At 48.1% G+C, this 57671-nt stretch carries 52 protein-coding genes (1 of these 52 running past the window's edge); 19 read left to right on the top strand and 33 right to left on the bottom strand.

Features of this window, described 5'->3' with window-relative positions:
- Nucleotides 1-55: the 3' end of a hypothetical protein gene (locus tag HZB61_05160; protein MBI5055988.1), read on the top strand. It extends 2516 nt beyond the left edge of the window; 55 of the gene's 2571 nt are visible here — the last part of the coding sequence; its start codon lies off the left edge, out of view; its stop codon occupies nucleotides 53-55.
- 32 nt (nucleotides 56-87) lie between these two features.
- Here HZB61_05160 and HZB61_05155 read toward each other — a convergent pair whose 3' ends face one another.
- Together HZB61_05155 and HZB61_05150 are read right to left on the bottom strand one after the other, a co-directional pair.
- The gene (locus HZB61_05155; GenBank protein ID MBI5055987.1) at nucleotides 88-2205 is read right to left on the bottom strand and encodes a cysteine--tRNA ligase; all 2118 of its coding nucleotides are present in this window, start codon (nucleotides 2203-2205) and stop codon (nucleotides 88-90) included.
- A gap of 108 nt (nucleotides 2206-2313) precedes the next feature.
- On the bottom strand, nucleotides 2314-2811 hold the full coding sequence (locus tag HZB61_05150; protein MBI5055986.1) for a YajQ family cyclic di-GMP-binding protein: 498 nt from the start codon (nucleotides 2809-2811) through the stop codon (nucleotides 2314-2316).
- Between the two features lie 188 nt (nucleotides 2812-2999).
- On the opposite strand from HZB61_05150, the gene HZB61_05145 reads away from it, so the two are divergent.
- The gene (locus tag HZB61_05145) at nucleotides 3000-3890 is read left to right on the top strand and encodes a peptidylprolyl isomerase (GenBank protein MBI5055985.1); all 891 of its coding nucleotides are present in this window, start codon (nucleotides 3000-3002) and stop codon (nucleotides 3888-3890) included.
- A gap of 117 nt (nucleotides 3891-4007) precedes the next feature.
- Here the strand turns inward: HZB61_05145 and HZB61_05140 are convergent, their stop codons facing one another.
- The 5 genes from HZB61_05140 to HZB61_05120 form a co-directional block, all read right to left on the bottom strand.
- Complete coding sequence (locus HZB61_05140) at nucleotides 4008-5321, bottom strand: TolC family protein (GenBank protein MBI5055984.1); 1314 nt, start codon at nucleotides 5319-5321, stop codon at nucleotides 4008-4010.
- Entirely contained in the window at nucleotides 5318-8422 is a 3105-nt protein-coding gene (locus HZB61_05135) for an efflux RND transporter permease subunit (protein ID MBI5055983.1), read from the bottom strand. The genes HZB61_05140 and HZB61_05135 overlap by 4 nt, the downstream gene beginning before the upstream one ends.
- Nucleotides 8423-8424: 2 nt before the next feature.
- A complete protein-coding gene (locus HZB61_05130) occupies nucleotides 8425-9678 on the bottom strand; it encodes an efflux RND transporter periplasmic adaptor subunit (protein ID MBI5055982.1) in 1254 nt (417 codons plus the stop codon).
- Nucleotides 9679-9684: 6 nt separating this feature from the next.
- Complete coding sequence (locus HZB61_05125) at nucleotides 9685-10311, bottom strand: TetR/AcrR family transcriptional regulator (GenBank protein ID MBI5055981.1); 627 nt, start codon at nucleotides 10309-10311, stop codon at nucleotides 9685-9687.
- Nucleotides 10312-10481: 170 nt separating this feature from the next.
- Nucleotides 10482-12173: a proline--tRNA ligase gene (locus HZB61_05120; GenBank protein ID MBI5055980.1), complete on the bottom strand. Its 1692-nt coding sequence runs from the start codon at nucleotides 12171-12173 to the stop codon at nucleotides 10482-10484.
- A 91-nt stretch (nucleotides 12174-12264) separates the two neighbouring features.
- Here HZB61_05120 and HZB61_05115 point away from each other — a divergent pair, with 91 nt between their 5' ends.
- Nucleotides 12265-14028, top strand: coding sequence for a HAMP domain-containing protein (locus tag HZB61_05115; protein ID MBI5055979.1), 1764 nt, complete (start codon nucleotides 12265-12267; stop codon nucleotides 14026-14028).
- A 115-nt stretch (nucleotides 14029-14143) separates the two neighbouring features.
- Here HZB61_05115 and ftsZ read toward each other — a convergent pair whose 3' ends face one another.
- The 16 genes from ftsZ to mraZ all read right to left on the bottom strand — a co-directional run bounded on the left by ftsZ (nucleotide 14144) and on the right by mraZ (nucleotide 33066).
- The gene (gene ftsZ / locus HZB61_05110) at nucleotides 14144-15307 is read right to left on the bottom strand and encodes a cell division protein FtsZ (GenBank protein ID MBI5055978.1); all 1164 of its coding nucleotides are present in this window, start codon (nucleotides 15305-15307) and stop codon (nucleotides 14144-14146) included.
- Nucleotides 15308-15394: 87 nt separating this feature from the next.
- Nucleotides 15395-16663: a cell division protein FtsA gene (gene ftsA / locus HZB61_05105; protein MBI5055977.1), complete on the bottom strand. Its 1269-nt coding sequence runs from the start codon at nucleotides 16661-16663 to the stop codon at nucleotides 15395-15397.
- 151 nt (nucleotides 16664-16814) lie between these two features.
- Entirely contained in the window at nucleotides 16815-17690 is an 876-nt protein-coding gene (locus tag HZB61_05100) for an FtsQ-type POTRA domain-containing protein (GenBank protein ID MBI5055976.1), read from the bottom strand.
- Entirely contained in the window at nucleotides 17674-18618 is a 945-nt protein-coding gene (locus tag HZB61_05095) for a D-alanine--D-alanine ligase (protein MBI5055975.1), read from the bottom strand. Before HZB61_05095 ends, HZB61_05100 begins: the two co-directional genes overlap by 17 nt.
- Before the next feature lie 226 nt (nucleotides 18619-18844).
- Nucleotides 18845-19768, bottom strand: a complete 924-nt coding sequence (gene murB, locus HZB61_05090; protein MBI5055974.1) for a UDP-N-acetylmuramate dehydrogenase — start codon at nucleotides 19766-19768, stop codon at nucleotides 18845-18847.
- A gap of 146 nt (nucleotides 19769-19914) precedes the next feature.
- Nucleotides 19915-21327, bottom strand: coding sequence for a UDP-N-acetylmuramate--L-alanine ligase (locus HZB61_05085; GenBank protein ID MBI5055973.1), 1413 nt, complete (start codon nucleotides 21325-21327; stop codon nucleotides 19915-19917).
- Nucleotides 21328-21413: 86 nt separating this feature from the next.
- Nucleotides 21414-22577 carry an undecaprenyldiphospho-muramoylpentapeptide beta-N-acetylglucosaminyltransferase gene (murG, locus tag HZB61_05080; GenBank protein MBI5055972.1) on the bottom strand — a complete coding sequence of 388 codons (1164 nt, stop codon included), beginning with the start codon at nucleotides 22575-22577 and terminating at the stop codon, nucleotides 21414-21416.
- Nucleotides 22574-23767, bottom strand: a complete 1194-nt coding sequence (gene ftsW / locus HZB61_05075; protein ID MBI5055971.1) for a putative lipid II flippase FtsW — start codon at nucleotides 23765-23767, stop codon at nucleotides 22574-22576. The genes murG and ftsW overlap by 4 nt, the downstream gene beginning before the upstream one ends.
- Nucleotides 23764-25302, bottom strand: a complete 1539-nt coding sequence (murD, locus tag HZB61_05070) for a UDP-N-acetylmuramoyl-L-alanine--D-glutamate ligase (protein MBI5055970.1) — start codon at nucleotides 25300-25302, stop codon at nucleotides 23764-23766. The genes ftsW and murD overlap by 4 nt, the downstream gene beginning before the upstream one ends.
- Nucleotides 25303-25323: 21 nt before the next feature.
- Nucleotides 25324-26406: a phospho-N-acetylmuramoyl-pentapeptide-transferase gene (locus HZB61_05065; GenBank protein MBI5055969.1), complete on the bottom strand. Its 1083-nt coding sequence runs from the start codon at nucleotides 26404-26406 to the stop codon at nucleotides 25324-25326.
- Nucleotides 26396-27814, bottom strand: coding sequence for a UDP-N-acetylmuramoyl-tripeptide--D-alanyl-D-alanine ligase (locus HZB61_05060; GenBank protein MBI5055968.1), 1419 nt, complete (start codon nucleotides 27812-27814; stop codon nucleotides 26396-26398). Before HZB61_05060 ends, HZB61_05065 begins: the two co-directional genes overlap by 11 nt.
- 69 nt (nucleotides 27815-27883) lie before the next feature.
- Nucleotides 27884-29455 (bottom strand): UDP-N-acetylmuramoyl-L-alanyl-D-glutamate--2,6-diaminopimelate ligase, encoded by a 1572-nt coding sequence (locus HZB61_05055; GenBank protein MBI5055967.1) that lies wholly within the window; start codon nucleotides 29453-29455, stop codon nucleotides 27884-27886.
- Between the two features lie 94 nt (nucleotides 29456-29549).
- Complete coding sequence (locus HZB61_05050) at nucleotides 29550-31349, bottom strand: penicillin-binding protein 2 (protein MBI5055966.1); 1800 nt, start codon at nucleotides 31347-31349, stop codon at nucleotides 29550-29552.
- Nucleotides 31350-31393: 44 nt separating this feature from the next.
- Nucleotides 31394-31741, bottom strand: a complete 348-nt coding sequence (locus tag HZB61_05045; GenBank protein MBI5055965.1) for a hypothetical protein — start codon at nucleotides 31739-31741, stop codon at nucleotides 31394-31396.
- Nucleotides 31738-32613: a 16S rRNA (cytosine(1402)-N(4))-methyltransferase RsmH gene (rsmH, locus tag HZB61_05040; protein ID MBI5055964.1), complete on the bottom strand. Its 876-nt coding sequence runs from the start codon at nucleotides 32611-32613 to the stop codon at nucleotides 31738-31740. The genes HZB61_05045 and rsmH overlap by 4 nt, the downstream gene beginning before the upstream one ends.
- A complete protein-coding gene (gene mraZ, locus HZB61_05035) occupies nucleotides 32614-33066 on the bottom strand; it encodes a division/cell wall cluster transcriptional repressor MraZ (GenBank protein MBI5055963.1) in 453 nt (150 codons plus the stop codon).
- Between the two features lie 285 nt (nucleotides 33067-33351).
- Between mraZ and xerD the strand changes: the two genes are divergently transcribed.
- Entirely contained in the window at nucleotides 33352-34227 is an 876-nt protein-coding gene (xerD, locus tag HZB61_05030) for a site-specific tyrosine recombinase XerD (GenBank protein MBI5055962.1), read from the top strand.
- 34 nt (nucleotides 34228-34261) lie between these two features.
- Here xerD and HZB61_05025 read toward each other — a convergent pair whose 3' ends face one another.
- Entirely contained in the window at nucleotides 34262-35023 is a 762-nt protein-coding gene (locus tag HZB61_05025) for a hypothetical protein (GenBank protein ID MBI5055961.1), read from the bottom strand.
- 281 nt (nucleotides 35024-35304) lie between these two features.
- Here HZB61_05025 and HZB61_05020 point away from each other — a divergent pair, with 281 nt between their 5' ends.
- Complete coding sequence (locus HZB61_05020; GenBank protein MBI5055960.1) at nucleotides 35305-38319, top strand: fused MFS/spermidine synthase; 3015 nt, start codon at nucleotides 35305-35307, stop codon at nucleotides 38317-38319.
- Nucleotides 38320-38408: 89 nt separating this feature from the next.
- Here the strand turns inward: HZB61_05020 and HZB61_05015 are convergent, their stop codons facing one another.
- From HZB61_05015 to HZB61_05000, 4 genes are all read right to left on the bottom strand, one after another.
- Nucleotides 38409-38906, bottom strand: coding sequence for an Hsp20/alpha crystallin family protein (locus HZB61_05015; GenBank protein MBI5055959.1), 498 nt, complete (start codon nucleotides 38904-38906; stop codon nucleotides 38409-38411).
- 303 nt (nucleotides 38907-39209) lie between these two features.
- Nucleotides 39210-39932, bottom strand: coding sequence for a tRNA1(Val) (adenine(37)-N6)-methyltransferase (locus HZB61_05010; protein ID MBI5055958.1), 723 nt, complete (start codon nucleotides 39930-39932; stop codon nucleotides 39210-39212).
- A complete protein-coding gene (locus HZB61_05005; protein ID MBI5055957.1) occupies nucleotides 39916-40569 on the bottom strand; it encodes an HAD-IA family hydrolase in 654 nt (217 codons plus the stop codon). The genes HZB61_05010 and HZB61_05005 overlap by 17 nt, the downstream gene beginning before the upstream one ends.
- A gap of 76 nt (nucleotides 40570-40645) precedes the next feature.
- Nucleotides 40646-43066 (bottom strand): AAA family ATPase, encoded by a 2421-nt coding sequence (locus HZB61_05000; protein ID MBI5055956.1) that lies wholly within the window; start codon nucleotides 43064-43066, stop codon nucleotides 40646-40648.
- Between the two features lie 378 nt (nucleotides 43067-43444).
- Between HZB61_05000 and HZB61_04995 the strand changes: the two genes are divergently transcribed.
- The 8 genes from HZB61_04995 to HZB61_04960 all read left to right on the top strand — a co-directional run bounded on the left by HZB61_04995 (nucleotide 43445) and on the right by HZB61_04960 (nucleotide 49354).
- A complete protein-coding gene (locus HZB61_04995; protein ID MBI5055955.1) occupies nucleotides 43445-43864 on the top strand; it encodes an OsmC family protein in 420 nt (139 codons plus the stop codon).
- A 134-nt stretch (nucleotides 43865-43998) separates the two neighbouring features.
- A complete protein-coding gene (locus tag HZB61_04990; GenBank protein MBI5055954.1) occupies nucleotides 43999-44394 on the top strand; it encodes a phosphatidylglycerophosphatase A in 396 nt (131 codons plus the stop codon).
- Between the two features lie 62 nt (nucleotides 44395-44456).
- The gene (gene thpR / locus HZB61_04985; GenBank protein ID MBI5055953.1) at nucleotides 44457-45017 is read left to right on the top strand and encodes an RNA 2',3'-cyclic phosphodiesterase; all 561 of its coding nucleotides are present in this window, start codon (nucleotides 44457-44459) and stop codon (nucleotides 45015-45017) included.
- 110 nt (nucleotides 45018-45127) lie between these two features.
- On the top strand, nucleotides 45128-46123 hold the full coding sequence (gene recA, locus HZB61_04980; protein ID MBI5055952.1) for a recombinase RecA: 996 nt from the start codon (nucleotides 45128-45130) through the stop codon (nucleotides 46121-46123).
- Nucleotides 46124-46186: 63 nt separating this feature from the next.
- Nucleotides 46187-47344, top strand: a complete 1158-nt coding sequence (locus HZB61_04975) for a type IV pilus twitching motility protein PilT (protein ID MBI5055951.1) — start codon at nucleotides 46187-46189, stop codon at nucleotides 47342-47344.
- Nucleotides 47289-47780, top strand: coding sequence for a regulatory protein RecX (locus HZB61_04970; protein ID MBI5055950.1), 492 nt, complete (start codon nucleotides 47289-47291; stop codon nucleotides 47778-47780). Before HZB61_04975 ends, HZB61_04970 begins: the two co-directional genes overlap by 56 nt.
- Nucleotides 47781-47914: 134 nt before the next feature.
- Nucleotides 47915-48346 (top strand): phosphatase PAP2 family protein, encoded by a 432-nt coding sequence (locus tag HZB61_04965; GenBank protein ID MBI5055949.1) that lies wholly within the window; start codon nucleotides 47915-47917, stop codon nucleotides 48344-48346.
- A 162-nt stretch (nucleotides 48347-48508) separates the two neighbouring features.
- Nucleotides 48509-49354, top strand: a complete 846-nt coding sequence (locus HZB61_04960) for a segregation/condensation protein A (GenBank protein MBI5055948.1) — start codon at nucleotides 48509-48511, stop codon at nucleotides 49352-49354.
- Here the strand turns inward: HZB61_04960 and HZB61_04955 are convergent.
- On the bottom strand, nucleotides 49346-49738 hold the full coding sequence (locus HZB61_04955) for a HEAT repeat domain-containing protein (protein ID MBI5055947.1): 393 nt from the start codon (nucleotides 49736-49738) through the stop codon (nucleotides 49346-49348). The genes HZB61_04960 and HZB61_04955 overlap by 9 nt on opposite strands.
- Nucleotides 49739-49741: 3 nt before the next feature.
- A complete protein-coding gene (gene selD, locus HZB61_04950; protein MBI5055946.1) occupies nucleotides 49742-50713 on the bottom strand; it encodes a selenide, water dikinase SelD in 972 nt (323 codons plus the stop codon).
- Between the two features lie 278 nt (nucleotides 50714-50991).
- Between selD and HZB61_04945 the strand changes: the two genes are divergently transcribed.
- The 3 genes from HZB61_04945 to mdh all read left to right on the top strand — a co-directional run bounded on the left by HZB61_04945 (nucleotide 50992) and on the right by mdh (nucleotide 53130).
- Nucleotides 50992-51171 (top strand): hypothetical protein, encoded by a 180-nt coding sequence (locus HZB61_04945; GenBank protein ID MBI5055945.1) that lies wholly within the window; start codon nucleotides 50992-50994, stop codon nucleotides 51169-51171.
- A 143-nt stretch (nucleotides 51172-51314) separates the two neighbouring features.
- Nucleotides 51315-52031, top strand: coding sequence for a hypothetical protein (locus HZB61_04940; protein MBI5055944.1), 717 nt, complete (start codon nucleotides 51315-51317; stop codon nucleotides 52029-52031).
- Nucleotides 52032-52203: 172 nt separating this feature from the next.
- Complete coding sequence (gene mdh / locus HZB61_04935; GenBank protein MBI5055943.1) at nucleotides 52204-53130, top strand: malate dehydrogenase; 927 nt, start codon at nucleotides 52204-52206, stop codon at nucleotides 53128-53130.
- Nucleotides 53131-53183: 53 nt separating this feature from the next.
- On the opposite strand, the gene HZB61_04930 is transcribed toward mdh, so the two are convergent.
- Nucleotides 53184-53924 carry a nucleoside-diphosphate kinase gene (locus HZB61_04930; GenBank protein MBI5055942.1) on the bottom strand — a complete coding sequence of 247 codons (741 nt, stop codon included), beginning with the start codon at nucleotides 53922-53924 and terminating at the stop codon, nucleotides 53184-53186.
- 229 nt (nucleotides 53925-54153) lie between these two features.
- Between HZB61_04930 and HZB61_04925 the strand changes: the two genes are divergently transcribed.
- The 3 genes from HZB61_04925 to HZB61_04915 are packed head-to-tail and all read left to right on the top strand — an operon-like array spanning nucleotide 54154 to nucleotide 56617.
- Complete coding sequence (locus HZB61_04925; protein MBI5055941.1) at nucleotides 54154-54531, top strand: hypothetical protein; 378 nt, start codon at nucleotides 54154-54156, stop codon at nucleotides 54529-54531.
- The gene (locus HZB61_04920) at nucleotides 54528-55985 is read left to right on the top strand and encodes a VWA domain-containing protein (GenBank protein MBI5055940.1); all 1458 of its coding nucleotides are present in this window, start codon (nucleotides 54528-54530) and stop codon (nucleotides 55983-55985) included. Before HZB61_04925 ends, HZB61_04920 begins: the two co-directional genes overlap by 4 nt.
- Nucleotides 55982-56617, top strand: a complete 636-nt coding sequence (locus HZB61_04915; protein ID MBI5055939.1) for a hypothetical protein — start codon at nucleotides 55982-55984, stop codon at nucleotides 56615-56617. Before HZB61_04920 ends, HZB61_04915 begins: the two co-directional genes overlap by 4 nt.
- Before the next feature lie 129 nt (nucleotides 56618-56746).
- Here HZB61_04915 and HZB61_04910 read toward each other — a convergent pair whose 3' ends face one another.
- Both HZB61_04910 and HZB61_04905 read right to left on the bottom strand, forming a co-directional pair.
- Nucleotides 56747-56932 carry a hypothetical protein gene (locus HZB61_04910; GenBank protein ID MBI5055938.1) on the bottom strand — a complete coding sequence of 62 codons (186 nt, stop codon included), beginning with the start codon at nucleotides 56930-56932 and terminating at the stop codon, nucleotides 56747-56749.
- 24 nt (nucleotides 56933-56956) lie between these two features.
- The gene (locus HZB61_04905) at nucleotides 56957-57541 is read right to left on the bottom strand and encodes a mechanosensitive ion channel family protein (GenBank protein MBI5055937.1); all 585 of its coding nucleotides are present in this window, start codon (nucleotides 57539-57541) and stop codon (nucleotides 56957-56959) included.
- Nucleotides 57542-57671 lie beyond the last annotated feature (130 nt).

Here is a 57671-nt window from a genome sequence, read left to right as displayed (position 1 = left end):
AGACGGGAAAGGCGGCGCAACTGAAAGCTCAATGAGGAGCTTCAGTATAAAATAATAATCCCGGCAAAATACCGCCGGAAATAAATCTCACCCTGCCTTCACCTTCCACGCGGTCCCGTCTTTTTTGTCCTCAAGGATGATGCCCTTGGCCTCAAGCTCTTTTCTGATCGTGTCGGCCTTTGCCCAGTCTTTCTGTTTCCTTGCCTCCTGACGTTCGGCGATCTTCTGAAGCAGGGACTCTTCTGAAAACTCTATCTTCTTCACCTTCATCAGGGACCTGTACCATTCCTCAGGCGTCTTGTTGAATATGTTCATGACTCCGCCGATCTCGGCAAGAAGCTCTCCGGTTTTAATCACAAGCTCCTTTGCCTTCTGCCCGGAAGGTTTTGAATCAAGAAACCTGTTTGCTTCTCTTATGAGCTCGAAGATAAATCCCAGGGCAGAGGCCGTGTTGAAGTCGTCATTCATCGCGTGATGGAATTTATCTTTAAAAGCAGAAAGCAGTTTTTCAAGGTCTGCGGAAGTCCCGGGCTTCTCCGCGGCCCCTGTTGTTTCAAGAAAATCCTTGTTCCTCGTTACTGTAGAGTAATACCTGTCAATGGAAAGCTCGGACTCGGTCAACTGCGCGTCGGAGAATTCGATCGGGCTTCTGTAATGGGTTGAGAGCAGAAAATAACGGACCACCTCCGGCTCGTATTTTTCAAGGATGTCCTTTATGGTGAAGAAATTTCCGAGGGACTTGGACATCTTCTCTTTGGCAACTGTGATGAAGCCGTTGTGCATCCAGTACTTCACAAACGGTTTGCCGGTATACGCCTCGCTCTGCGCAATCTCATTTTCATGATGCGGGAATATCAGGTCAGCCCCGCCTCCGTGGATGTCAAAGCTCTCTCCCAGATATTTTGATGACATCGCGGTGCATTCTATGTGCCAACCGGGCCTGCCCTTGCCCCACGGGCTTTCCCACCAGGGCTCGCCTTCCTTGGAAGATTTCCACAGGGCAAAATCAAGAGGGCTCTTCTTTTTCTCGTTGACCTCAACACGCGCCCCCGACATGAGATCATCGACGTTCTTTTTTGAAAGCTTGCCGTACCCTGAAAATTTGCCGACCTCAAAGTAAACATCCCCATCGACAGGATACGCATAGCCTTTATCAATGAGTCCCTTTATCGTCTCGATCATTTCCTTTATGTGGTCTGTGGCATTGGGTTCAAGATCAGCCCTGCCCACGCCCAACATATCCATGTCCCTGTAATATTCCTCTGTGTATTTCTTCGCGATCACGTCGTATGAGACGTTCTCCTTCGCGGCGCGGGCTATGATCTTGTCGTCGATGTCGGTGATGTTGCGCACGTGCGTTACTTTCAGTCCCTTGTATCTGAAATATCTCTTTATGATGTCAAAGACAATCGCGCTGCGCGCGTGGCCCAAGTGGCATACGTCGTATGCTGTTATCCCGCACACGTACATCCTGACCTGCCCCGGCGACAGAGGGACAAAATCCTCTTTCTTACCGCTCATCGTGTTGTAAACCTTTATTGTCTCGCCTTTGCCTTCCAATCCGCTGATTCTCCTTTCAAGTTCAGAAATGTAATTTTTAATCTCTTCAAATCTCTCATCAAGAGGGTCCGGCAGGTGCACCTGATCGAGCATCTCCACCAGCCCCTCGTTATAGATCTTCACCACTTTCTTTTTTATCACCCTGCCCGGCACGCCGACTACAATGGAATTGTCAGGCACGGAATGAAGCACTACTGAATTTGCGCCTATCTTGACGTTATCTCCTATCGTGATCGCGCCGAGGATCTTGGTCCCTGCGCCGACAACTATGTTGTTGCCGAGTGTAGGGTGACGCTTGCCTTTTTCCTTGCCTGTGCCACCGAGCGTCACCCCCTGGTAGAGAAGCACGTTCTCGCCGATCTCCGCAGTTTCCCCGATTACAACCCCCATCCCGTGGTCAATGAAAAATCCTTTTTTTATCTTTGCGGCAGGATGTATCTCAATGCCAGTGAGGAACCTCGCTAATTGAGATAAAAAACGCGGCAGCACAGGCACGCCGAGTTTCCACAGCCTGTGATTTATCCGGTAGAAGAATATCGCGTGAAACCCGGAGTACGAAAGGATGACTTCCAGCCTGCTCCTCGCAGCAGGGTCCATCTTGAAAACAGTCCTGTAATCATCCCTGACGTCATCCCAAAAACTCATAGGGGTTATTATACTTCAAAAAAGACGGAAGATGGAAAGATTAGAAGTTGGGAAGTTGGGATTTCTTAGCTTCTAATCTTCTCAGCTTCTTATCTTCGTCTTCTCATTTCACCTGTAATTCACAAAATCAATATGCACGTCGAAGTCTTTCTCTTTTAAAAGTTTGATCGCGGTCTGGAGGTCGTCAATCTTTTTGGCCCTGACGCGGAGCTGGTCTTTCTGGATCTCGGACTGGACCTTGAGCTTTGAGTCCTTGAGTGCTTTTACGATCTCTTTTGCCTTTTCAGTGGGGATGCCCTGCTGAAGAGTGACAACCTGCCTCACGGTGTTTGATGCCGCAGGCTCAATTTTCCCGTAGCTCAAGGCCTTCAAAGGCACCTGCCTTTTTATAAGTTTGCTTTGCAGCATATCGATAACGCTCTTCAGCTTGAACTCATCATCGGACGTAAGGTGTATCTCATTCTTTTCCTTGTTGAGCTCTATATTGCTCTTGCTGCCGCGGAAATCAAAACGCTGCCCCATCTCTTTTAGGGCCTGCTGGACTGCGTTTGATACCTCCTGCAGATCAACCTTGCTGACAACATCAAATGAATGCTCGTCTGCCATAATTTAGTCCTCCTTAATAACTTTTTGCTGCATTAATAATAGCCTGATTGGGCCGTTTGATGTCAATGAAGACCTGAATAACACAATGCCTTCACGGCGTCATTTTCCTTCACGCTGTCACTTGTAAAATCCAAAATCATTATGTTATAAAACAATCTAATTTAAATCGAACAAAAGGAGAACTTTTAATGAAAAAGACATGGCTTTTCGTTTTTGTATTTTCGCTGGCAATCCTTGCCGGATGTTCTCAGAAGGAGAAATCAGGCGTGGATGTTATAGCGGAGGTTGATAAAACTCCCATTACCAAGGACGAGTTCCTGAAGGAAATAAGCCGTATCCCTGACTGGGCAAAGGAACAGTTCAAGGGGAAAGAAGGCAAAGATAAATTCCTTGATGAACTCGTTAAGAGAGAACTTATATACCAGGACGCCAAAAAAATGGGACTTGACAAGGACAAAGAGTATCTTGAAAAAATTAAAGAGTTTGAAAAAATGACCCTGGTGTCCCTCATTCTTAAAAAAGAAGTTGAAGACAAGTCAAAGGTAGATGACGCAGACGTTAAAAGCTTCTATGAAAAGAACGCGGACAAATTCACCATCGGCACAACGATCAAGGCAGGCCATATTCTCGTTGACACGGAGGACCAGGCAAAGAAGATCTATGCCCGAATCAAAAAAGGAGAGCGCTTTGCCGACCTTGCAAAGTCACTGTCGAAAGATACAGGGTCTGCCCAGAAAGGCGGAGACCTCGGTTACTTTGCCCACGGGCAGATGGTACCCGAGTTTGAGCAGGCTGTATTGAAATTAAAACCCGGGGAAGTAAGCGGGCCGGTAAAGACACGCTTCGGCTATCACATCATTCAATTGACCGATATCAAAAAGGGCGAGACCGCGAGCTTTGAGCAGTCTAAGGAATCAATACAAAAACAGCTCCTCGCGGAAAAAAAGAGAGAGCTCTTTGAAAAATATATTGAAGGCTTAAAAAGCAAATATAAAGTAAGCAAAAATGATAAGGCCCTTGAGGCAATTACTATCCCCGCTGAAAGCGCGGGGGGGCAAAAACCGGCACAGCATCCATAGTCTATTTTGATAAAATTAAAAGCCCGCTCAGTTTAAAACTGTGCGGGCTTTTTTTGAGCGTAAAAGTTAAATTATGAAAGCACGGAGAAATTGTCATTCTCCGGCTTGGTGAATTTGTCATTGATAAGCATCTTCCCCCAGCACTCCCATCACCCACAACAGGTTAACGCCGGCTGCCCGGTAGTCCCTCCATGCGCGTGAAAGATTTCCCCTTGCCTGCAGGAGTTTCAGTTCAGCGTCTTCAACTTCAAGCCGGATTTTCACGCCGAGTTCATAACCCTTTTCGGAAAGGAACAACAGTTTTTCAGCCTGGGTCACAGTGCCGGACAGGGCGTCAACGATCTCCCTGGACTCACGCACAGCGTTCAGCGCCTCGCGCGCCTGCAGGGCAAAGGAATCGGCAAGTTTGGCTTCATCTATCCTTATGCTGCTGAGGTCGCTTTCAGCCTGTGCCACTCTTCCCCTCGTGCGCATCCCGTCAAAAAAAGGAAACGTCAGGAACAGTCCGGCGTTCCACGCCCTTCCGTCTAAATTCATATCTCCGAGTTCCAGGCTCTTCCACCCGTATCCGCCCCTGAATTCAAGACGCGGTTTGTCATCCGCATTGGCTATAGTGACCAGCTCCCCGGCAATGCTGACGCGGTGGCGGAGGTCTCTTGCCTCAGGGCGTTTCTCAAAGGCGGCCTTATAGATATGCTCATAGTCAGGGACTGCCGGATAATCCGTAACCTCCAGCTTGCCGGTGACATCAATTTCTCCATCCTCTAAAGCGAGGAAAAAGCGGAGCCTGTCAAGCGCGTCACGTATCAGGTTTTCCGTTCGTATAACTTCCGGTCCGGCATTTTTCACTGCAACTTCAGCAGCGAGGACATCATAATCCGTTGCAACTCCTGCAGTGTATTTGCGGCGCGCTTCTTCAAGATGCCGCTCCTTCTGCGCAAGGTCCTGGCGCGCGATGTCATGCAGTTCCCGTGAAAGAAGCACATCAAAGAAGACAATGGAGACATCCCTGGATGCGGCCTGACGATAGAGTCTAAGCTGCTCCTCCGCAGTCTTCATTCCCTCCTGTGCCGCCCTTATAGCGGCCCCGACCTTGCCCCAGGCAAATAAGGTCTGGGTAACGCCTACTTCACCGGAATACGTCTTCATCCTGTCAGAGATATTTCCCGCGGGAACTATCATGGTCTTGTCATGGCTGACTGCCGCCGAACCGGTAATGGTAAGCTGCGGTAAAGCAGCCGCCCTCTCTTCAACATATTTTCCCTGCACCCATTGGAAGTATTCCCTGGCCTTTTGAATATCGCGGTTTTTTTCTGCGGCTATATCCAGGGCCTGCTGCAGGGTCAAGACCTTTACTTCCCCCGCTGATGCGGAAAGGGGCAGCAGGAGGGTGATCATTAAAAATATGAATAAACGATAAAGTCTATTCATGTTGTCACAACCTTTTTTGAACTGAAGCGTCTCCGTATCCACACGCTGAAATCATCCAGTAATGTATATACCACCGGGACGACAAGCAGAGTAAGTACGGTCGATGTCAGAAGTCCGCCGATCACGGCGCGGGCCATAGGCGCGCGCATCTCAGCGCCGGAGCCGAGGGCAAAGGCAAGGGGCATCATGCCGAAGATCATGGCAAGTGTTGTCATCAATATGGGCCTCAGCCTTGTCCTTCCGGCTGTAATGACAGCCTCGTTCCTTTCCATGCCGCGTCCCTGCAGCACCTTTGCATAGTCAACAAGGAGGATGGCGTTTTTTGTGACCAGGCCCATGAGCATTATCAGGCCGATGAGAGACATGATATTTATCGTGTCGCCTGTGAGGAACAGCATCCCCGCCATACCGACTATGGAAAGGGGCAGGGAAAGCATAATGGCCATAGGTTCGAGAAATGATTCAAACTGCGCCGCCAATATCAGATAAACAAGTACCACCGCGAGGATGAGGGACTCTCCCATGTAGCCGAAGGACTCTGCCATGTCCTCTGCCTCTCCTGAAAAAACAATCTTGTAGCCGGGCTCCATCAAAATCCCTTCCGCGGCCTTCCGCACTTTGCTCACCGCAGTGCCGATAGGCACCCCGTCAAGGTTTGCAGTGATCACTACCTCACGGGTGAGGGCCTGCCGGTTGATCTCCGAAGGAGAATTGCTTACCTCATATGATGCGATATTGGACAGAGGCATAAGAGCAGAAGGCCCGTTCCCCCTCTGTACAGCAAACCGCAGGTTCTGCACCTGCGCAGGGTCCTCGCGCAGATATTCGGGAAGCCGGACCCGCACGTCAACGGAATCGCCGTCTTCGTCTTCATAAGTTGTGACTGCTTCCCCTCCCACAAGCGCGCCCACGGTGCGGACAATGCGGTCGGTCATGATCCCGGCATTCACCGCCTTTTCCCTGTCAACCGTGAGTTGGTATTCCGGGATGTCATTCTCCAGCGTCGCTTCGATATCAACAATGCCGGGGATCGTATACATTTTGTCTTTCAGCTCAGAGGAATACTTTTTCAACAATGCAATATCTTCTCCCCTCACATTTACAACAAGGGGTTTGATACTGCTTCCCACGCCGCCTGCTTCCTCAATGGAAATCTTGATCCCCGGGATACGCTGAAGCCTGCTTCGGACATCACGTTGAATGTCATCCTGTATCCTCTTTCTCTCTGAGCGTTCCTTGAGCTTAACGTAAACCACGCCGCTTTGCACTGTGCCGCTGTCACCCGCGCCGACAGTAGAATATGTATGATCTATTTCGGGAATATCCTTGAGCGCTGCCAGCATCGCGTTAAGTCGGCCGCGGCTTTCGCTGAGCGATGCATCCGGGGCTGTTTTAAAACTTACCTGAAATTCACCCTTATCGAAATTGGTCATAAAGGCGGATTCGAGCATTCCGAATATCATAATCCCTCCGACAAAGGCCGCCAATGCGGAGAACAGGACGGTCTTCCTGTGTCCCAGCGCCCATCCGATCAGACCGCGATAACGTTCAGCCATTCGTTCAAACATGTCATTGAACCTGTCTAACATGCGTGAGATGAAACCGCGTCTCCCCTCCCTGTGAATGGCCGGATCATGCCAGCGCGAAGACAGCATGGGATCAAGCGTAAAAGACACAAGCAGAGACACAGACACCGCAAAGGCCACAGTGATACCGAATGAGAAGAAGAACCTGCCGACGATCCCTTTCATAAAAGCCACCGGCACAAATACTGCAAGTATGGACATGGTAGTGGCAAAGACCGCAAGCCCTATCTCGCTCGTGCCGCTGCGCGCTGCCGCGAAATGGTCTTCGCCTTTTTCAAGATGACGGACTATATTTTCCCGCACAACAATGGCGTCGTCTATCAGGAGGCCTATTGCAAGCGAGAGCGCCATGAGCGTCATGATGTTTAACGTCATGCCGAGCGCGTTCAGGATGATAAATGATGAGATGACCGATATGGGCAGCGTGACCCCGGTTATGACCGTGGAGCGCCACGAGTTTATAAAGCAGAAGACTATCAGGACCGTGAGAAAGCCGCCGATGATCATCGTCTCCTGCACGTCCTTCAGAGAATCAAGCGTCATGATCGATGCGTCGCGGACTATTTCCAGCGTGACGGTCTCCGGAAGTTCGGACTGCAATTGATCCACGCGCTTTTTGATCGCGTTTACTACGTCAACCATGTTCGCGCCGGACTGCTTCTGTATGTCAAGCGCCACCGCCGGGATGCCGTTTACCAGCGCAAGTGAGCGCTCCTCTTCAATACCGTCAACCACCTCCGCGACTTCTGAAAGCCTGATCGGCCTGCCGTCGCGTTCAGCGATCACCATAGAGCGGAACTGGTCAACGCGGTCAGGTTTTCCAGCAACGCGGAGCGGGTACTCTGTATTGCCCCGGTTCAGCCTTCCGAGCGGGGTATTCACATTTTCCGACCTCAATCCGTTTATCACGGTGTCAACACCGATGCCGAGGGACTCGACACGGACCGGGTCGATTACGACATTGACCTCTCTCGTTGCGGAACCGACAAGATCGACCTTTCCCACCCCGGCAACGGTTTCGAGCCTGCGCTTTATCTTCTTTTCAACCAGGAGGGTAAGGTCCCGGCTTGAAAGAGACGAGGAACGCACAGCAACCGATATGACCGGCAGGGCGTTGAAATCGAGCTTCTGTATAATCGGGTCTTCTATGCCCAGGGGCAGCTCACCCCGGACAGCGTTGATCTTCGCGCGTGTCTCCTGCGCCACTTCATTGATCTTCTCTTCAAGACGATATTCCACCACAACGGTAGAGACACCTTCGCGTGAATATGAGAGGACGCGTTTCACCCCGGCCACGGGGTTTACCGCCTCCTCGATCTTCTTTGTCAATTCCCTCTCAACGCTCTCAGGAGACGCGCCGGGAAATTTTGTTACAATCGAGACTACGGGAATCTCAACATTGGGATACATTTCGACTGACAGGCGGCGGTATGAAAATATTCCTAATACAACAAGGGTCAGCATCATGACCGCTGCAAGCACAGGTCTTTTTATGGAAAGGTCGGAAAGCAGCATCTCTACCTCCCCTTACCACCGGCCGTAACGACCTTGTCGTTGTCCTTCAGATTAAAACCGCCTCGCACAACTAAAAGTTCTCCCTGATTAAGACCTGAAACTATCTCCACCTGGTCACCCGCAACTGCCCCTGTGGCCACTTCCCTGTAATGCGCCTGGTCAGCTTCTACCGTGTACAGACCTGCCTTCTTTTCCGCAACATTTAAACCGATCAGGGATGAACGCGGGACCTGAATGATATTTCTCCTGGTCCCTGTCTCGATCCTCCCCTTTGCAAAAAGGCCGCCTTTTAATTCCCCCGATGAATTGATCACCTCGGCAATGACCTTTACCGACCTGTCAGCTTCGTCCACAGACGGGTTTATGAACATCACCTTTCCTGAAAAGGTCTTGCCCGGAATAGCATCAACAGTAAACGTCAGCGAATCCCTCACCTTTATGGAAGCCATATCTACCGACGGGACCGAAACGGTGAGTTTGAGTATCCTGTTATCTACGACCTTAAATAGGGCCTTGGCTGCCCCGGTGTCGCTGGCAAGATCACCCACATTCACGTCCCGAAGTGAAACGACTCCATCCATGGGTGAAAGTATCATCCCTTTGGAAAGGCGCGCCTGGAGCGCGCGCAGTTCTCCCTCCGCAGCGCCGATCTGGGCGCGCGCAGCCTCAACTGCGGCATTCGCCGCCGCCGCCTCTGATTCCGCATCCTCATAATTCTGCTGTGTGGCAAGGCCGAATTCTCTGAGCTTCTGCATCCGTGCCTTTTCACGCTCAGCACGCTGTGCAGCGACCTGTGCCTGAAGATATCCTGCCTTTGCCGATTCAACCGAGGCGCCGGCCTTGTTTACAAGCGCCCCGGTCTCACTCAAGTCTATTCTGGCAAGCGGATCATTCTTCCTGACTCTCACCCACTCGGTGACATAGACCTCGCTTATAAGGCCGGGGATCTGGGACTTCACCTCTGTCTCGAATTTCGGGGTGAGGGTACCAACTACGTCAAGGCCTTCTGCCAGGTCTGAAGCTGAAACTGACAAGGTCTCCACTGCCACCGGGGGACGCCCGGCATTGGTATCCTTTTTTCCGTCAGCGCTTTTTGAAGAACAGCCTGATGTCCAGAGGACAGAAAGTAAAATGATAATTAAAAAATAGGGATTAGGGTTTAGGGATTGGGGGTTGGTTTCTCTACTAATCCCTAATCCCCAATCCCTACTCTCCGGTATTTGTTGATTCTTGAAATAGTTACTGAGTAATAACATACCAATTCACCTTTTCCTTTTCGTTATTAATGGAGTGACCCCGTCAAAGATAAAAGCGAGCATGGCGGACAGTCCTTTTTTATCTACCATAGGCGAACGGTGGCAGAGCTGCTCCTCAAGCACGAAGTTCAGCGCCCCTATCAAAACATGCGTCAGCGTGTCCGCATTCACCTTCCGGATCTCGCCGCTTTTGATCCCTTCCTTCACAATTAATTCCGTTACCTCTCTGATCTTCAGGTGGTAGCCCTCGAAGTCAATGAAAGGCGCCCCCTGGGGGGGGCCGTAATAGATCGAATACATAAGTCTCGCGGCCTTGAGGTTCTTCATGAACAGGAGGAATATCCCTTCGTACAGACGCAGCACGCGTTCACGAGAGCTTAACTTTTCGTGCGCGGTTTCCACCAATATCTTTTCAAGGACCTCAAAGGGTTTTGTCATCAGCTCCGTGTAGATGCCTTCCTTGTTCCCGAAATAGTAATAGAGCGTCGGTTTTGTGACACCGGCCGCCTCAACGATCTCCCGGACAGAAGTGGCGGCATATCCCCTTTCATTGAATATATCAAGGGCCGCGCCGAGAAGACGTTCCCGCACCGCGTGTTCCTCAGGTTTTACAGGGCGTTTTCTGCCTGTCATAATTAAGCTCCTTTGCGTGTATATCTTATTTACCTACCGGTAAGTATATTTTACGGATTAAAACTTTGTCAAGCTATACTTCGCGATAATGCCGTCATTGATTGAATTCCAGGGCGGGCAAGCAACTTTGTTACGGGGGAACACTTCTGTAACTAAGAAACTTTATTACTTCAAGCCTTCCCGAAAAAACCTCTCACTTTTTTCACAACTTCGGAAGGGGCGGTCCTTTCTGTTTCTTTTGTCCTTCTCGACTTGAGCTCAACTACACCTTCCTTCAATCCCTTTTTGCCGATGACTATCTGATATGGAATGCCTATCAAGTCAGCGTCCTTGAATTTCACGCCGGGGCGTTCATCCCTGTCGTCTATGAGCACATCAAGTTTTTCATCGATCAAGCCCCTGTATATTGTCCCGGCGAGCTCCAATATTTCACTCTCCGTATCAAGGGGGATGATCTCAACGTCAAAGGGGGCAATGCTTTGGGGCCAGATGATCCCGTCCTTGTCATGGTTCTGTTCAATGGCCGAGGCGGCAATACGGGCGGGGCCGATGCCGTAGCTTCCCATTATGACCGGATTCTCTGTTCCGTTCTCATCAAGATACACTGCCTTGAGCGGCTGTGAGTATTTCGTGCCGAGCTGAAATATATTCCCGATCTCGATGGCCTTCTCAAGTATTATTTCAGCGCCGCATGTTGAACAGGTGTCTCCCTCCCCGGCAACGTGTATGTCATGCCACTCCGCCTGAAAATGGACACCAGGTTTTATCCCTCTTGTATGAAACCCTTCCTTATTAGCTCCTGAGATGTAGATCCCGTCCTTCAGTGAAATGTCGGCGATCTTTTTCAAAGTGTTGTTATAAGGGCCGATGGACCCTACCGCGACACCGAGGATGGTTTTCACTTCATCTTTCTGCGCAGCCCTGAATTCCCCGGTGATTTTTGAAAGCTTCTTCTCATGAAGCTCCTGGTCGCCTCTTACAAGCGCAAGGAAAGGGCCGTCCTTTCCTATCAGAAGCAGGCTCTTGATAAAACACGAAGGATGAGTTTTCAGAAATCCCGACACCTCTGCTACCGTCCTCTTATCAGGAGTAGCGATGTCTTCCAGTGCCCAGTCCTTTTCATCCCCTTTCAGTTTCTGAGGAGACGGGACTGACAGCGCGAGTTCCGTATTTGCCGAGTAGCCGCATTTACAGAGGACAATGGTGTCCTCTCCTGCCGGACTCGGGGCCATGAATTCATGCGCGGTTGCGCCGCCCATCATTCCGGGATCGCTCTGTACCTGGTGAAATTTCAGCCCGCATCTCTGAAATATCCTGTGATACGCCTCAGCGTGTTTGCGATAACTTTCCTTGAGGCCTTCTTCATCTTTATCAAAACTGTAACTGTCTTTCATGATGAATTCACGGGTGCGCAATATCCCGCTTTTGGGCCTTGCCTCGTCCCTGAACTTCGCCTGCATCTGATACCACATCTGGGGCAATTGCCTGTATGAACGGAGTTCCATCGAGGCAAGCCATGTGATTATTTCTTCATGGGTCATTCCAAGGCACATGTCCCTGCCGCCCCTGTCTTTCAGCCTGAACATCTCATCGCCGATGTCAGACCACCTGCCGGTCTTCTGCCATATGTCGGCTGGATGCAGCCCCGGCATTGATATTTCCTGCGCGCCTATCGCGTCCATTTCTTCCCTGATTATTTTATTTATCCTGTTCATTACCCTCCACGCGAGAGGAAGGTAGATATAAAGTCCTGAGGCAAGCTGCCTGACGTAACCTGCGCGAAGCATAAGAATATGGCTGATCGACTCCGCCTCCGCCGGGGTCTCCCGCAAGGTCGGAATGAAGGTCCCTGAAAAATGCATGATTACCTCTCTTTTCTAATTTAGCGGTTTAATTTAAAATGAAAAGTATTCTATCATAATCTTCTGTTTCATTAAAGGAAGTCTTGCTTCTATGAAAACAACGGGCAGCATCAGAAAGCGCCTGATCATTTCTCTCGTTATCCTTGCGATAGTCCCTCTCCTTTTGCTCGGCGCTGTCTTATCATGGCAGGACTCTGTTATCCAGCGGAGACAGGCGATGGAATTACAAAGCGAGATCGCCAAGCGCGTTTCCGGCGAGATCCTCTCGAAGATCCATGAACAGGAGACGACCCTGCTCAATGCAATGAAGATCGACTACTACATTACAGAAATCGGACGGCAGCGGCAGCATCAGATCCTTTCCAAGCTGCGCGCGTTCAAGGACGAAAATCACAGGGACTCATTCAATGACCTGGTTCTGCTCAATGGCAATGGCAGAGAGATCATGCGCGTGTCCCGCGCTTCAATCTTTACTGACAGGGACCTCGGTGACCGGTCAGGGGCTGAGGAATTTCTGGTTCCCATTGCAAAACGCGCTACATACTATGGCCCCGTGTATTTCGACAAAAAAACAGGAGGCCCTTTCATGTTAATGAGCCTTCCGGTAATTGACGAGCGGGGTGATAAATTAAAGGGTGTCCTTGTTGCTGAAATGCGTCTGAAATTCATGCAGGAAATAGTGGCGGCTATGCATATAGGCAAATCCGGCATTGCCTACATCACGGACAACGACGGCAGGGTCATTGTACATCCTGATCCTTCGGTGATGTTAAAAGACGCACACTTCCACGTGCCTGATAAGGCCGTTATTATGACAGGCATTAACGGCACAAAGGTCGTTTTGGCCGGTGATACAATAAAACTTGGTGATCAGTATCTTCATATTGTAACTGAGGTGCCTGTAACGGAAGCCCTGAAAAACACCGCCCGTCCCATGCTCACCATAGCGGCTTTTCTTTTATTTACCCTGTCAGTGGCTTTGGCCCTCGGATTTACAATTATGCGCAAGATCATCAGGCCCATCGAATCCCTTGCCGAAACCGCGCAGGCGATCAGCAGCGGCAACCTGTCGCAAAAGGCGGCTTTTTCAGGCAGCGATGAGATAGGTGTTTTGTCCCTGGCTTTCAACAAAATGACCTCCCAGCTCATAGACACAATAGATTCGCTCCAGCATACCGTATATCAGCGCGAAGCCGCAAATGTAAAGCTGCTTGAGAGGACAGAGGAAAAAGAGGTGCTGCTGAAAGAAATTCACCACAGGGTAAAAAACAACATGCAGGTCATTTCAAGCCTGTTAAGCCTACAGTCGGACCAGATCGACGACCGGCAGTATATTGAATTGTTCGATGAAAGCCGCAACCGGATAAGGTCCATGTCCCTCATCCACGAGAAACTCTACCAGTCAAATGACCTTGCCCATATCGATTTCAATGATTACGTCAAGAGCCTTGCAAACGGCCTGCTCATGTTCTACGGCACAAACAACGGAAGTATTTCACTCAATATTAAAGCAGAGGAGCTCAGTCTTGCAATCGACACCGCAATACCGTGCGGGTTGATTATAAATGAACTGGTTTCAAACGCGCTGAAGTACGCTTTCCCCAAGGACCGAAAGGGAGAGATAAAGATATCGTTCAGAAAGATCACCGGTGAGGACAAATATGAACTCGTGGTCAGCGATAACGGCGCGGGGATACCGGAAGGCATTGATATCAGGGCGGTGAAATCACTGGGCATGCAGCTCATTGTCAATTTAGTGGAGCATCAACTGAAGGGCGAATTGGCCCTGGACAGAAGCAGCGGCACAAAATACTTCATACGCTTTAAAGAGCTGAAGTATAAGAACAGGATTTAATAATTGATCGCAGGGAATACAATCCGCAGATTTCTCAGATTAGCACAGATATTTGCAGGGTCTTTTCATAATCTGTGTAATCTGCGAAATCTGCGGATATAATTTTTATTCCCGACTAAACCGTTTTTATGTCCTGCTCATTTTCAGAATATCCGTTTTTACGCATGAAGGTCGGGACGTCAAGATAATCCTCGCTGTCAACCTTCACCGTCTCCTTCGACAAAAACCTTTGAGTGGAGCCTTTCAACACAACTGAATCTCCCTTCGGCCTCCATTTCTCAAGCGAAGGCATCACAGGGCGGGTCTTTTCTTCAAAGCCTGTGGCAATCACCGTAATTACAACCTTGTCGTCAAGGTCCGGGTCAATTACCGAGCCGAAGATTATTTCCGCGTCATCATGCACCGCATCCTTGATAAGGCTGGCTGCCTCGTTGACCTCGTGAAAAGAGAGGGAGGAACCTCCAGTGATGTTTATCAATACGCCTTTAGCGCCATCAATGGAGGTTTCCTCCAACAGGGGGCTTGAGATTGCCATCTTGGCCGCGCTTACCGCGCGGGTCTCGCCGCTTGCGCTGCCGATACCGATGAGTGACCTGCCGCTGTTTGACAAGATGGTCTTTATGTCCGCAAAATCCTGGTTTATAAGTCCGGGAACGAGTATCAGGTCAGAGATGCCTTTTACCGCCTGTCTCAGGACGTCATTTGCAAGGTTTAAGGCCTGAAGCCAGGTCGTGTCCTTGTCCGCAATATTTAACAATCTCTGATTATGGACGACGATAAGGGAGTCCACATGTTTCTGCAGTTCTTTTATCCCCTGCTCCGCGTTTCTGGACCTCTTGTTGCCCTCAAAGAGAAACGGTTTGGTAACAACTGCCGTGGTAAGAATGCCAAGCTCCCTCGCTACCTCCGCGACAACCGGGGACGCGCCGGTGCCTGTGCCCCCTCCCATGCCTGCTGTTATAAAAATCATGTCGGCGCCTCTCAATGCGTCTTCAACCGCGCCTCTGTCTTCAAGTGCGGCCTGCTTGCCTGTCTCGGGGTTTGCGCCGGAGCCAAGTCCCTTTGTCAATGAAGTGCCGACCTGCACGCACTGGTGCGCAAGTGACAATTCAAGCGCCTGCGCATCCGTGTTGATGGCCACAAACTCAACTCCCTGGAGGTTCGACGCTATCATGCTGTTTACAGCATTGCTCCCTCCTCCGCCGACACCCACAATCTTGATCTTTGCCGGGTTGGTAATACTGCCGTTCTGTAACTCCTCAAGCTCGAAAATCTTCATACCGTTCTCCTTTCCCTGATAAATTTTTATGTATTAAAATTTGTTCCAATCTTTTCAATTCCTAATTCGTAATTCTTAATTCTTAATTTATAGTCTAAACCACCCGCTCATCTTCGATTTTATCCCGCTGAATATTCCTCCGCTGTTTAGTCCCTGTTCGGCTAAAATCTCCTGCGCTCCCTGAAGGACAAGACCTGCACAGGCAGCATATGCGGGGTTGCTTAAAATATCAGTATGCCCTCCGATACCAATAGGGCTTCCAATTTTTACGGGAAGCTCCAGAATATTTTCCGCCATCACGGTCATCCCTTCCATTAATACCGTGCCGCCTGTCAAAACCACGCCCGCGTTCATCAGTTTGTGATGGCCTTTTCCGGTGATCTCTTCTTTGATCAACCCGAACAATTCTTCCGCGCGCGGCTGGAGTATTTCAACGAGGTGGCTTCTCGTTATGCTCCTGCCCGGCTTGCCGTCTGCGGTTTCGATCCCGATCTCTTCTTCACCGCGCACCAGGGACAGCATCGAGCAGCCGTACTTTCTTTTTATCTTCTCAGCTTCATGAAAAGGGAGCCTCAATCCTATCGCCGCGTCATTTGTGAAATTGCCGCCTCCAACAGCCAACACCGCGGAATGGAAAATATTCCCTTCTTTATAAAGCGCGATATCAATTGTGCCGCCGCCAATATCTACAAGCGCGACGCCGAGTTCCTTCTCATCCCGCGTCAGCACGGCATCGGCGGTGGCAACCGGCTGGAACACAACATCAAGCGCCTCAAGCCCCGCCTTCTGGCAGCACTTCATTAAATTCTGGATTGACGAGGCAGCGCCGGTTATTATCTGGACCTTCGCCTCAAGCCTCACCCCTACCATTCCGCGCGGGTCAGTGATCCCCTCCTGCCCGTTCACGATAAACTCCAGGGGGACCACATGGAGTATCTCCCGGTCAAAGGGAATTGCCACGGCCCTTGCGGCGTCGATCACCATGTCAACTTCCTTCTGTCCAATTTCTTTTTCCTTTACAGCGATAATGCCCTGACTTGAAATATACCCTATGTGGCTTCCGGTGACCCCTGTATACACTGTTTTTATATCAACGCCTGACGCCTCTTCAGCACGCTGCACCGCTTCCCTTATTGCTTCAACGGTCTGCTCGATGTTGATGACGACCCCTTTTTTGATACCCTTTGACGGGGCCGTGCCGACGCCCATTATATTTGCAGGGAAATTATTCTCATCCCGGCTCCTGAAAGGGTTGACCTCGGCAACCATGACGCATATCTTTGTCGAGCCGATATCAAGACCGACTACTATGCTGCCGTTTTTCGCGGTCACGTCTTTTATAAATCCAAAATGCATATTTAATTCATCCTTAAGTCACAGATGGCACAGAGATTAATAATCCGCAGATTACTCAGATTTGCACAGATGTTTTTACCTGATCTGTGCAATCTGCAAAATCTGTGGATGGAATCCATCTTCCTCTGAGTGCTCTGTGGTAAATTTACTATCAAACTTTTTTCTCCTTCTTGCTGCTTCTAACTTTCGCCTTTCCCTTGCCTTTATCTTTTGCCGCCTCGGTCACCTTCTCTTTATCTTTGTCCTTCTCTTTCAGTTTGTCGTTCTTGTCCGGTTTTTCCGGTGTTACAGGCTTCACAATAACGGAATCTTTAAATCTCAGGTCCACGTACTGGATCGGCACACCCATCTTCTTCAACTCCGGTTCAAGCTCCACCCACTTGTCGAATTTCTCCGCGTACTGCCCGTAACCGACTTTGATAAATTCTCCGTCGATATTCAGATTGAGCCCGTACGGTTCCAGGCCTATCTCTACTAACTGCTTGTCGGCAAGTATTTTCCTGGAGGACAGGGCTTCAACTAATTTCAAGGCCTCCGACATTTCTTTTTTATACCTCGGGTCTATCCCCTTTATTTCCGGCAGAAAAGGAGTGCCCGCATCTTGCAGCCTTTCCATTACATTGCCTTCCTCATTAACAAGGAAAGTCTCTCCTTCGAAATTGAGCAGGGCCTTGGGCCTCGCCTCTTCAATGTCTATCACGAGTGTTCCGGGCAGCTGCCATCTTAAGGTTGTCTTCTTTATCCACGCGTTTTTCCTCAGCCTCTCGTCGATATCTTTCAGGTGAAGGTCCAAAAGGGATTCCCGCCGGATGTTTAAAATGTTTTCAATATCTCTCTTGTCAAGATGCTCGTTGCCTGAAACCTCTATCTCTCTGACATAAAACGCCTGGGCCAGCAAATACGTTCCCAGCACTATGGTGGTTACTGCCAGCGCAACTGACAGGATGATACCCGTCTTCTTGAGAAAGATAGAGAGCTTCCCCTGTCGCCGCGACACTGATTTCCGTTTGTTATTCTTTGAGGCCAAGTCTTATTATCTCCTCTATAAGATCGCCGAAACTCATGCCCGCTGACTTTGCTATCTTCGGCAGCAGGCTCGTCGTTGTCATGCCGGGCAGTGTGTTAACTTCAAGAATATGCGGGACCTTGGTGCCTTCATCAATTCTCAGATCAACCCTGCTGGCGCCAGCGCATCCAAGCGCCTGGTGGGCCTTCAACGCAATGTCTTTAGCCTTTTCATATGTCGCGTCATCAAGCTCCGGGGGAATGATGTACTCAGTAAGTCCCGATGTATACTTTGCCTCGTAGTTATAAAATTCCAGAGAGGGCCTCACCTCAACGCCTCCAAGGACCCTCTGTCCGAGTATCCCGATGTGCACCTCTTTGCCGGGGATGAATTTCTCTATCATTACCCTGTTGTCAAATGAGAAGGCCTTCTCAAGGCACGGGAGCATATCTTTTTCTTCTTTAATGATGCTGACACCGATGCTGGACCCCTCTGCAACAGGCTTGACAACCCACGGCAGGGGAAAGTCAACAGCAGGCAGTTGTGTATCAACCGCCTTTTTGCCTTTTGACTGGCGGCGGATGACTATGAACGGCGCTACCGGCAGCCCGTGATATGCAAACATTTTCTTGGACGCCTCTTTGTCCATTGCAAGGGCCGAAGCCATGATGCCTGAACCTGAGTAAGGGATGCCAAACACTTCAAGCATCCCCTGTATCGCCCCGTTTTCCCCTATTCCACCGTGTAAGGCAAGGAAAGCAAACTTGATCTTTTCTTTCTTCAGCGCGTTAACTACGTCCTTGCTGATATCGATCGGCACTGCGTTGTAGCCAAGCTCCTGCAGGCTCTGGTATATCGCGAGCCCGCTCCTGATGGAGATGTCCCTCTCGGAGGACTCGCCTCCCATCAGCACACCTATCCTTTTTGTTGTAACCGGTCCTTTAGCCATTTGTTTCTCCCACACAGATAAGAAAGGCAGGTGAAAAATTTCTATACGACACCTCTTGAAAAAGGCCAAGTGCATGGGGCAAAGAGCATAGGGTCAAGAGAATAACTGGAATAGCATTAAACATAAATTTAAATATCATGTCGATTATAGAAGTTTTGAGACAGTCTTTCTTATCTGTGTTTATTAAATTTAAGATTGCCTCTGGTTCCATCGTTTGCATTATCAATTAATTTTTCCCCACAATTTTTATCTCCGGCTCAAGCGCGACACCGCTGTGTTGCTTCACCTTCGCCTTCACGATTTTCATTAATGCGATAAAGTCCCCGCACGCGGCGCTGCCTTTATTAATAAAATAATTGGCATGTACCGCGCTCACCTCGACATCGCCGACCCTCATCCCTTTACACCCTGCCGCGTCTATCAGCCTTCCCGCTGCATCTCCCTCGGGATTTTTAAAAACGCACCCTGCGGAAGGCTCTCCGAGCGGCTGTGTATTTCTCTTTTTCTGTAAATAATCTTTCATGCGCCTTGATATCTCATCAGGATTATCTCTCTTTAATAAAATGTTCGCGCTGAGGATTATCAGGCCGTCGGGAATATTTGAAGACCTGTATGAAAAATTCAATTTGTCCTTCTCCAAAATTGAGATCCTGCCGTTCATATCCATCACCGCTACTGAGACGAGCACGTCTTTGATCTCCGCGCCGAAAGACCCCGCATTCATATACACAGCGCCGCCAAAATATCCGGGTATCCCGACCAGCGCCTCAATGCCGGCGCATCCGTTCTTTTGGGCGAAACTCAAAAGACCCGCAAGCGGCACTCCTGCCGCAACGTACAGAACCGCTTCCCGGTCATTGCTTCCCCTCGTAAACTCAATCCCCCTGAATGCCTTCAATGAGATAACGACGCCTTCTATCCCCTTATCACTGACAAGGAGATTCGTCCCGCCTCCAAGTACGGCCACCGGGATATTCTCCTTTTTTGCAGCGCGCAGGACGTTCCTCAAGGACACAGGGTCTTCAGGGAAGACCATGACCTCCGCAGGCCCGCCTATTCCCAGAGACGTGTGCTCCGACATCAGTTCATCAAACTTCATCTCGCCCTTGAAAAGCCCTTTTTCAAAAATGCCTTTTAATTCCTTGTCCATCACTCGCATTTAATCCTTAACCTAAAAAAACATTTAATAAACCACAGAGGCACTGAGACACGGAGAACAAAATGGGAAACAGGAAATAAGAAATTGGAAGTAAAGAATTTTCCTGTTTTTCATTTCTCATTTCTTCTTGATTTTTCTCAGTGCCTCTGTGTCTCTGTGGTTTCATTTTTAATTTTTAAAAACTCCTCGCCGATTTTCCATACATCCCCGGCCCCGAGGGTCAGCAGGATATCTCCTTCTTTCAATTCCCGGTCAAGATAATCTGATATCTCTGACCTGTCCTTTAAATACTCAATGTCCTTGCCTGTTTTCTTTATCTCTTTAAATAACGATTCCGAATTGACCCCTTCAATGGGTTTTTCTCCCGCGGGATAAATGTCTAACAGCAGCACCTTGTCAGCGTCCGTGAAGGCATAGATGAAATCTTTAAAAAGGTCCCTCGTCCTTGTGTACCTGTGAGGCTGAAAGAGAACAATTAGTCTGCCTTCCGCCTTCTGCCCTCTGCCTTCACTCATCGCCGCCTTCGCCGCCTTCAAAGTCGCCATGACCTCGGCGGGGTGATGCCCGTAATCATCAATCACCTTGATACCCGCAACTTCACCTTTCATTTCAAAACGCCGCTGTACCCCGCTGAAGTTGCTTAAGGCCCTCTGTATGTCTACCATGCCCATCTCCAGTTCATTCGCAACGGCGATGGCTGCAAGACAGTTGCACACGTTGTGGAGTCCGATAAGCGGGACTTCAAATACGCCGAATGATCTCCCGTTTAGGACAGCCTCGAATCTTGTCCTGAAATTATGTGTCTTGATGTCCTTTGCGACAAGGTCGAGGTTGTCGCTCAATCCGTATGTGATAAATCTCCGTTTGACATTGGGCAGGATCTCCTTCATGTGTTCATTGTCGCCGTATAAAACAGCCAGCCCGTAAAAAGGTATTTTGTTTATGAATGAATCGAAGGCGTTCTTTATCTCATCAATGTTTTTGAAATAATCCAGATGCTCCCTGTCTATATTGGTCACCACAGCGATAGTGGGAGAGAGTTTCAGGAAAGAGCCGTCGCTCTCATCCGCCTCCGCTACAAGGAAATCCCCCTGCCCTAATTTTGCGTTGCTTCCGATGCCTTTTAATTTGCCTCCTATCACAACGGTAGGGTCGATCCCTCCCTCTGCAAGCACGCTCGCCACCAGTGACGTTGTCGTGGTCTTGCCGTGCGCCCCTGCCACCAGCACCGCGTATTTCAACCTCGCAAGCTCCGCAAGCATCTCCGCCCTCGGTATGACAGGAATGGACAATTTGCGCGCGGCTTCCACCTCAGGATTGTAAGAAGAGACCGCTGATGAGATGACCACAACATCAGCGCTCGTTATATTCTCCGCCTTGTGGCCGATGATGATGTTAATGCCCTGCCCTTTCAATCTGTTCGTAGTTTCAGATTCTTTTAGATCAGAGCCTGAGATGTCGTAGCCGAGATTATGGAGGACCTCCGCAATGCCGCTCATGCCGACGCCGCCGATACCCACGAAATGAATTTTCTCAAACCGTTTATACATAATTTAATCTCAAAATGTCATGCTGAACTTGTTTCAGCATCTGCTTTTCTATAAGACCCTGAAACGAGTTCAGGGTGACAAAGTTACTAACTCACCTGATGGTTATGTTCTTTCATCTGCATTCTCTGTTCTTTGCCCTGCATCTTATCTACCGTCTTTTTTTTTAATAGCCCCAGCATGAGTTCAACGATTTTCGCCGTAGCCTCCGGGTTGCCCAGGGACTTGCTGGTGCGCTCCATCTGCCCTATTGCCTCAGGGTCTTCTATCATGAATTTAATTAGATCGGCAAGCACCTTGCCGTTCAGGTCCCTGTCAAGTATCATCTGGGCCGCGCCGATGTCCCAAAGCTTTCTCGCGTTGACTTCCTGGTGATTGCCTGCGGCATACGGGTAAGGGATGAGTATTGCCGCCTTGCCGCACGCGGTCAGTTCTGCAAGGGTGGTTGCGCCTGCCCTTGAGACAATCAGATCCGCCACTGCATACGCGTCTGCCATTTCGTGCGCGAACGGGACAACGGTCCCCCTGAATTCACGCACCCTGTAGGCCTCCCTGACGGTATCAAAATCCCTGTCTCCTGTCTGATGCAGAAACTGCACCTTGTCCTTCAGCGGCACAAGGTACGCAAGGGCCTCACTGACCGCGCTGTTTATGCGGCTGGCCCCGAGACTTCCGCCGAAGACAAATATTGTAAAAAGGTCCCTCTCAAGACTAAACGTCTTGTAGCCTTTCTCCCTGCTGCCGCTCAGGATATCAGCCCTTATGGGGTTGCCCGTAAGATAGGTTTTGTCCTGAGGGAAAAAGTCCATGCTCTCATGATACGTCACCGCAATGGTGTCGACAAATTTGCCGAGCAATTTATTGGTGAGGCCGGGTAGTGTATTCTGCTCATGTATTATTGTGGGGATGCCCATCATCGAGGCGCAAAGGAGCACCGGGCCGGAGCTGTAGCCCCCGACGCCCAATACCAGTTGAGGCTGGAGCTCTTTCAGTATCGCACGGGCATCGCTTAAGGAAGTGGGGATTTTCATGGCCGATGAAATAGTCTTGAAAATGTTTTTCCCCACAAGCCCCTCGGACCTTATAAACCTTATGTCATAGCCTTCTTTGGGAATTATCTTTGACTCAATCCCCCTCGCTGTCCCGATAAATGTGATTTTGACGTTGGCGATTGAATTTCTTAGTTCCTTTGCAATGGCAACTGCCGGAAACACATGCCCGCCTGTGCCGCCTCCCGCTATAACAATGTTCATGTCCGCCTTCCCGCGTAATAATTATGGTCCGCAAAATTATCAGCGCCTGTCCTGCTGTCTATGGTCCTGTTCTCGTTGTGTCTTGATATGTTTATAAGTATCCCGATCGCGGCAAGATTAATAAGCAGGGACGATCCGCCGTAACTGATAAACGGCAGCGGCAGGCCCTTTGTCGGCATCAGCCCTGTTGTTACCGCAAAATTAATAATGACCTGGACCCCTATCATCATCGTCAAACCGAGGGTCAGGAAATAACTGAACGAATCATTCGTCTTATTTGCGACCTTGACACCCTTCAGGAAAAAGTACAGAAAGAGGAGCAGCACAGACACCGCGCCGATCATTCCTAATTCTTCCCCGATCAATGAAAAAATAAAATCGGTGTGGACCTCGGGAAGGAAATACAGTTTCTGTTTGCTCCCGCCAAGTCCCAGTCCTGTCAGCCCGCCGTTGCCGAAGGCGATAAACGACTGCACAAGCTGAAAGCCGCTGCCGAGAGAATCCTTCCACGGATCGGTAAAAGACATTATCCTTTTCATCCTGTATGAAGAAGACGTTACGGCAATAAAAATAGCAGGCAGGGAGAGAAGCGCCATTGCCCCGATGTAACTCAATCTCACACCTCCGATAAGCAAAAGACCCATGGTGAGTATCCCGAGGCTCATTACCGCGCCGAAATCAGGCTGGATGATTATTATGCCCTGGAACAATAGCATAACGCCGATAGGTATCATAATGCCGAACCGGGCATCTTTCATCCTGTGGATGTTCCTGTCCATGTAATCGGCAAGAAATATGACCATGACTATTTTGGCAAACTCCGAGGGTTGAAAAGTAGTGGGCCAGAGCCTGAGCCACCTTCTCGCGCCATTTGCAGAAATACCGATACCCGGCACAAACACCAGCAGCAGCATAAACAAGGCGATCCCCATCAGTATATGAATTGCGGACACCTGAAATGACGCTATATGAAAAAATGGCCGTCTGAAACTCTGATAGTCCATTCTCGACAATATGAACATTGCCGCGACTCCAACAAATACGGTAAAGATATGATTCAGCAGAAAATGAAAACTATTTCCGTATCTCTTCATGGACATCAGCACTGTTGAACTGTAGACCATAAGAATGCCAATGCAAACAAGCAACGCTACCGAAATTATGATCCCTCTTGTGTCTTTACTGTTCATTCTTTCACTCTCGACTTTTCACTTTTAACTTTCAACTGATTTACCGCCTCTTTAAATTTCCTTCCCCTGTCTTCAAAGTCCTTGAACATGTCAAAGCTTGCGCAGCCCGGCGACAGCAATACAATATCGCCTGCTGACGCCTTTGACAGAGACAACTCAACCGCTGAATTCAGGTCCTCAGTCATAAGCGTTTCCGCGGCGTCTCCAAGGGCACTGGCGATCTTGTCCTTTGCCTTTCCAATTAAGACCAGTGCTTTGACCTTCTGTCTTACCATATCTCTCAGGCCGGTAAAGTCGCCGCCCTTATCCAATCCGCCCATTATCAGTATTAAATTATCGAATCCCTCAAGGGATTTCGCGACAGCGCCCACGTTCGTCCCTTTTGAATCATTGATAAACTTCACTCCCCCGATGTCGGCCACGAACTCAAGCCTGTGTTCAAGCCCCGGGAAAGTCTTCAATACATTTCTGACCGAGTCAATGGGGCATCCGGCGATCAACGCGATCAATGAGGCTGCCATTGCATTTTCGATATTATGAACGCCCTGAATTTTAAAGGTCGAAGGCTGAAGGCTGAAGGCTGAGGGGTGGATGTTGAGTTCCGGCAAGTTAAAATAAATAATTCCATCTTTCAGATAAGCCCCTTCCACCTCTTTCACGCGGCTGAAGTAAACAACCTTTGGTCTTTCACTTCCCACTTCCAACTTCTCACTTCTCACTTTTTCTAATTCAGGATCGTCCGCGTTCAGGACCAGGAAATCCTCAGGCGTTTGATTTTCAAAAATCCTCGCCTTAGCGTCGATGTATTCATCCATGCTTTTATACCTGTCGAGATGGTCAGGCGTGATGTTGAGGATGGTCGCGATCTTCGGCCTGAAATCTTTTATCGTCTCAAGCTGAAAACTTGAGATTTCAGTTACGATGTAATCAGGTAATGCGGGAACGGGTTTGAAACCCGCCCCTGCAATTTTATATATCTCTTCCGTCAACGCTATCCCTATATTGCCGCCAAGCAGTGAATTGAAGCCGGCCTCTTTCAGCATTAAATCAACCAATGTGGTTGCAGTTGATTTCCCGTTGGTCCCGGTAATGCCTATAAAAGGGGTTGGGGGTTGGGGGTTGGGGGTTGGTAAACCGGTATCTGATTTGTCTTTTACTAATCCCTGATCCCTGATCCCTAACCCCTGTATCACCTGATACGCAAGTTCCAGTTCGCCGATTATTGGAATGCCTTTTGCCCTTGCGCGTTCAAGAGAGGGAACTGTCAGCGGCACTCCCGGACTTATCACTATCATGTCGGCAGTGTCGAAGATCTCAGGTGGATTACTGCCGGTAACAACATTAACGGACAGCAATAATCTTTTAATATTATCCTCAAGCAGACCTCTATGCTTGCTGTCGGTAATAGTCACGTTCGCCCCTAAATCGGAAAGGAGGTTTGCCGCTCCTGTTCCGCTTCTCGCAAGCCCTACCACTACAATGTTCTTATCTTTAAATGTCATCTTCTTTTCATCCACAAATATCATTCTTTCCACTAATCCCTACCCCCTGTCTTTTCATCTCACCTTTAATGTCGTCAGGCTCAACAGCGCAAGGATAATGCCTACTATCCAGAATCGTATTATCACTTTCGGTTCAGGCCAGCCCTTCACCTCGAAATGATGATGAATGGGCGCCATCTTGAAAACCCTTTTGCCGGTCAGTTTAAATGACGCCACTTGTATTATTACTGAAAAAGTCTCTAAGACAAAAATAGCCCCGACAACGGTGAGCACTATCTCCTGCTTTGTGATCACCGCAAGGGTGCCGAGCGCTCCGCCGAGGCCGAGCGATCCGACGTCACCCATGAAAATATCAGCAGGATAACTGTTGTACCAGAGAAATCCAAGGGCGGCCCCGAACATGGCCCCGCAGAAGACCGTAAGCTCTCCCGTGCCCGGCAAATAAAGGACTTGCAGGTATTGTGAAAAACCCGAATGTCCTGATATGTAAACGAATACAGCGTTTGCGAGGGAAGCTATCCCGACTAATCCTATTGCAAGGCCGTCTATGCCGTCGGTCAGGTTGACCGCATTCGATGCCCCGACTATTACAAGAATAGTGAAAGGGATATAAAACCAGCCGAGGTCTATCAGCCATTTTTTGAAAAACGGGATGCTCAGCTTCGCGATATAAATATCGTTGGGGTCATAGTAAAAAGCAAATCCTATCCCTATGGCAAGCCCGATCTGGGCGCCGAATTTATACCATCCCCTCAACCCTTTTGGGTTTTTTCTGACCACCTTGAGATAATCATCCACCAGCCCGATAAATCCAAAGCCCACTATCGCAGCTATCATTATTAATACAAACTTATTGCTCAGTTCTCCCCACATCAAAACACTGACTACCACGGACAAAATAATAATGATGCCGCCCATTGTCGGAGTGCCTTCTTTTTTCAGATGGGTCTGCGGCCCGTCGTCTCTAACATACTGGGTCATGCACATGGTCCTGAGTTTCCTGATAATCCAGGGGGCCGTTATAAACGTAATGAATAAAGAAGTAATAATGGCAAGAGCTGTCCTGAAGGTAATATACCTGAACACGTTAAAGGGCGTATAATAATCGTGCAAATAATAGAGCAGCTTATATAACATTTAATATTCTCCCTGCAACTTTGTCCATCTGCATCGAGCGCGAGCCTTTTATCAGGACCGTATCTCCATGCTTCAAAATATCCATGATACTTTCGTTAACGCTGTCGGCATTTCTGAAGGTATAAACCTCAGGCAATGGTCTGTCTTTTTTTGTTTTTAAACATTCCTCTGCCGCCAGGCTCATCATCTCTCCGGCTGCGATAAAGACATCCACTCCCATTTCAGACACCATTCTTCCAATGGCCCTGTGCGCGTCTTCCGCGTACTCATCCAGTTCGCGCATGTCGCCAAGAACAGCTACCTTTCTTACTTCAGCGCCAATCCTGACGAGTTCCTTCAATGATTCCTCCATGGATGACGGGTTGGCGTTGTAGGAATCATTTATTATTGTCATCCCCTTTATTTTCACAATCTCAAAGCGCATGGAAAAGGCCCTGAAGGATTCAAGCGCGGCCTTGATTTCTCCTGCTGAAATGCCAAGTGAAAAGCCCGCTGCGGAAGCCGCAAGCGCATTGTAAACATTAAAGGTCCCGTGCACATTAAGGCTTACAGGAACACTGCCGGCACCTTTAATATTCAGTGTAAAATTAATCCCGCTTTCCGTTGTCTGAATATCTTTGGCCATGACTTGCGAATCATTGTTTATAGAGAACGTAAGGACCTCGCCGCTAAAATTCCCGGCTTTCGCAATCCCCTGCATCATCATGCTGTCATCTGCATTTACAACCGCCACTTTGAGTCCATTGAGTATCTCAAGTTTTGCGTCCCTGATCGCCTCGTGGCTGCCGAGCCTGCCGATATGGGCAGTGCCGATGTTTGTGATCACGCCGTGTGTTGGAAAAGCTATCTCGCAAAGCCTCTTGATCTCACCGGGCGCATTCATTCCCATTTCAACGACCACAGCCTCGTGCTCGGGCTGGAGCTTCATCAGGCTTAAAGGCAAACCGACATGATTGTTGAGATTACCTTCATTCTTTAAGGTGTTGAATTTTCTTGAAAGGACCGAATAGATCATTTCCTTCGTAGTCGTCTTCCCGCTGCTGCCCGTGACAGCTATGACAGGGACATCAAGTTTTATCCTCAGAGAATGCGCAAGGTCCTGCAAGGCGCACAGGGTGTCTTTTACAAAAATTATTGTCCTGCCCTGTGGCAGCGCAGCAGGTCTTGAATCCACGACTGCCCCGCTGCCTTTCAAAAGCGCCTTTTCAAGAAATGTGTGCCCGTCAAATTTTTCTCCCCTGATGGCAAAAAAAACTTCGCCTTCTTTAATAGAACGGGAGTCAATCGAGACCCCGCTGAACGTCTTTGGGTCCTCAACGAGCAACTTGCCTCCTGTTGCCCTGATTATCTCATCTACCGTTAATGTCATCTCTTCTATTTTAAAAATACTGACCATTTTGTATGTCATGCTGAACTTGTTTCAGCATCTCTTCTTTAATAGACCCTGAAACGAGTTCAGGGTGACAAATCATTATTCTCATTTAAGCTTTCCAATCGCCTCTCTTAAAACCTCTCTATCACTGAAGTGATGTCTCTTTCCTTTTATCTCCTGGTAATCCTCATGGCCTTTTCCGGCTATCAGCAGCGTGTCACCTTCTTTTGCCATTGCAACCGCCTCTTTGATCGCCAGCTCCCTGTCAGGCTGCACCGAGTAATTATTTTTGCTGATGCCTTTCAATATATCTTTAATTATCTCAACAGGGTCCTCATTGCGCGGGTTGTCCGAGGTGACAATTACAGAATCACTCAGCTCCGATGCTGCCGCTCCCATCAGGGGCCTTTTTGTTTTGTCCCTGTTGCCGCCGCATCCAAAGACAGTTATCACCCGTCCTTTTGTCAGGCGCCTCGCCTCCTGGATAAGTTTTCTCAGGGCGTCATCCGTGTGGGCATAATCCACTATGCATAAAAACCCCTGCCCCTCGTCCACATTTTCAAATCTTCCCTCAACGGGTTTTGCATTTTCAATCCCCCGCTGGATCACTTCATCGCTTATACCAAGTGAATATGCTATGCCGACAGACATCAGAATGTTATACACATTGATGCGTCCGATCAGATGCGAATTTACCGTGAACCTGCTCTCAGGTGTCTGCACGTCAAATGATAATCCGCCTAACCCCTCTTTATCCCCCCTTGCTAAGGGGAGAATAAGGGGGGAATCTGTCTTCTGTCTTCTGTCTTCTGTCTTCTGTGCTCTGTCTTCTGTCTTCCGACTTCTTATCTTCTCCGCCCTTATCATTGCTCCTTCTTCCAGCCCGCAGGTCACCACCTTGCAATTGAGCGTCCGCGCAAGAGGCCTGATCGCCGGGTCATCCCAGTTTAAAACCGCGGCCCCTCCGGCATCAAGATAATCAAAGATCCCGCACTTCGCCCTGAAATACTCATCCATCGTGCCGTGAAAGTCGAGATGGTCCTGCGAAAAATTCGTAAAGGCAGCCGTCTTAAAAGTACAGCCTTCCACTCTTTTAAGCGCCAGCGCGTGTGAGGAAACCTCAAGTACTGCGTAGCTCATGTTATTATACACCATTTCACCCAGGCACCTTTGCAGATCCAGTGACTCAGGCGTTGTATGCGATGCCGCCACTCTCTCATCTCCCGTGATGTAGCAGATAGTTCCCAAAAGACCCGTCCTTTTACCTCCCGCGTCGAGGATATTTTTTGTAATAAAGCTTGTCGTAGTCTTTCCATTTGTTCCCGTGATACCGATCAGGGATAAACTTGTGGAGGGCTTGCCGTAAAAGGCGGCGGAGATAAGCGCTAACGATTTCCTGCTGTCCGGCACTTCAATAAAAGCAGCGCTCTTTTGATCAGCAGATTGATCTGCATTTGTTAAACAAGCCGCTGCCTTTTCCGAAACAATGGCAGCAGCCCCCCTGTTTATCGCATCTCTTATGTAATCATGGCCGTCAACGGAAAATCCCTTGACAGCCACAAAAAGAAAACCTTCTTTTATGAATCTCGAGTCATACGCGATCCCTTTAATTTCCGCATCAAGAGGTCCGGTATTCGATTTGACCGCCAGACCTTCTAAAAGTTTTAATATGGTCATTTATCCAGTAAAAAAATCTCATCTATAATATCCGTAAAGCATCCGTAATTAAAACCTGCCGGAGCCGCATTCCATGTCCCGCGGGGAAAATCCTTTAACGGGATTTGCTGACAAGGACGATCCTGTTCTCATCTTTCTCCATAGGCACGTCCAGATAAGCGAATGTATGTTCAATTATATTTTTAAACACAGGAGCGGCCACGAGTCCTCCGTATGTCTCTCCGACCGGCTCATAAATAACAACGATAAGCGCCACCCTCGGATCATCAGCAGGGGCAAAACCCACAAACGAGCTTACAAACCTGTTCTTGGAATAATGCCCTGTCTTTGGGTCAAATATCTGCGCCGTGCCCGTTTTTCCGGCCACCAGGTTCCCTTTGACGCTTGCCCGCTGTGCCGTGCCACCCTGTTCGACAACCGTCTTAAGAATGTCCCTCAGTGCGGCAGAGGTAGCTTTTGAGATGACCTTTCTTTCTTCAGTAGGGGAATTTTTCTTGACGACCTTGCCGTCCGGAGAAATTATCTCCGATACGATATATGGCTTCATTAATGAACCGCCGTTTGCTATGGCCGAATAGGCCCTCAACATCTGCAAGGGTGTCACGCCTATCTCCTGGCCTATCGACATACAGGCCAGGGATGTGCCCGACCATGATTTAATATTCCTCAAAATACCCTTTGCCTCGCCGGGGAAATCTATGCCTGATTTGTCCCCATAGCCGAATTTTTTCAGGTATTCATAATATTTTGTCGCTCCGAGTCTCTGTCCTATCTTCACAGCGCCGACGTTTGAGGACTTCTTGATGACCTCCTGAAAATTGAGCACCCCGTGCCTGTGGACGTCGTGGATGGTTTTACCCGCAACATTGATCGTGCCTCTTGAGACGTCGAACATATCGCCAAGCCTGACCGCCTTCTCTTCCAATGCGGCGGACGCGAGAATTGACTTCATGGTTGAGCCGGGCTCGAACAGGTCTGTAATCGCCCTGTTGCGCTTTTCTTCACCGTCTGCCGCGGAAGGAAGATTGGGATCGTAAGTCGGCCTGTTGGCCAGTGCGAGGATCTCCCCTGTCATTGGATTCATCATTATCGCAACCGCGGCCTTTGCCTTCCTTTCCTCCATCGCAGTTGTCAGCTCTCTTTCAACAATATACTGGAGGCCCTCGTCGATAGTGAGAATAAGGTTATTGCCGGGCACTGCTTCTTTTACATCACTGGTGAGGCTCCTGCCTCGCGCATCGATGCCGACTGAAACGCTCTTGACCTCGCCTTTTAAATAATTATTGTAAACAAGCTCAAGTCCCGCAATGCCTTCGTCATCAATGTTTGAAAAACCCAGGATGTGTGAGGCGATCTGCCCTTTCGGGTAATAACGTTTCGGTTCAGTGATAAAGCCCATCCATCCCTCCCTGAACGGGCGCTTCAGTTCCTCTAATTTGCGGCTTGTCTGAAGGTCTATTCTCCTTGCAAGCCATGTGAAACCCTTGTCCCTTTTTTTATACAGCAGGTCGTTAACTTCTTTCGCCGGGACGTTTATTATAGGGGCGATCTGTGAAGACAGGCTGCGTGTGTCTTTCACCTTCACTGGCACAACATAGAGCGAGTCTGTTTCGATGTTTGTCGCCATCTCTTTCATGTTCCTGTCCCAGATTATTCCCCTCTGGGGCGTTAACGTCTTCTCCTTTATATATTGCTGCGCGGCCTTTTCCGAGAGTTTCCCGTGGTTGAGTACCATGAGGTCTGCAAGACGGAATAAAATAACAGCGAAGCCGAATATGATGACGGTGATAATGACTACCGCCCTCTTTCTGTTGTTTTCAAGCGAGACTTTTCCCTGGTCTTCATCCCAGAGCTTTCTGGAATCGACCTTCTGCCTGGTCCTTCTTTTAATCATATTCATCCCAGAAAATTATTATTTTAATGTCCATAATATTCCCGTTATTTCTTCTCTGATGCGTTGTTTAATGACGTCTTGTAAAGACCGGGCACAGACTCCCTTTTAACGTAAAAAACTTTTTCCCTCATGGGCATAGTCATACCGAGATTGTTCAGGGCGACCTTCTCGATCTTTTCAGTTGAATAATAATTCGCCCTCTGGGCGACCGCCATCTTTCTCTCCCGCGTAGATTCCGCCCTCTGCCTGTCAAGCTCCCCAAGCTCATATTCCAGATTGATGACTGCCGCCTTAAGCCAAATGATCGCGAACAAACAAAAAACAAAATAAAGAGGGAAACAAAGTTTTAACAGACTCTTTTTCCTGCTGCTTTTAGTCCTGCATTTTTTCATATTTTCTCCCCAACCCTGAGCTTTGCGCTCCTTGATGAAGGGTTTAATTGCTGCTCCTGCCGGCTTGGGACCAGAGGCTTTTTGGTTATTATGTTAAAGAGACCTTCCTTTGCCAGTTTCTTAAATGCGTTTTTTACAATCCTGTCTTCGAGGGAATGATAAGAGAGCACGCAGAACCTTCCTCCCTGCTCAAGCAGCTCCGCCCCTGACTCAACCGCGGTTGAAAGTTCTTCCAGCTCTTTATTCACCTCTATCCTTATCGCCTGAAATGTCCTTGTTGCGGGATGGATCCTGCCCCTTCTTCCAATCGCCTTTTCGATTATATCCGCAAGCTCCTTGCAGGATGTGATTGTTTTTTTCTTTCGCGCGTAAACAATGGCCCTTGCGATCTTCCTGCTGAACCTGTCCTCGCCGTATTTCCATATAATTGAAGAAAGGTCTTGCTCGGAATAGTTATTAACCACATCTTCGGCAGTAAGCCCCTGCCTCTGGTCCATCCTCATGTCCAAAGGTTCATCTTTCATAAAACTGAACCCTCTGCCTTCCGACTTCAGATGCAATGTCGAGACACCCGCGTCAAGAAGCATTCCTTTGACTTTGTTAAAACCGAGACCGTTAACAACCGTCTTCATGTTTGAGAAATTGTCTTGAACAAGATGAACATTGTCATAATAGCTCAGCCGTTCCCTCGCGATCTCCAATGCCTTTTCATCTCTGTCAATGCCGATTAAAGTGCATCCCTGTGCCCGCTGGAGGATCCCTTCTGCGTGTCCGCCGAGACCGACGGTTACATCAACGTATATCCCGTTTTTTTGCGGCTGAAGCATTTCAGTTATCTCCTTCAGCATTACAGGTATATGTTCTATCTTCATTTACAGGCCATAACCTGCCAGCTTATCTGCCACGGCTTCCTGGTTAACGCCGGAAATATCCACGGCAGCATCCCATTGCTTCTTGTTCCACAACTCTATTTTTTCAATCTGCCCGACAATGACGATGTCTCCGTTAATATCCGCATCTTCTCTGAGAGCAGACGGGACCAAGATTCTTCCCTGCTTGTCGACTTCGCACTCCGTTGCCGATGCAATGACCCTCCTGTTAAAAAGCTTGATGTCTTTGTCCATCTTAGGGAGCGTCCGCACTTTTTCTTCGAGCTTGTTCCATTCTTCCAGTGGATAGATGTGGAGACAACGGTCAAAGAGCGCATTTGTGACAAAAAGTTTTGTGTTATAATGGTCGGAAATAATTTTTCTTAAAGGAGACGGGATGATTATTCGGCCCTTGGGATCAACTGTATAATAATATTTTCCTGTAAATGCTGGCATTCTATTCCACTATCCTCCACATCCTTCCACTGATGTTAAGTATAGAAAGGAAGCAGATGCTTGTCAAGGGGAAATTTAGTAAAAAAAATAACCACTATATTTTGTGGTCTCGTATCCTTGGGAATACTATTTATGGGCATCCCAGATATGAAAAAATCCAGCCTGAAAAAATTCCAATTCCAGATTTAAAAATAGATCTAAATTATTATTAAATAAAATTCTTTGATCTTCATTCACAATATTTAGAACTTGTAACTTGCCTTCAGCATCCTGTATTCTTAAAAAATGGTAGATCCTGTAGAAAGATTTTTGAATTATCTCACTGTGGAGAAAGGGCTTTCTGCAAACACATTGGAAGCCTACAGAAGAGATATTCAAAAATTTCAAGATCATCTTGACAGTATCGGCAAGAAAATAACGGATTTCAAACGGAGCGATCTCACTTCATTCTTAACGTACATCCGCGACGCGGGCAATCAGTCTTCGACTATGGCAAGGAACATCGCGGCGCTGCGCGGCCTGTGCAAATTCATGCTCCTTGAAGGGATTATCAAGGAAGACCCTGTTGAAAATCTCTCCACCCCAAAGGGATGGAAACGCATCCCGAAGATCATCGGAACTGAAGAAGTTTCCGAATTACTCCATAAACCAACATTTGAAAAATTCTCTCTGCGCGACAGGGCGATTCTTGAAATTATTTACTCCTCGGGATTAAGGGCAAGTGAAGTTGTGACTTTGAAAGCCGGCGACATAAACTTTGAGGCTGGCTTCATAACTGTGATAGGCAAAGGCTCTAAAGAGAGAGTTGTCCCTATCAATGAAACAGCACTGAACACGATAAAAATATATATCGAGGAATTAAGACCAAAGCTCCTGGGCAAAAAAATGAGCCACTATCTTTTTCTCAGAAAAGGAGGGAAGCCCATGACGAGACAGCGGTTGTGGCAGTTGATCAAGACATATTCCAAGGGATTATCCATCAAGATATCCCCACACACACTCAGGCACTGCTTTGCCAGCCATTTATTGGACGGAGGCGCTGATTTGCGCGCGCTCCAGAAGATGCTCGGACACACGGACATATCCACAACACAAATTTATACAAAGGTCACCCCTGAGAGGTTGAGAAAAATACACAAGGATTATCATCCAAGAGGCTGACGATCATTTATTGTTAAGAATTTTTTTTTGCCCCCTACCTGCGGACAAAACCACCCTTTGGCTTCCAGCGGGTGGTTTTCTTTGAGGCTTGTGGACGGAAGCTCTCTACAAGGTCTCCGATCTTAACTTTATTGAAGTCTGTTATTTTTATACCTGCCTGCTGCCCCGGAACTACTTTCTGCACGGCATTTTGTTCTATGTGTATTGTCTCTATTGTCCCTGAATAAACAGGCCCCATTTCAGAGATGATGCGAAAATGCTGGCCTGTTGCTAAATGGCCGCTGAGGACTTCACATCCAATAATGATCCCCTTCCTGCTGCTCTTAAAAAGCGCTATGACCTTTGCACTGCCGATGATTGTTTCTTCCTGTGAAACATGAGGGACCAACTCTCCGGCGATATTGCGCAGGTCATCAGTCAGATTGTAGATCACCTCATAGAGGCGCGCTTCAACAGCATGTTCCTTCAGTTCCTTATCAACCTCTGACGTAACATTGACCTGAAAACCAACAATCAGCCTGCTGCCTGTTTCAGCTAACAAAATGTCGGACCGATTGATATCGCCCACCCCGCTGTGGATGATGCTCATATCGACGTCAGGCACGATAATTTTCAAGACAGCGGCAGTGACTGCTTCTACACTTCCAGCGGAGTCGCATTTTAGAACAATTTCAAGTTTCGGTTTTGTTTCTCCCAGGGCGGAAGCATCCCGCGCAGTTGGTTTGTGGACCGCCTGCCATTCTTTGCTTTTTGCCGGAGCTACCGGATAAAAAGTTTTCTTGTGCTTATGAGGCATTGCTAACTCCCTCCAGGAGGGACATTTAAGTCTGCCCCTATTCAAATGGTATCACGTACTATCTCAGTTCGCAACGCGCGGAGTTTGAGAATTAGAACACTATTGCATCTGGTAAGATAACTCAATCGGATTGGCTTTTTTACCAGATGTGTTTGAATAAAGACCTCGGTATATCTCCGGGAAAAGATAGTTTTAAAGGCCTTATAAAAGCACCTGTAACTTGGCGCAGAAATTGCTTTCTTGATGTAAGATAAAAATGCGTCTTGCGAGAATAACATAATATGCAGACCCTCATATTAGGTTTGATTTACCTAATGTTCTTTCTGTCCGGGGCAGCGGCCCTGATGTACGAGGTAATATGGGTGCGCTCTCTGGGCCTTGTATTTGGCGGGACCCACCTCGCAGTTACCAGCGTCCTGTCAGTCTTCATGGCCGGCCTCGCAATAGGCAGTTACACGATCGGCAGGTACGTTGACAGGGTAGAGAAGCCCCTCCGCTTATACGGCCTGCTGGAGCTTGGCATAGCGGTGTTCGCTGTGGCATTCGCAGGCTTAATAAAAGTATATCCGTCTATCTACATATTCCTTGTACAGGGCGGGGAGGATTCCCATTTTTACCTGTCCTGCATACGTGTGGTTTTTGCGATACTTGCCCTGATCATCCCAACAACTCTTATGGGAGGGACTCTTCCCGTGCTCACCCGGTTTGTTTCAGGGGACCGCAGAAAACTCGGCACGCAGCTTTCTTTACTTTACGGCTTCAACACCCTTGGCGCTGTGGCTGGAACTGTAGCCGCAGGTTTTTATTTTCTCCGTTTCTTTTCCCTGAGCACAACCCTGATCACGGCAATCGTTATAAATGTCTTCATTGGTCTTGCAAGCCTGTCGCTTCAGAAAAAGGCCGCTCTGCTTTTCAGCGCAAATGAAAATGTGTCCGGCAGACATGGAAAAGACACCGCAGCTCCACGGATGACGGAAAATACACTACCCTTTAAACTCGTACTCTGGGGCATAGGAGTGAGCGGCTTTTGCGCGCTTGGGTATGAGATCTTATGGACACGTATACTGACCATTGTTGTCGGGGCGAGCGTTTATGGATTCACTACGATGCTGGCTGCTTTCCTCACCGGGATCGCACTGGGCAGCGAGGCGTATGGCCTTTTCACAAAAATCATCGGGGCAAAGGAGAAAGGCATCGGGTGGTCTATTTCCGGTTTCGGGGTGGTGCAGATCATTATCGGCATTACGGCCCTCCTGGTGACTTTTCATATCCGTCATCTCCCGGCCGACTCCATTGAGCTCCGGGATTATCTGGGTAAAATGGACCTTGGTCTTTTCGGGGTGATGCAATGGGCGAATCTCATCATCGCATTTATTTATATGCTCGTCCCTGCATTTTTTATGGGCCTTGCTTTCCCACTGGCTGGAATGGTCCACGGGGAATACAGGAAACTGACGGGAAGCGCGACAGGCGAAGTGCTTGCTTATAATACAGCCGGGGCCATCCTGGGCGCTGTCATGAGCGGATTTGTCTTAACTTATTTTTTCGGCATCGAGAGGTCGCTGCAGATGTTGACGGTCATAAACATCGGCTTTGGTCTGATAGTCATTACGAGCAGAGTAAAGCAGTTGACCTGGGCCATAGCAGTTTTTACCGCGGGGGTCCTTTTTTTTATGGCTGTAAATACCACCGCACTCAGGATGTGGAATATGAAGTATTTCGCAATATTCCGGACCAACCAGACTGAGGCCTTCCGCACTAAGGAGATGGTCAGGGAAGCACTTGATCATACCGATGTTCTCTATTATGCCGAAGGCGTGGAATCCAGTGTAAGCTCGATCAAGATCAAAGGCGGTGTTCAGACTTTTTTGACAAACGGAAGGGCCGAGGCGTCTACTCACCTGGCAGATCAACAGACACAGTACACACTCGGTCATCTCCCCATGCTTGTGAATAAGAATCCCAAAAGAGTGCTGGTAGTTGCGCTGGGGAGCGGTATGACCCTTGGAGCAACTCTGGTGCATCCTTCCGTGGAGCAGGTCACCCTTGTGGAGATCGAGCCAAAGGTCATCGGCGTTGCGCGGACCTTCGAAAAATATAATCATCATGCCCTTGATAACCCGAAGCTCAGGACCTTTTTTAATGACGGCAGAAATTTCCTGCTTACCACAAAGGAAAAATTCGACGTCATCACTGCTGACCCGATCCACCCCTGGTTCAGGGGCGCAGGCTATCTCTATACCAGGGAATATTTCAAACTGGCTTCGGAACATCTCCGCGAGGGCGGGGTGATGTGCCAGTGGCTGCCAATCTATGAGCTCACCGTTGAGGACCTTAAATCAGTAGTGCGTACCTTCAGCGGGAACTTCAGATATACAGTGATGTGGTTTAACTACAACGATGCCACACTTATTGGAAGCAGCTCTCCCATCGTGCTTGATGAAACCGAGCTCAACAGGCGCATCGCCGTGCCGGAGATAGCCGGCGACCTCAGGCGCGTTATGATGTATCCGGCGCGGGAGTTTCTTAATTATTTTGTGATGGGCACAGAGGGGATGAAGGCCTTTGGAGAAGACGGGACGATCAACACAGACGATAACTTGTACCTTGAATTTTCCGCTCCTTTTTCGATCGGCAAGTTTTTTCTTATGGAAGAGAATGCAAACAATATATCCCGCTACCGCGAGAGCATCCTGCCTTATCTCGCGCCCGTAACGGATGATAGATCAAGACAGGACCATCTGATGTACTGGCAAGCCTCTGATATGGCCGCAAGGGTATACGACCGGGCACACGCCCTTGCCCTCGGTGGAAAGTTTTTGTCCCCGGAGTTCAGACAATTATTGGAAAAACTGGACAGGAGCTTTGCATGGTATGCCCCGGGGAGGTTCCTTAACTATAAGTATCTCTCCGAAATGTCAAAAGAGCCGAGACTGCTTCAGGCAAAGACATTTATTGTCCTGAGCGAGGAGGGGCAAAAGACAGAGCTGCAGATCTCTGCTGTGTTAAGCCGCATAAGCAGTGAAATGACTGTGATAGATTTTGTGGACAATAAGAATCGTGTTATCTACGGCCAATTATACTTACCCGGAGACGCCGCTGATGAAATCGTTAATCAATTCGTGAGTGATGTCATGGCAGCCGTCAACTCCGCCTATCTTGAGGAAAGCGCCGCTGCCAGATACCGGGGCAGGGACATTCCCTCCGTACGCTCCGCTGAAAGCAGAATAAAAGATGTCATCAAAACAAAAATTGACGGGCAGGAAAATGCAATTAAGAAAAACAGTATCAATTAAAAACTGGCAGGCCTGCTCACGAGAGAAAATATCTGCGGTGTGAAGACAAAAGAATCCCCGTCATTTCTGGCGGGGACCCTTACTGTGCGTCATTTGATCGAGATCTTGACATGTTTCTTCTCCGCTTCTTTCATCATCGGGATTCTCAGTTCGAGTACGCCGTTCTCATAGTGGGCAGTGATCTTCTCGGTGTCCAGGTCGCTGGGCAGCTCGAATCTGCGATGGAATGTTCCAAAGGTACGCTCAGCCCTGTAGTAGTCTTCTTTTTCGATTGTCTCGGTCTTGGTTCTCTCGCCGGAAATAGTCAGGATATTTTCAGCAAGATCTACCTTTATATCCTCCTTTTTCATACCGGGCAGATCGAATTTAAACACTACATCCTTGCCTTCGGTGTACATATCGACAGTTGGAGTGATTCCATACAGCTCGGAGCGAAGATCGGTATCCGACAGAAACGACGGCCCTAACAGCGAGAGCGGTCTGTTCCACATTTCCTCAAACCACTTTTCAATACCATAAAGTGGCGCTACGGGGAATGTCCTTTCTCTCTCTCTCTTGACCAGATCTTTCCATCCTTTTACCGCCATACTAACACCTCCTTTCACCATGGAGGATTTCACTCCTCCTGATTTTATTTTAACTCTTTTTTCATCAGATGCAAGAGGTAATTTGCCTTATTAATTAGAGGGTTTAGCGCTGTTTAAAAATCAGGGTTGCAAGGCGTTGAAATGACTGAATTTTTCCGCTATTAATTATTTAGCAACATGGAGGAGAATGTACCAAAGTGTGAAAGCTGCACAACTCCAAAGTGCAATTGCTCAAAAGTTCAAAAGTATAAGCCAAGGGGAGATTATATGATTTACTGCAAGAATGCCAATAACGAGCTGCGCTTACATCAGGATTTTTTTTAACTCGGAAGTATACTCTGTGCCTTCCTCGTAGAGGTAAACGGGAGGTGCGATCTTAAGCCAGGCGCCTGATCCTTTTACCGCTTCAATAAGGACCATCTTGGCCTCTTCTCCCATCTTTGAATGAACAAACCTCATCTTCTTAGGCTCAAGCCGTGACTGTTGAAGGAGGCTGATTAATTCTGCAAGCCTGAATGGATGGTAGATCATGAAAAACTTGCCTGAATGTTTCAGCAGATAAGCGGCTGTCTTTATAAGGTCAGAAAGCGTTATCTCAATCTCGTGCCTTGCCACCGCGCGTTCTTCGTAAATGCTCAAACGCCCGGTCCTGGTTTTCCTGAAAGGTGGGTTTGAAAAAACAAAATCAAATTTATTGGCAGGGAAAACTTCTTTTAGTGCCCTCATGTCTTTTTCGATTATCTCAACCCTGCCGATCAAGCCATTCAAGCTCACGTTTCTCCTTGCGCGTTCAGCGAGTCTCTTTTGAATTTCAACGGCGGTTATATGCACCTGCTTCAGCCTCTTTGCAAGGAGAATGGATATAACGCCTGAACCTGCGCCAAGCTCAACGCCCTTTTCGAGGCGTTTCGCTGAAATGAAGCTTTCAAGCAGCACAGCGTCTATGCTGAAACGGTAGCCGTTCTTTGCCTGAAACAGCTTGATGTCTTTTATGCTGTCGAGAGTTTCTTCAGATTTTTGGGTCATTGATTTGCGGGAGAATATCCGGTAACATGTCAAAGCTGTCGATTATAAAATCGGCGTCCTTTAAAATTTCCCTCTTGCGAAACCCATATGTCACTGCGATGGTCTTTATCCCTGCGGCCTTACCCGATTCAATATCAAAGTTGCTGTCACCTATTATGACCGCTTCCTCACGCGTGATATTGAACTTCTCAAGAAGCTTTAAAACAGGAACAGGCGAAGGCTTTTTCTCAGGCACACTGTCGCTGCCGAAGACCACGTTAAAATGCTGCGCAATGCCAAGCCCCTCAAGCACCTTTTTGGAAAGCGCCTCCCTCTTGTTCGATACCACGGCTTTTTTATAATTCCCTAATTCCGGCAAAGTCTCTTTTACGTGCGGATAAGCGGTTGTGTGATCAATTATATGCTCTGTGTAGTAATCGAGAAACCTGTTAAGAACTGTTTCCGTATTTTTTTCATCTTTATCCGGAAGCAGCGATGCAAGCAGTTTTGATATGCCGGAGCCGACCATCGCCTTAGTTTCTTCGACGGAATATATTTTGTTGCCAAATGGCTTAAGGGCAAAATTTATCGCATCGGCAATGTCCTGTGCCGTGTCAGCAAGCGTACCGTCAAGGTCGAATATAAGCAGTTTGAGCATAAAAGTTTAAAGCCGGATGAATTCAAAAGTAAAGACACTAAATGGTATAAAAAAGCCATCTGAAATCAATCCTTTTTCATTCCTTCTTATTGTTCCCCTCTTTTTTCTCCGCTTCTTTCTCGCCTTTCAATGTTTCCGAAAGTTCTTTTAATCTTTTGGCGACCATGAAGTTGAAGGTGCCTTCGGGATAAGTGCCTTCGGGTTGTAATTCTCCGGGCTGCATCCCGGTAAGGACCTCTATGCCTTCTTCGATATTGTCGATTGCGTAGATGTTGAATTTCCCGCTCAGGACAGCGTCAATAACTTCTTTTTTCAGCATAAGGTTCATCAGGTTTCTCTTTGGGATAATGGCGCCGTGCCCTCCGTTAAGCCCGCTGAGCTTGCAGACTTCAAAGAACCCTTCTATCTTTTCATTGACCCCGCCGATCGGCTGGACCTGTCCGTGCTGGTTCATCGAACCTGTTATTGCATAACTCTGTGTTAATGGGACCCCGGAGATGCTGCTTAACAGCGCGTAGACCTCCGCGCATGTGGCGCTGTCGCCCTCGATCCCGCCGTATAACTGCTCGAATGTCAGGGAAGCTGTGAGGCTGAGGGACTGTTTAATAGCGTATTTCCCTCCGAGGTAGGCAGTGAGGATCAATATTGCCTTCTCGTGGATCTTTCCGCTCATCTTGATCTCTCTCTCAATGTTTACTATGCCCGCCCTTCCGGCATAAGTCCTGGCTGTGATCCTTGAGGGGACCCCGAATCTGTAGTCACCGAGGTCCAGCACGGCAAGTCCGTTGACCTGCCCTACCACTGCGCCTTCGGTGTCCATCAGGATTGTGCCTTCCTGTGTTGCCTCTAAAATTTTCTGCTCAACTTTATTGGAGCGGTAGGTCTTCTCCTCCAGGGCCTTATCAACGTCTTCCGCGGCAACAACAGTGTGTTTATTGTTTTTTGCCCAGTAGTCAGCCTCTCTTAAAAGGTCTGCGATCTCGCTGAATTTTGCGGAGAGTTTATTCTGGTGCTCGGCGAGTCTTGAGCCGTATTCCACGATCTTTGCCACGGCATCGCGGGCAAAAGGCTGAAGCCCTCTTTCATCGCATTTGGTCTTTATAAAGCTCGCATACTTGAACATGGTTTCGGGTGTCCTGTCCATGCGGTTCTCGTAGTCGGCTTTTACCTTGAAGAACTCCCTGTATTCTTCGTCAAGGCTGTAGAGCAGATAATAAAGACGGGGACTGCCGACCAGGATGATCTTTACGTTGAACGGTATCGCCTCCGGTTTCAAAGTTACAGTGGAGATCAAACGGTACTGTTCCCATACGTCTTCAATTTTTATCACCTTGTCTTTTATGGTCCTTTTCAGGGCGTCATAGGAGAAAATATTTTTAAGGAGTTCAAGCGCGTCTACAACCAGATAACCGTTGTTTGCCATCTGGAGCGAGCCTGCCTTTATCATTGAAAAATCTGTGGTCGCTATGCCGTACTGCACCTTATGCTCGACCCTCCCGAAGAGGTTGTAATAGGTCGGGTTGCTCTCGATCACAACCGGCGCGCCTTTCAATTCACTGTTATTAACAAAAACATTTATGCTGTATCTGACAAAGGAAGGCTCGGCCTTTGAAGGCCGCATGAAAGGAAGCGCGGGCGACTGCTCCTCCTGCGGTTTGAAGTCATCGAGATGTTCAAGGATGTCCTCTTTTACTTCTTCAAGGTAGTTCAATATCTGAGGGTTGTCTTTGTACTTGTCCTTCAGTTCGTCGATCCTGTGCCCCACGGAAGAGAGCGTGGCCTGGCGCTCAAGCTGCGTCATCAGCTCTTTGATCTTCTTTTCTTCTTCCCTTACAATCCGTATCACGTCATCGAGTTTTTCCTGGAGCTCTTTCCCGATGGCGTCAATGTTCTTTTTTACCTTCGGGTCCATCTCCTCATACTCTTCTTCACTCAGGGCCTCTCCGGTCTTTTTTACAGGCACAATGATAAGCCCGCTGACGGTTTTTTTCATTGTAAAGTCTTTTTCTTTTGCCTCAGCCTCAAGGTCCGTAAAATACTTTTTCTGTTTCTGCTGGAAGTCCTCGATCAGTTTGGTGCGCTGTTTTTCATATTCCTTTGAATCAAATATCTTGGGGATCTCCTGGCGCAGGGCGGTGACCAATTCATTCATATCTTTTTGAAATGCAATTCCCGTCCCGGGGGGCAGGCTGATGGCGTGCGGCATGTCTGCGTTTTTAAAATTATATACATAGCACCAGTCATTAGGCGCCGGTTCGTTCCCGGCTTTTTCCTCCAGTATCGTCTTGATGGTGGTCATCTTTCCGGTGCCGCTTTCGCCGAGGATGTATATATTGAATCCGTGACTGTCAATCCCCAGGCCGAACGTCAGGGCGCTGAGAGCGCGTTTCTGCCCGACGGTCTCTTTTAGCGGGGGGATATCGTCTGTTGTCTTAAACGGCAGGTCGGTTGATTCACAGCATTTGTAAAGCTCTTCCTTACTGACTTTTTTCAGCATATAATGGCCTCCCCTTTAACGGTGCAAAATTATAACAAAGGCAGAGGGCTGAAGGACGAAGGATGAAATATAGAGCATTGCAATTTTATCCTTTTACCTTCTGCCGTTATCCTTTTTGTATAAGATGCAGGATACAGGATAATGATACAAGATTCAAGAGGAGAATTAAAGACGGTAGTTACCCACGTCGGACTTCCGGTTGATTGACAAAACAAAGATAATTACGTACATTTTAAATGTCGATCGCGCAGAGCATGATAATAAATTATCCACAGATTACGCAGATTAGCACAGATGTTGGAAACCCTTTACTGAAAACACGTTATCTGTGCAATCTGTGAAATCTGCGGATAATCTTTCTATAGTGGAGGACTCAATATGATAAATGCAAAGATCACTCTTGTTCAGGACATGCAGTTCATAGGCGTGGCAGACACGGGCCATGCGGTCGTAATGGACGCGCCTCCGTCATCCGGCGGCAAAGGCTCCGCTGCAAAACCGTCTGAGCTGCTTCCGATGGCCTTCGGCGGATGTTCCGGGATGGACGTGATCTCGATCCTGAGGAAGAAAAAACAGAATGTGACCAAATTTGAGCTAAACGTGTCCGGCGAAATGGCAAAGGACTATCCGCAGCTTTACACTTCAATGCATATAGAATATGTAGTCACAGGCAAGGACATCTCCGAGGACGCAGTGCAGAGGGCGATTGCTCTTTCGCTGGAGAAATATTGCTCGGTCGGCGCGACCCTCGGCAAGGCCGCAAAGATAACGCATTCGTATAGAGTTATCCAGGAATGATGAATTTACAAAAATAGGATTTGGGGCTTGGGGTTCGCGCTTTATGCTTTTTCCAACCCCTAACCCCTGATCCCTTATTGTTACCATTGCAGACCTTATTTAAATACATTGCCACCCTCGGCTTTATAGGCTACATGCCGTACGCGCCCGGGACATTCGGCTCCGCAGCGGGTCTTATACTGGCAATTCTCTTCAGGCCAGATGATACTCAACTCATAATAATGGCGTTGTCAGTATTTTTCATCGGATTATACACTTCACATCAGACTGAAAAGTCCCTCGGCAAAGACAGCGGCCATATAGTGATAGATGAGCTTTGCGGCTATTTTGTATCTGTCCTGTTCGTTCCCAAAAGCGTTGGTTACTTCATTGCCGCTTTTGTCCTGTTCAGGGCCTTTGATATCCTGAAACCGCCGCCGGTAAGAAATGTTGAGAGGCTGGTCCCGGGAGGCGCGGGCATCATGTTAGATGACGTATTGGCGGGGATTTATACGAATGCCTGCTTGCAGATGTGGAGGTATATTTTTTGATTTAAAGGCACTGCATATTTTTACGCTTCTATGGTATCCTATTTGGGAAATTCAGGAAGACCTTGAGAAGTTTTATCGCGATAGAATTATCAGAAGCGGCAATAGCAGCCCTGTCGGGACTTCAGCATGAACTGAAAAAGAGCGGGGCGGATGTCAGATGGGTCAGGACTGAAGGCATTCACCTGACACTCAGGTTCCTCGGCAATATTGAGGACAAAGACGCTGACAAGATTGTAAAAATAATTGAGGGGACATGCAAGAAATACACGGCATTCAATCTTGAACTCAGAGGTGCAGGCGTTTTCCCGAACATGAAATCCCCGCGCGTTTTGTGGGTCGGCGTAACGGGCAACGGGGCTTTTATAAAACTTCAGCAGGAGATCGAAGACGGGATGGCCTCTCTGGGGTTTGAAAAGGAAGACAGGAGGTTCACCCCTCATCTTACCCTCGGCAGATTCAGGTCTATGTCAGGAAAAGACGCGCTGCTGAATGCAATTGAATCGCATAAAGAGAGCAGGTTAGGCGTCATTGAAGTCCGGGCTGTTTACTTGATGAGAAGCGATTTAAGCCCGGCAGGGGCAAAGTATACGAGGGTCGCAGAGATACCACTTGGGAGCCGGTAGTTAGTAGTCTGTTGTTACGGGAAAAAATATAACTACCAGCTACTGGCTGCTGACTACTTGTTAATGGATTGTTAAAACTTGATAAATTAATTACACAAGGAGGAGATATCATGTCAGACAAGGATCGTTCAAAGGCTCTTGAAGTCGCCATTTCGCAGATAGAAAAACAGTTCGGCAAGGGCGCAATAATGCGGCTTGGCGCTGGAGGGATAACGGAGGTAGCAGTCATTCCGTCAGGATCGATCGGCCTTGATGCTGCGCTTGGTGTCGGCGGGTATCCGAGAGGCAGGGTCATTGAGATCTACGGCCCGGAATCATCAGGCAAGACCACCCTCGCGCTCAATGCTGTGGCCCAGGCCCAGAAAGCAGGCGGCAACGCTGCTTTTATCGACGCCGAACACGCGCTGGATGTTGCGTATGCTCAAAAGCTCGGCGTAAATATTGACGAGCTTCTTATAAGCCAGCCCGATACGGGGGAGCAGGCCCTTGAAGTGACAGAAACGCTTGTGCGCAGCGGCGCGCTTGATATCATTGTTATCGATTCGGTTGCGGCCCTTGTGCCCCGCGCCGAGATCGAAGGCGAGATGGGCGACAGCCTGCCGGGGCTTCAGGCGAGGCTTATGAGCCAGGCTTTAAGAAAGCTGACAGCGGCAATCTCAAAAGGTCAGGCTACCGTAATATTCATTAACCAGATCAGAATGAAGATCGGGGTCATGTTCGGCAATCCCGAAACAACAACCGGCGGCAATGCCCTGAAGTTTTACGCGACGATCAGGCTTGATATCAGAAAGATCGAAAACCTCAAGGACGCGCAGGAGTCGGTCGGCAGCAGGGTCAGGGTGAAGGTGGTCAAGAACAAGGTGGCCCCTCCTTTTAAGCAGGCGGAATTTGACATATATTTCAACGAAGGCATATCGCGGACCGGCGAGATCATAGACCTCGGCGCCGATAAGAATATCATTGAGAAATCAGGCGCGTGGTATTCATACAACGGGAGCCGCATTGGACAGGGCCGGGAGAATTCAAGGCAGTACCTTCAGGCAAACCCGCAAATAGCGCTGGAGATTGAATCAAAGATCCTTGAGGCGTATAATTTTAAGAAATAAGAGAAGAAAACCGAAAACACAAGTGCATGCTGAATTCTAATTTTGTGTTTAGGAAGATAATTTATGTCAGTAGACATTAACACGCTTCTAAAAAGAGCAGTCCAGATGAAGGCATCCGACCTGCATATAAAGGCAGGCAACCAGCCAATTGTCCGCATTGACGGCGCTATTATCCCGCTGCAGGATGAAAAAAGGCTGACTGCTGAAGACACCCTGAATTTAGCCAGCTCGATCATGAGCGAGGCACAGAGGGAACAATTCACTAAATCCCGCGACATTGACATCGGATACGGCGTTCCCGGAGTTGCAAGGTTCAGGTGCAACTGCTTTGTGCAGAGAGGGACGGTCGGCATTGTTTTCAGGATTGTTTCTATGGAAATTCTTGATATAGAGGATTTAATGCTGCCGCCTGTATTGAAAAAGATCGCACTGGAACCAAGAGGCCTGATTCTTGTCACAGGGACAACCGGAAGCGGCAAGTCAACAGCACTGGCATCCATGATCGAATATATCAACATCAATAAAACACTGAACATCATTACTATCGAAGACCCGATTGAATTTACATACAGGGACAAGAAGAGCATCATAAGCCAGAGGGAAATAGGCAATGACACGGACTCATTCAGCAAGGCGCTGAGGGCCGCGTTGAGACAGGACCCCGACGTCATCCTCGTCGGCGAGATGCGCGATTTTGAGACCATCCAGACGGCGCTGGTCGCTGCTGAGACAGGGCATCTGGTCCTCAGCACCCTGCACACTTCCGATGCCGTTGAGACAATAAACAGGATTATCTCTGTCTTCCCCCCGTATCAGCACAAACAGGTAAGGGTACAGCTCGCCTCTGTTCTCAAGGCCATCATCTCCATGAGGCTCGTCCCGAGGTCCGATGAAAAGGGAAGGGTCCCCGCAGTTGAAGTGCTTGTTGCGACAGCCACAATTAAAAGCTGCATCGAAGACTCCGACAAGACAAAACAGATCCACGACTTCATTGGAGAAGGTTTCAGCCAGTACGGGATGCAGACCTTTGATCAATCCCTTATGGGTCTTTACCAGCGCGGGCTTATAACTTACGAAGACGCGGCAAGCAGGGCGACGAACCCCGATGACTTCGCCCTCAAAGTGAAAGGGATCCTCTCCACAAAGGAATCATGGGAAGAAGGCGTTGCCTCAAGAGAAAAAGGCAAAAAGGGACCTGACATTGAAAGGTTCACCCGCTGACGCCAAGGCCTGCGCGTTAAGGCTCCTCAGTTACCGCTCCAGAAGCAAAAAAGAACTCCTTGACAGGCTGAAGAGAAAAGGCTTCAGTGATGAGCAGATAAATAACACCGTCCTGTTTCTTGAAAAGGCCGGATTAATCAGCGATGAGGCCCTGGCCGGGGAGCTTTTCAGGTATTCAACAGAAAGAAAATCTCTCGGCAAAAAAGGCATCGAGGCATTTCTGTTACGGCAGGGGATTGATAAAGAGCTTGTCAACAAAATGCTTTCAAAGCATTCCGGAGATTTGGAGAAGGGATCAGCGGAGAGATTTGTCGAAAAGAAATTGAAAAGCATGAAGAATCTTCCCAGTGATGTTATCAGGCGCAGGCTCTGGGGGATGCTCCAGCGCAGGGGATTTTCTGCAGACGTGATTATCAGGGTGGTGGAGAAAATGTAAGGGCACGGCGCGCCGTGCCCTTACCGGCATAACTATGGACACATATTTTTTCCTGTTAATCAATCAGGGCTTGCAAAACAAGTTCCTTGACGCCGCAATGCCTTTCATAACAGACAAGGTATACATTCTGTTCATTGCGATACTTGTCCCTTTATATTTTCAGGGACTGGCGAAAGGGGCTGCTTGTTATTACCTTTTGCGCGGCAGGCTATATTATTGCAGACATCAGCGGAAATATATTAAAACACCTTTTCGCAAGACTAAGACCCTGCACAGCGGTTCCAAACGCCAGACTTCTTGTTGCCTGTTATAATAATTTTTCTTTTCCTTCCGGCCATGCCTCGACCTCCTTTGCAATGGCATCAATCATCTGTTATTTTTTCCGGCCCGCCGCTGTCCCCGCACTCTTCATTGCCGCGGTCATCGGTTTTTCAAGAATATATATCGGCGTGCACTATCCGTCGGATGTAATAGCCGGGGCTGTCTGGGGAGGCGTTACCGGCTGGCTTGTCATATTTATTCATAAAATTAATTACGGTCAATTAAATAAGAAGACATTGTCCTGAATCCGGTCAGTCGCGAATGTAACGAACAACCACGAAGTAAAGAAGGATTATGAATTAGTTCCAGCGTCATGGGCAGTCTGGTTTTCATGCACAAATTATTTTATTTATTTCTGTTTATTTTTCCTCTTGCTTTCATAATAAGTAATGTTATAATATCGTCTAATGCAAGAGGTGCTGGAGACACAATCAACTCAGGACGCACTGCAACAAAAGGATGATTCGGCGCCGTATCTCGAATCCGGGTCCCTGACTAATCTTCATTTCAAGCTGTCAGCCTTTGAAGGCCCCCTCGATCTTCTACTGCATTTAATAAAAGAGAACAAGATAGACATCTACGATATCCCCATCGTTCAGATAACAAAACAGTACATGCAGTACCTTGAAATGATGAAAGAGCTCAACCTTGAGATCGCCGGTGAGTTTCTCGTGATGGCAGCGACTCTCATCCACATAAAATCCAGGATGCTCCTGCCCCCGGATGAAGAAGAAAAACAGGAAGCCGCGGAAGACCCGAGGTCTGAGCTTGTCCAGCGGCTGCTTGAATATCAGGCATACAAAGAATCCTCAATTTTTCTGAGAAAGCAGGAAGACACCTGGAAGAACATTTTCCAGAGGACCCGGCCCGACAAAGATGATTTTGTATTTGAGCCGGAGCCTGTGCTTTTTGAGGCGAATGTCTTTGACCTCATCACTGCTTTCAAAAAGCTGCTTGAAAGGGCGCCTGCCGAAATTCGCGAAATAACCCGGGAGACGCTCACAGTGGCTGACAGGATAAATTTTATTATGGAACGGATTGAGAACGAGGACGGAGTGCGCTTTGAGGACCTGTTTGAAGAAGGGTTTTCACGGGTCACTCTTATCGTAACATTCCTTGCACTGCTTGAGATTATAAGGCTGGGGCTTGTAAGAATTTACCAGGAAAAAGCATTCGGCGCTATCTGGATCATAAATCCGCAGAGACAGAATATCGTAACAGCTTCTGAAGACGATCAGGAAGTTTTATCTTAAGAAGGATCTATCCCCGCTGTTAATCGCTTCAATTGCTTCAACAACCGCTTCACTGACAAGACCGTGTTCATCATCCGTTGCTTTTAACAAATAAGGCAGCGCATTCTTGTGTCCAATGATGCCTAACAGATAGGCGGCATCACCGCGGATTGTGGGATTGGGACTTTTCAGGGTTTCAGCGATGCACGGGATCGCTTTTACAACAGTATCAATATCTTCACCCATCAGTGTTTCAACAAGCGCTACGGCGCCGATCCGCACCCTGCTCCTCTCATCGCCCAGCATCTCTCCTATCATCGGGTAAAGACTTTTGTCGTGCCTGAACATGTCGATGATGTTTTCAAGAAACCCGTTTTCCATATGGTCGGCTATCAGTTTTTTCATAGACTATTTTACGATTATTTTGCCCTTCCCTTTTATCACTTCTCCGATGATCCAGTAAGGCATTTTTTCTTTCTTTGCGATCCGGTCAAACTTTTTCAGTCCCTTTGGCGGAAGCGCTATAAGCAATCCGCCGGATGTCTGGGGGTCGGACAATATTAATTGTTCCTCTTTCGACATACCGTTGGAGAAGATCACATCCTTTTTGCAGAACTCGAGATTCCTCTGCGCCCCTTTCGGTACCAGTCCGGCAGCGGCACATTTTTTCACCCCGTCCATCAATGGGACTTTGTCATAAAAAATAACAAGGTCTGTCTTTGAGCTTTTTGCCATGTTTAGTCCGTGCCCTAACAAACCGAATCCTGTCACGTCGGTCGCTGACTGTGAACCGGCAGCTACAGCGGCAATTGAAGCGGTTTTATTTAGTTTCAGCATCGAGGAAATTACCTTGTTCAAGGCCGCGCTTTTCACCTTCCCACGTTTCGCCGCGGATGTGATGATTCCGGTGCCGAGGGGTTTTGTGAGGATGAGTATCTCTCCGGCAGATGCGCCTGCGACTTTTAGAATAGTCTTTTTATCGATTACGCCTGTTACGGCAAGGCCGAACTTGAACTCCTTATCATCTATACTGTGCCCGCCGATCAAACACGCGCCTGCCTCCTTGAGCTTATCTATGCAGCCTTTCAAAAGACCTCTTACAGCGGAAGGGGGGTAATCGCATGATGAAAACCCAAGGATAGCAAGGGCTGAGAGAGGCTTCCCTCCCATTGCATAAACATCGCTCACCGAGTTAGCAGCGCAGACCGCTCCGAAGGTATAAGGGTCGTCGACAATAGGAGTGATCACGTCCACTGTTTCAACGAGCAGATTGCCATTGAACCGCAATACCCCCGCGTCATCACCGGGGCCTACGACAACCCTCTGGTGTGTGCATTTGAGCATGTCAGAAAGAATTTCGGACAGGTCCGCCGGACCCAATTTTGCCGCTCAACCGCCCGCGCTTACGTTCTGCGTAAGCCTCACTTTTTTCATAATACGACTATGATACTTTAAAAAAGAAGACGATGCAACACCGTGTCATGGCACATAACTGTGACAGCTGTTACTGTGCAGAATTATTTTATGTGCTCTTCATTTATCAATAACTATCTGTTTATTAACGAAAACATTTATTTATTGTTCTGGCATGAGAATTGTATTGGTTAATGTCAGGTTGTGGGTTTATGTCATTACGAATTAATTTAGCGGGGTGAATAATGTCAACACGTTTTCAAAAAAAGATATGTCCTTTTGTACAAAATCCTTTCAGCGAGTGTTACTGCGTAACGATGGGCAGCCAGGACATTGAAAAAGCGATCTACTTTTGCAGCAAACATTTCAAGATGTGCGAATTTTATAACGCCAAAAGTTTCGGTGACGTAGCGTTTGTTGTTTAGTTAACGAATGCGCCAACGGTTTCACTTCTGATATTAAGGGGACACCTTCCCTTTTGCTAATAATTGTTTTACAAAATTCAAATTCGTGATTGCAACAATATTATTAGGATGCTGCTTAAATCTATATTAAAGGGGGAATCAAAATGAAGAAGCTAAGCAGAGGAAGTATTATTGTTTTGATAGTTGCAATATTCTTTATTTCTGCGCTGCGTGCGCAAGCAGCCCTGCAAGTTCGTGGTACTGATAACCTTGGTAATCAGTTGATATATGATAGCGATCTTAACATCACGTGGTACGATTATACGAACTACCTTGATACGTGGCAGAATCAGATAAACTGGGCATCTGTCCTGACAGTGGATTTCGGAGGGAATATTTATGACGATTGGCGTTTGCCGACAACAGTTGATGGCCCATATAGTTGGGGCTATGACGGCACAACCACAACCGGCTACAACATAACGAGCAGCGAGATGGGGCATCTATACTATACGGAGCTTGGAAATTTGGGATTTATTGATAGCTCTGGAAATTATGCAGGCGATGGCAATTGGAGTCTGAAAAACACTGGTGACTTTTGGAATTTAGGATCCGCCCTCTACTGGTCTGGTACTGAGTATTCTGCTGATACGGGCATCGCATGGGACTTCAGATTCTCTGATGGTATCCAAGGACTAGGCAATAAGGACAGCAGTGACTACGCAATCGCTGTTCGTCCCGGAGATGTAGCTGTCTCAGGCTCACCTGTAGCTCCTGAGCCAATAAGCTCTATTCTCTTTGTCACAGGCGGAATACTTTTAGCAGGAAGAAGATACTTGGAAAGTGCAAAAGAGCGGAAGTGCAGAAGAGCAAAAGTCTAAGGCATAAATAGTCCCATTAATAATTTACACTCCTAATAAGGCTACTCATCTCTGATTAGCCTTGTTAATTTTTATCCATCTTGGATATAATGTCTTTCCGTTTACTCAAATATTTTATTAAAGACCACTATACACCTCTGTGTTCTCTGTGGTTAATTATAGCGAGGAGAAAATGCGAAAGAAGATCACCATTATAGGCGCGGGAAATGTCGGGGCTTCGACAGCGCAGTTGATTGCAAAGGAAGGGCTTGCGGATGTAGTGCTTTATGATATTGCGGAGGGAATTCCGCAAGGCAAGGCGCTCGATATCGCGGAGGCTTGTCCGCTTTGGGGTTCCGCTGTATCTGTGAAAGGCACAAACAGTTATAGTGACACAAAAGATTCAGATATCGTTGTCATCACTGCTGGCTTTCCGAGAAAGCCCAACATGTCGAGAGACGACCTTCTTCATGCCAATGCGGATGTCGTGAAGGCCGCGGCGGAAGCAATTGCGAAATCGTCGCCGAACTCCATCATTATCGTCGTGACCAATCCGATGGACGCGATGGCGCAGCTTGCGTGGAAGACAACGGAGTTTTCATGCAGGCGCGTTATGGGAATGGGGGGCGTACTTGACGCGGCGCGGTTCAGGACCTTTCTCGCGTGGGAATTAAATGTATCTCCCGAAGATGTTGAGGCGATGCTGCTTGGAGGGCACGGCGACCAGATGGTCCCGCTGCCAAGGTTTACCACAGTCAAAGGAATACCGATAACCGAACTCATGAAGAAAAACAGGATCGACGCGCTCATCCAGCGGACCAGAAGCGGCGGCGCTGAAATAGTCGGCCTGCTCAAGTCGGGAAGCGCGTATTACGCCCCGGCTGCCGCGACGTTTCAGATGGTCAAATCTATCCTGCATGATGAAAAAAGGCTGCTGCCGTGCGCCGCGTATCTTAACGGAGAGTACGGGGTCAAAGACCTCTATGTTGGCGTGCCCGTCATCCTCGGCAAAGAAGGCGTTGAAAAAGTTGTCGAGATAAAACTCGCAAAAGATGAAAAGGCCATGTTCAAGGAATCATGCTCTTCCGTAAGAAAGCTTATCAAGAAGCTCGCGATATAGCCGAAATACGATCAATGACAGCATTTATGTAATTTCATCTACGGGACATGACACTAATAATTTTCCCGCTTCTCATTGATGAGGTATTTGGCGACCACCGATTCAAGAGTTTCTGATGCCGCCCGGCCGTGCTGCAGCGCGCGCAGCGTTTCGAGATCGGACTTCCAGACGGTGTCACCGGGTACGAGAAAGCAGATGCTGCCCGGCTCGTCCTTCGTGTAAAGCTTACCTTCCTTATAAAAATAGTAGTCCTTGCTTACATCGGTTGGATACGCGTGCATAAATGGAGGGATATCATTGGGCCTGAACCAGAGTTTGATCTCTCTTTCCGCGTCACTGTCATTGGCAGAGGCATGAATGAGGTTGTCCATGCGGTCGCCGATTACTTTTCCCTCAGCGTCTTTTATTGGTACCACTGTCCCGAGCGCGCGGATGCATCCGGGCTTCTGGTCTCTTGCAGCGTGGGGGTTCGTCGGCCCCACAATGTCACGTATCTTTTTTACCGCGTCCGGCCCCTGATACACAATCGCGATCACCCTGTGCTTCTCCGGTTCATTCGGGTAATGTAAATCCCCCATGATGTATTCCAGCAGAGAGGGGAAAAAAACCTTCCCCCGGTGTTCGGCATAATGCTCACCGGCAAGCATTTTACTGACATGGACGATCTTCGTGGCGGCAAAGCGCAGCCCTGTATGAAATTCGGAAAGTTGAGAAAGTATATAACCCGTCAGCGAATTCTTAAGCGCATCCGGTTTGATAAGCACAAGGGTCTGTTCAAGCTTTTTATTGTTCATACAAAGTCACCTCTTTCGCAAACTGTTTTGTAATATGTTGTCCTCTTCTGAGGGACAGGGCCAAAAATCAAGTATTAACTTTATAACTCAGCAGGAGGCGCTGTCAAGGATGGTTCCTTAAATTAAAGTTATCTCCTTAAAAGTGCGATATATAATCATGGAAAATATATTGATACTTAACGAAAAATTTGATAAAAGGGGATTAAGACAGGAGGTTTGAAAATTATTTATGGATAATCTTATTCTATTCGGCAGGTTTCTTGTCCGCGATGGGATGGTTTCTGAAAAAGATCTTTTAGATGCTATTAAAGTCCAGCATGAAATCAATTACTCTTTTGCCGCAATCGCGCTTGAAGAAGGGTTCATTACATTCGAAGATTTCAAGAAGGCTTTGGCCTTTCAAAGACAAAAAGGCATCAGGTTCAGGGACGCCCTCCTTGAACTGAAGATCGCAGATAATGCCGCTGTTGAAAAAATTGATAAGGTATTTCAAGAAAAAACAGCAAGGCTGGGTGAGCTGCTGGTTAAAAGAGGCATAATAACAGAAGATGCCCTCAAGAAGGCATTGGAAGATTTCAAGGAAAAAGGCACTGTATTTGCATCGTGAATAAAAAGCTGAATGCCATATTTTTGGGTTTCGTTATTTTATCTTCAGGCGCGGCGTATGCCGTTGAAAAGAAAAATATAGACGTAGCCCTTGTCATGGACAGTACGGGCAGCATGAAAAAGACAGACCCCCTGTCGCTCCGTATCCCGGCCGCGAAATTATTCATCTCCCTTCTGGACAGTAAGGATAGGGCTGGCATGGTGAGTTTCAGCGATGAAGCTTCAACGCTTGTTTCTTTAACCGGTTTAGACAGCGGGGAGAATAAGAATGCGTTACTCAATGCGGCGGAAAAGATAACTTCCGCAGGCCTTCATACGAATTTGTATGAGGCGGTCAATAAAGGATTTGAAATTCTCTCCAGCGATAAAAAAGCAGGAAGGGACCAGATAATCGTCCTCATGTCCGACGGGCTGATGGATACAGGTGATCCTGAAAAAGACAGGGCGCTTGCTGAAAAATTGCAGACAGACCTCTTGAAGGCGCTCGTGGACAGCGGGATAAAGGTCTACGCTATAGCCTTTACCGGGCAGTCCGACAGGCAGCTTCTTGAGAAGATCTCAAAGAGGACCGGCGGGTTTTTCAACCTTGCCATGACGGACAAAGACTTCCACGTGGTATTTACCTCGATATTTGAGAGCCTCAAAACTCCTGACATGCTGCCAATTACTCAGAACGGATTTCTCGTGGACAAATCAATTGAAGAGGTCACCATTGTCGCCACGAAAGAGACGGCCGGCACAATCATACAACTCAGGTCTCCTGAAGGAAAAGAATATTCTTCCAAAAACAAACCGCCTGATGGAGAGTGGTTTGTATCCAATAATTTCGACATGGCAACAATAAAAAAACCTGCCGGGGGAAAATGGGAGATACTCTTCAGCGCCGGAAAAAATAATAAGGCTTATGTGATCACAAACCTCAATCTGCAGACCAATTTCAATGAGCTGTACCCGCTGTTTGGCGAGACCCTTGATATAAAAGTCTGGCTTGAACGAGAGGGAAAGCCCCTTCAGGAGAAAGAGGTCCTGGAGAAGATCGACATCTATCTTGAGTTGACCAAGCCGGACGGGGAAACAATGAAGCTGTCGCCCTTTGACCAGGGCAGCGGCGTATTCCAGAGAAAGATCGAACTGTTTACGGCGGGAAGTTACAAGCTCAGGATTGTCGCGGATGGAAAGACCTTCCAGCGGGAGAAGGCATTTGCTTTCAAAGTGTCGGACGTAAAGGAGTCGCAGGAAGATATCAAGATCAGGCAGTCGCTGAAAAAATCCGAAAAGACACCAGAGCAGTCGCCGCTGAAAAAAGATGCCGATGATAAGATCAACTGGGTAAAAGTGCTTATTCAATTTGCGATCATCAATCTCGTGGTATGCGCAGCAGTGTTTGCTTATCTCAAGAGGAAGTATTTTATGGGTTTAGTCCAATCCGTCATCAAAAGGAAAAAGGGGAAATGATCAGAGTCAACGCCCTCGTATTTCTGTTTATCATTCAGTTCCTCCTGATGTTCCTGGGCCTTTCCATATTCTTGTTCATCAGGCATAGAAAGCTGTCGGTAAAAGCTACCATTGCACAGGGTGAGATCAGGAGGCTTGAAAGTGAGATGACCGGGCAGCAGCAGGAAATTACAAACCTTCTGCCCCTACAGGACATGATTAAAGGCTTACAGCAAAAGTTTGAAGAGTCAAAGACCCTCAATACACAAATGAAAGAGATGATCGACTTTCTTGTGCCCGAGGCTGAGAGGACCAAGGAATTTCAACAACTGCTTACGGAGATGGAGCAAAGCAATAAAGACCTCGATACGTCCCTTGGAACGCTTCAAATGGAAAACGCGTCATTGCATGAGCAGATGAAGTCTTCCCGGAAGGAAGTCGACAAACTGTCCACAAAGCTGCGGGACACGGTGAAGAAGGATGAATATCAAAATGTGTTAAGCGAGAAGAAGGGTCTTGAGCTGAAGGTAGAAAGCCTCCAGACAAGACTTGAAGAAAAGACAAAGGAACTCGAAAAGCTTGAGAAGAATTACATATACCTTGAAAAGGAATATAACGCCTTATATAAAAACTTCAAGGGAGAAGAACCGTAAGGTTCCGGGGCTTGATTAATTCTGACAGGAGATTTTGATGGCGATACCTGCCGGAGATCTGCATAACTATAGGGAATCAAATCTGCAGAGATTATGAATCCTGCTCTATTAATTTATACCCGAGTTTTTCTATGCTGTCTTCGTGATCCGGGAAAGCTCTTCCATTGATATTTTTGAGGCGTTGAAATCTATGACCAGCCTGCCGTCTTCCGTCTCTATGGACTCAACTCCGTCCATATGCCCTATAAACCTCTTTAAGGCCAGGGAGCAGTCATCGCAGATCTCCTTCTGCATGTTAAACGTGATTCGCTGCATATCTCTCACCTCCGGGATACTGTATTACAGGTTCTTGCCCTGCACAATATGGACCGTCCTCTGCGGAAACGGGATCTCGATGCCTTCATGTTTGAACCGCCTGAAGATCCTCTTCCTCAGTTCATGTTCAACATCAGGCTGATCTCCAACTTCCTGTACATAGCTGATCAAAGTAAAATTGAGCGTGCTCTCTCCAAAACCGGGAATAAATCTTACAACAGGCTCAGGGTCTCCAAGCAGTCCGCTGACCTCGCCGATCGCCTTTTTCGCCTCTTCAGTGAGGACCCTCTCCACTAATTCAATATCGGAACTGTAGCTTACGGAGACGATGACCGGCAGCGCCATCTTCTTCTCCGGCAGGTAGTAATTCGTTACCACGCTCTGCGCGAGCTTGCTGTTTGGTATGACAACCATATTATTAGGCCTCATTTTGATCCTGGTAGTCCTCCATGTGATGTCTTCCACATATCCTTCCTGGCCGGTTTCAAGCCTGATGAAATCACCCACCCTGATGGACTTTTCCATTAATATGTGGATTCCGGCGAACAAGTTGGCAAGCGTATCCTGAAGCGCGAGTGCGACCGCAAGGCCTCCGACGCCTAACGATATCTATACTACGCAGCAGGAAAAGTAAAAAGGACCGGGAAATTGCTAAGTGAGTAATTATAAACTTCCCCATGGTTGTTTGTCACGAAAATAATTCAAAAGGAGGGAAGTTATGAAGTACAGGAGCTACAAG

Source organism: Nitrospirota bacterium (assembly GCA_016214845.1).
Lineage (GTDB): Bacteria > Nitrospirota > Thermodesulfovibrionia > UBA6902 > UBA6902 > SURF-23.
This window is presented reverse-complemented; position numbering and strand designations above follow the sequence as displayed.

Coding starts and splice junctions, on each gene's coding strand:
- HZB61_05115 (MBI5055979.1), top strand. CDS start 12,265: ATGAAAACAACGGGCAGCATCAGAAAGCGCCTGATCATTTCTCTCGTT.
- HZB61_05135 (MBI5055983.1), bottom strand. CDS start 8,422: ATGCTGCTTTCCGACCTTTCCATAAAAAGACCTGTGCTTGCAGCGGTC.
- HZB61_05145 (MBI5055985.1), top strand. CDS start 3,000: ATGAAAAAGACATGGCTTTTCGTTTTTGTATTTTCGCTGGCAATCCTT.
- HZB61_05020 (MBI5055960.1), top strand. CDS start 35,305: ATGCAGACCCTCATATTAGGTTTGATTTACCTAATGTTCTTTCTGTCC.
- xerD (MBI5055962.1), top strand. CDS start 33,352: ATGGTAGATCCTGTAGAAAGATTTTTGAATTATCTCACTGTGGAGAAA.
- HZB61_05010 (MBI5055958.1), bottom strand. CDS start 39,932: ATGACCCAAAAATCTGAAGAAACTCTCGACAGCATAAAAGACATCAAG.
- HZB61_04945 (MBI5055945.1), top strand. CDS start 50,992: ATGTCAACACGTTTTCAAAAAAAGATATGTCCTTTTGTACAAAATCCT.
- HZB61_04960 (MBI5055948.1), top strand. CDS start 48,509: ATGCAAGAGGTGCTGGAGACACAATCAACTCAGGACGCACTGCAACAA.
- HZB61_05125 (MBI5055981.1), bottom strand. CDS start 10,311: ATGACAGGCAGAAAACGCCCTGTAAAACCTGAGGAACACGCGGTGCGG.
- rsmH (MBI5055964.1), bottom strand. CDS start 32,613: ATGAAGATAGAACATATACCTGTAATGCTGAAGGAGATAACTGAAATG.
- HZB61_04940 (MBI5055944.1), top strand. CDS start 51,315: ATGAAGAAGCTAAGCAGAGGAAGTATTATTGTTTTGATAGTTGCAATA.
- HZB61_05130 (MBI5055982.1), bottom strand. CDS start 9,678: ATGTTATTACTCAGTAACTATTTCAAGAATCAACAAATACCGGAGAGT.
- HZB61_05140 (MBI5055984.1), bottom strand. CDS start 5,321: ATGAATAGACTTTATCGTTTATTCATATTTTTAATGATCACCCTCCTG.
- HZB61_04930 (MBI5055942.1), bottom strand. CDS start 53,924: ATGAACAATAAAAAGCTTGAACAGACCCTTGTGCTTATCAAACCGGAT.
- HZB61_04915 (MBI5055939.1), top strand. CDS start 55,982: ATGATCAGAGTCAACGCCCTCGTATTTCTGTTTATCATTCAGTTCCTC.
- HZB61_05060 (MBI5055968.1), bottom strand. CDS start 27,814: ATGACATACAAAATGGTCAGTATTTTTAAAATAGAAGAGATGACATTA.
- HZB61_05065 (MBI5055969.1), bottom strand. CDS start 26,406: ATGTTATATAAGCTGCTCTATTATTTGCACGATTATTATACGCCCTTT.
- HZB61_04910 (MBI5055938.1), bottom strand. CDS start 56,932: ATGCAGCGAATCACGTTTAACATGCAGAAGGAGATCTGCGATGACTGC.
- HZB61_04975 (MBI5055951.1), top strand. CDS start 46,187: ATGTCAGTAGACATTAACACGCTTCTAAAAAGAGCAGTCCAGATGAAG.
- HZB61_04995 (MBI5055955.1), top strand. CDS start 43,445: ATGATAAATGCAAAGATCACTCTTGTTCAGGACATGCAGTTCATAGGC.
- HZB61_05025 (MBI5055961.1), bottom strand. CDS start 35,023: ATGCCTCATAAGCACAAGAAAACTTTTTATCCGGTAGCTCCGGCAAAA.
- HZB61_05055 (MBI5055967.1), bottom strand. CDS start 29,455: ATGACCATATTAAAACTTTTAGAAGGTCTGGCGGTCAAATCGAATACC.
- ftsW (MBI5055971.1), bottom strand. CDS start 23,767: ATGAACAGTAAAGACACAAGAGGGATCATAATTTCGGTAGCGTTGCTT.
- HZB61_05155 (MBI5055987.1), bottom strand. CDS start 2,205: ATGAGTTTTTGGGATGACGTCAGGGATGATTACAGGACTGTTTTCAAG.
- HZB61_05150 (MBI5055986.1), bottom strand. CDS start 2,811: ATGGCAGACGAGCATTCATTTGATGTTGTCAGCAAGGTTGATCTGCAG.
- HZB61_05000 (MBI5055956.1), bottom strand. CDS start 43,066: ATGCTGAAAAAAGTCAGTAAGGAAGAGCTTTACAAATGCTGTGAATCA.
- mraZ (MBI5055963.1), bottom strand. CDS start 33,066: ATGCCAGCATTTACAGGAAAATATTATTATACAGTTGATCCCAAGGGC.
- ftsA (MBI5055977.1), bottom strand. CDS start 16,663: ATGCATTTTGGATTTATAAAAGACGTGACCGCGAAAAACGGCAGCATA.
- mdh (MBI5055943.1), top strand. CDS start 52,204: ATGCGAAAGAAGATCACCATTATAGGCGCGGGAAATGTCGGGGCTTCG.
- HZB61_05085 (MBI5055973.1), bottom strand. CDS start 21,327: ATGTATAAACGGTTTGAGAAAATTCATTTCGTGGGTATCGGCGGCGTC.
- HZB61_05050 (MBI5055966.1), bottom strand. CDS start 31,349: ATGATTAAAAGAAGGACCAGGCAGAAGGTCGATTCCAGAAAGCTCTGG.
- murG (MBI5055972.1), bottom strand. CDS start 22,577: ATGAACATTGTTATAGCGGGAGGCGGCACAGGCGGGCATGTGTTTCCG.
- ftsZ (MBI5055978.1), bottom strand. CDS start 15,307: ATGAAGATTTTCGAGCTTGAGGAGTTACAGAACGGCAGTATTACCAAC.
- HZB61_04990 (MBI5055954.1), top strand. CDS start 43,999: ATGCCGTACGCGCCCGGGACATTCGGCTCCGCAGCGGGTCTTATACTG.
- HZB61_05095 (MBI5055975.1), bottom strand. CDS start 18,618: ATGGCTAAAGGACCGGTTACAACAAAAAGGATAGGTGTGCTGATGGGA.
- HZB61_04955 (MBI5055947.1), bottom strand. CDS start 49,738: ATGAAAAAACTGATAGCCGACCATATGGAAAACGGGTTTCTTGAAAAC.
- HZB61_05120 (MBI5055980.1), bottom strand. CDS start 12,173: ATGCATTTTTCAGGGACCTTCATTCCGACCTTGCGGGAGACCCCGGCG.
- HZB61_05005 (MBI5055957.1), bottom strand. CDS start 40,569: ATGCTCAAACTGCTTATATTCGACCTTGACGGTACGCTTGCTGACACG.
- HZB61_05015 (MBI5055959.1), bottom strand. CDS start 38,906: ATGGCGGTAAAAGGATGGAAAGATCTGGTCAAGAGAGAGAGAGAAAGG.
- murB (MBI5055974.1), bottom strand. CDS start 19,768: ATGGACAAGGAATTAAAAGGCATTTTTGAAAAAGGGCTTTTCAAGGGC.
- HZB61_05045 (MBI5055965.1), bottom strand. CDS start 31,741: ATGAAAAAATGCAGGACTAAAAGCAGCAGGAAAAAGAGTCTGTTAAAA.
- recA (MBI5055952.1), top strand. CDS start 45,128: ATGTCAGACAAGGATCGTTCAAAGGCTCTTGAAGTCGCCATTTCGCAG.
- HZB61_04925 (MBI5055941.1), top strand. CDS start 54,154: ATGGATAATCTTATTCTATTCGGCAGGTTTCTTGTCCGCGATGGGATG.